Origin of the sequence: Paenibacillus silvestris (genome assembly GCF_009882985.1) — a bacterium.
GTDB classification, from domain to species: Bacteria; Bacillota; Bacilli; order Paenibacillales; family NBRC-103111; genus Paenibacillus_E; species Paenibacillus_E silvestris.
The window spans coordinates 517012-574682 of the sequence record NZ_WTUZ01000020.1 but is presented as its reverse complement, the minus strand read 5'-3'; the positions used below and the strand labels follow the sequence as shown (position 1 = coordinate 574682).

The following is a 57671-nucleotide window of genomic DNA, read 5'->3' as shown; positions in this document are numbered from 1 at the left end:
ATACGACAGGACGGACTCAGATTCCTACGCTTCATGGACTCTATATGAATACCGTTCAGGTTCTCCAGCAGGAGACGATAATTGGAGAAGTTCCTGAGGCCAAAGGGCTGGAAGAGCTCGAATACCAGCTGAGCCGAAACGGCATCGTATCGGAAGAAGTATGGGTCGATGAGACGGAATTCGTAACGGAAGAAGAGATTGCTGAGTACGAAAGAGCCGGAACACCACAAATGGAAATTAGCCGAGATTCGGAAGGCAATTTACTGCAGTTGTGGGTTCGCTGGATCTCCGTAAGCCAAATGGCGGATTCAGGCAATAAAGATCGTCATTACATGATCGATCGTACGTTTGGCCGCATTCGTGTCGGAGATGGCGTCCATGGCATGCACCCACCGAAAGGTGGATTGGCGCAGCTCAAAGTTACGTATCAAGTGACTTCGGGGCAAGTAGGTAATGTAGGCGCTCGTGAAATTAATCAGATGCAGGATTCTATCGCATTTGTCGGCGAAGTGTATAATCCGGAGCCGGCTTCTGGCGGCTGCCAAGCCGAGAAGCTGGAGTCTGCCCTAGAGCGCGGGCCTGAAATGCTAAAGCACAGAAACCGTGCGGTTTCAGCCAAAGATTACGAATGGCTCGCGCGCGAAGCCTACCCGAATATCGCTAAAGTGAGCTGTATCGCCAATCGAAATGCTTATATGAAAAAAGAGATCGGCGCCATGACACTGGTCATTTTGCCCAAAGAAGGCCAGCAAGGAAGCCTTGCGTTTCCTGTGCTTAAGAAGCAAGTTGAGCGTTATATTATCGAGCGCGCATCGAGTCTCGTGGCTTTCCCGGAGCGGCTCCAAGTCATCGAGCCGGTGTATATGGAAATTTCCGTTTCGGCTATCGTTGCTGTAGAAGGCATGGACGCTGTCGTCACGACGGAAATACAAGCTATGGAGAAGCTGAATCGCTTCTTGGACCCACTAACTGGGAATTTCGACGGCAAGGGCTGGGCCATCGGTCAGCAAATTCACCCCTCTGTCTTTTATGCGCTGCTGAAGACGATTCGAACGATCAGCCATGTAGAGAAGCTCTACATGACGGTCTATAAGCTGGAGGACGGCGAACGTGTCGAGCTGGATGTAAACCGACTACCGGCGCTCCCGCACGGCATTATTGTTAGCGGCAAGCATAAGGTGGTCGTGAACGTTTTGTAATCATTATCTAAGGAGGTGAGCACAAGTGCTGCCAATCCCTAATTTGGATGACCGAATGTTTGAACAGATGGTGATGGAGGCGCGGAAGTCGATTCCTAAGCTGTTTCCTGAGTGGACGGATGAAAATGAACATGACCCCGGGATTACGCTGCTGGAGTTGATGTCTTGGATGACCGAGATGCAGCAGTATTACTTAGACCGCGTAACGGAGAAAAACGAGCGGAAGTTTCTAAAGCTGCTCGGTATTCGCCCGCGAGAAGCGGTATCGGCCGTTTGTGATGTGGCTTTTTCAAATGTGGATCAGCCGCTTGTGCTTCCCAAAGGGACTCCGCTGCAAGCAATGGATCAGCGCTTTGAGACGGCTCGCACCGTACAGCTCGTACCGTCGCTACTTGAGAAAGTGCTGGTGCGCACAGAGACGGCGGCTGGTGATTTTACATCTAATAACCAGGCGAAGATTGCTTATTACGCTTTTGGATCAGATGCGATCTCAGGTTCACATCTCTATCTAGGGTTTGATCGGGCTCTGCCCGTGGATACAGAGGTTTCCCTAGCTTTTCAGCTCTACGATCGTTATCCAGTCCGTGTCAGTCATCGGGAGGATGCGCAGGCGCCTGTCATTTCATCTGCGAAGGTGGGATGGACGTTCGCTGGAGCAGGACAACTAGCCGATCAGGGGCAGCGTGGACAAAGCGAAGGCTGGCTGCCGGTTGAAGTGGTAAGCGACACGACGATTCACCTGTCACAGAGCGGTGAAGTGCGTTTTCGCATTACTTCTGAGATGAAGCCAATGGCGCTTTATCCAGCGGATGACCGCAGCCGTTACTGGATCTGCTGTACACTGGAGGAGGAAGGTTACGAGCTTCCGCCGAAGATCGAGAAAGTTAGCCTGAACAGTGTGCAGGCGGCAGAGCAGGAAACTTTCAGCGAAGTGACGGCATTCAGCAGTACGGGAGAGCCAGATCAGCGCTTTGAGGTTAGCTCTTATCTCGCTTATGGCGGGCTGCACACGGTACAGGTGCAGAATGAGCAGGGCCGCTGGTCCGACTGGCATATCGTCGCTGAGCTGAAGGACTACGGACCGGATGATCTCGTCTGCCAGCTGCTGCAGGATTCGGCCCGCCGCATGACCCGTCTGCACTTCGGCGACGGGGTGAACGGCAGCATCCCGCCGCAAGGCGCGCAGCGGGTGCGGCTCATTGCGTACACGGCCGAGTTCGACTACGGCCGTTATGTTGGAGGCAGCAAAGGTCTGCCAGGGCAGACCTTTGAGGTCGCTCGCGGCCGCACGTTCAAACCTAGCAGCATGCTGCTGCAGGTAGGTTATTGGCCGCGTGGGGGAGGCAGCGTCGTGTGGGACGACTGGCAGTCCGTGGATGACTTCGACAATTCGAAGTCCACGGACCGGCATTACGTCTACGACGCTGTAGCTGGAACGATCCGCTTCGGCAATAACGAAGCGGGGCTTGTCCCGCCCAAGTCGGTGGAACCGAATATTCGGTTCCTGGCGCTGCAAGCGGGCGGGGGCGAGCGGGGCAACGTGAAGGACGGCCTCGTGACCGGCTTCACGGAGGAGCCTGGCGTGAGCGTGACGAATCCGTTCCCGGCGCGGGGCGGCCTGGAAGCGGAGACGCTCACGCAGGCGAAGCTGCGCGTGCGGCGCGAGCTCGACACGCCAACAAGAGCGGTGACTGGCGAGGACTACGAGCGCATCGCCAAGGCGACGCCGGGTCTGCGCGTCGCGCGGGTGAAGGCGATACCGCTGTATAAGCCAGGCATGCGGGATTATCCCAAGGTCAAGGCGCCAGCACAGATGACCGTCGCGGTTGTGCCTTATAGCGAGAGCGATAAGCCGAAGGCGAGCAAGGGCTTTTTGCAGACGATCAAGGGGCATCTGGATCGGCATCGGCTTTTGACGACGGAGCTCCACGTGATTCCGGCGGAATATATCAAAATCACGGTTCATGCCGTGGTTGTCATGGAGCCGAAGTACAAAAACGAGCAGCGCCGCATTACACAAGAGCTGAGAATGCTGCTGCAGCCGATGGATCATGGTCAGGGCTCGGAGGGCTGGCGTTTCGGCCGGACGGTGTATAAAGGCGATATATACGGCGTTATTTCCCGGATCAAAGGTGTCGTGTATGTGCAGGATCTGTGGCTGGATGCCGAAGGCACTGGTTTCCAGAAGGATGGCGCCGGCGATATTCATATTCCGCCTTATGCGCTGGTCTACTCCGGCAATCATGAGGTGGAGACGATTAGCCAGACGGATTTATAGCTGCGCGAGGAGAACTGTGGTCCCTTATTTATGCGATTTGTTGCGAAATGGGTTGGTGAGCGGAACTACAGGGTCTTATTTTGACCTGGATCGGGCTAAATCGAAGGTTAGCGTATAAATAGCGCCCTGTAGTTCCCTTTGATAGTTGAAAAGGGCCCTACTGAGGGGAATAGCGTACTGTAGTTCCCTTTTAAAGCGTGCGGGGGGCTTGAGGTTGTACAGGGAACAGGGATACGACAGACAGAAAAGAGGTGACGAACGATGCAGGATGGACAGACGTTTTTTTCATTGAATAAACCGCTCGATTGGGAGCAGGGCTATGAAGCCAACATCGATATGCGGGAAAAAGGCTTTTCGATTCAACAAACAGAGAAGTACAGCATTCATCGCATCGTTCGCACAGACGAGCTGGAAGGCATACACCCGATTCATGAGATGACGGTTGGCGCTGGAAGGAAGCTAATTTTGCTGGACGAGGCCTCGAATGTGTGGATTTATGATGATCAAAGTCGCCATCTCGAGTCATTATTTCGGCATGGGCACGGGCTGTTCAGTCACCAAGCGAAGCTGGCCTCCTTGTCCGATCTTCTGGTCATCGCGGACAGCGAGCAAGCGACTGAAAGAAGAGTTGCCGTGTATTCCCTCTCCAATGGACAAACCATGTGGGCGGTTGATACGTGGCAGGGGCTAGAGCTTTTTCCCCTCTCAGTCAATGCCAAATTAGCGACGAAGCATACATTTTATACGACAGTACCTTTGGATATTGCGGTTGGTATGAATGGAAGTCCAGAGGTTCCCAAGGGCGGCAGGATAGGCATCCTTCAGTGGAGCTCGGCCGGTGAGGTCGTGCGCGTATACGAGCATGACGGGCACCGCATGGAAGAAGCGGTTGATGTTGCTGCACTGAAAGGGCGGTATTTCACCGCTGCGGCGGATGGCACGCTAGCTTTATTGGATGCACACCTCAGAACCGTAACCGTGTTCCATGAGGATGGCCGGGAGCCGCTGCATTTTAAACTGGAGCAGGAAGGGCGCTTTGCTGGCATTTCCATTGATACGAATCATAATCTCTATATAGGGGACAGCGGATACGCACAGCAAGAGGGAGTTACCGAGCGGTTTATTCTCAAATATCGCGGAAATGGCGAGTTTTTCGATAAAGTTACGAATTTCCGTGGTCGAGCAGACACGTTGGTGCATGACAGCCGGAATCGGCTGTATGTGTTTGACCGCATAAGCGGTCAGATTAGCTTGCTTGATCTTCGTGCCAGGACGATGCTCCTTGAGGGGACTCAGCTGCCGGAGGCGGTCTATTTCTCGGGAGATCTGGATACAACAGAAACCGAAACCCAGTGGCACAAAATACGACTCGAAGCCGACATTCCAGAGGAGACGCAGGTTCGCTTTTCCTATTTTGCTTCAGATGAAAGTGAAGGGCTGGTAGATGGCGACTACGTAAACTATACAAGCTACCTAACGGATCCGGATATTGGGGTGCGTGAAAAGCTGGCGGCTACTCGTGATTTGTGGTCAGAACCGATACTCAATCCGAAAGATGCGTTGCTGGATGCGAAAGGCCGTTATCTCTGGTTCAAAATGGAGTTGATCGGCAGCGAGCAAAAGTCGCCGTACATTCGCAAGCTGCGCGTTTACTACCCTAGAACATCCCTGATTGACTATCTGCCTCCGATCTATCAGCAGGATGAGGAGCACAGTCCATTTCTGGAGCGTTTTCTGGCGATGTTCAGCACGTTTTTCGATGATATGGAGGATAAAATCGACCATATTTCCGCTCATTTTGACCCGGATGCCGTAACGGGAACTTATCTCGAATGGTTGGGCCGATGGCTGGCGATTACCGATCACGAAGCATGGGGCGAGAAGAAGCTAAGGGAATTAATGAAGCAGGCGCCTGAACTATATAAATTGCGCGGTACTCGCGAGGGCTTGATTAACATGTTGAAGATTTATACAGGTACAGAACCATTTTTGCTGGAATATTTTCAATTCAAACAGATGCAGGAGACATCGGAATTGCGGCAGCTTTTTGCCCAATTATACGGGGATAATCCTTACTGCTTCTGCATTATGCTAGGGCCCGAAGTGGTTCGCACCGATGCGCAGCGACTCACGATTGAACAAATTATTGAAGACCAGAAGCCTGCCTATACCGAGGGCAAACTGATCGTTCTGCAGCCGTGGATGTACGCGGATATGCATACGTATCTAGGGATTAATACTTACTTATCTGAGCCTACGTTATTAACGCTCGACCAGCGTTCCTCGATGCCTTACAACACGGTGCTGATCGATGTGGATCGCGATAAACGCATGGATATACATACCCGGTTGGAACTGGATTCCGAAATCGAATAAACGAAATGAGCCTTGGAAGGTGAGGGGATACTTATGAAGAAAACACGCTATTACCCGTTTGAGCGCAATCGGTATTTCTATGGAAAGCTGCTGACGGTCAGGGATTTTGAGTCCGAGCAAAAGTATTTCAATGACAAGCGCAGAATGATGAATCGTCTCCTGCATGGGTCTGGTGTGCTAACGGGTCTGCAAGTTGTCGCTGTTGATGAGAAGTCAGTTTCGGTTGAAATGGGAGCTGCAATCGATGCGCTAGGCCGGGAAATTGTTGTGCCTTCCCCCATGACATTGAAGCTTTCGATGATGGATGGGTTCAGCAACAACGAGTATGCGAAGAACGTGTACCTCTGTATTGCCTATGACGAAAAGGAAAAAGAGCCCGTTCACGCCGTAGCTAATTCCTCGGTTCGTTCGGATGAAATTAATGATTATAACCGCGTGCTTGAGAGCTATCGACTATTTATTCGTGAGGATGCACCTGAACCTGCGAAGCTTCCTTTGGCGAATCTGACAGACCAAACGATTGTGCTCTATCAGGATGCGCATGTGCGCGTGCTTCAGACGACGCCTCGATATGTGAATCCGGGTCAGTTGTTTGAGATGAAGCTGCGTTTTGAGAAGACGCTGCGAGTAGGGCGAATTTCTTTCCAGTATGAGCTGGCAGCAGATCGTGTTGAAGCGATTGACGGCAATTCGATCTTGTTCGAAGAGCCGCAGGATGTGCAAGAGAGCGAATACGAAATGAGCGTGCTGTTGCGTGCGGACAGCAGTGTTGGCGTGAAGGCGACGATTGGCGTGGTGGGCAGTACAGCTGTCTTGAAACTTGATGACAAGCAGCTCGAACTGCAGCCGCAATCTGTCGGCGAAATTCAAGTTATCGGCGATGCCGTTCGGGAACGTTTGATGACGGATTTCGTGAAACAATCGTTGGAAGCATCCTTGGAAGCTCCGTCGGAACCTTGCATATATTTGGCCAAAATCTGCCTCATTCAAGTTGGGCCGACTTACGTCATTGAGAGTGTTGAGCAAGTGCCGTTTGGCGAGTATGTTTACAATTCCTCGGTGATGTATCGACTTGCTAGAACGAACGAGTACCGGGACGAAACGTCGGGTCAGTTTGTGACGAAGTCCAAAGTGAAAACATTGGCGCCGGGGCAGCCTCCGGAGTTTAAGGTCAATTTCAATAAAGCGATTAGCGAGCTTTCGTTTGATTTGGGAATTCCGGCAGGTGGCGGAAGCGGCATTGCCGGCATCGTGAGCGGCGTCGTGAACATTCCGGTGGAGCCGTTCACGAAGATTTCGGTGTCGCCGTTCGGGAAGGCGACGAAGAGCTTCTTCTCCGGCGAGATCTTGCACGGACTTGGCGAGGGCAACGTATTGATCATCACGAGCCTGGAAGAGAGCAGCGAGGATGCTTTCTCCGACATACTGTCCAGCGGGGAGCGCGTGTATGGCGGGGCATCTGATGTGTTCAAAGGCACGGAGTTTGAGCCGGACGCGCCGGAAGTGAAGATCGGCACGATTGCCTATCCGCAGAAGGGCACCTTCCGGATTGGCGTGAAGGTGCAGCAGACGTCCGAGCCGTCGAATGTGCGCGTGCGCTGGTGGGCGTACAGCGCTGAGATGGCGAGCGCGGTTTCCGCTTCGGCGGGGAGTGACTCGCTGGACGAGGCGCTGTCCGCGATGCGAGAGGCGGCTTCGGCTGGGAGCGGCACGGAGTAGCATGTAGGGAATGAGACAAGGACCTCTGGGAGGTCCTTGTTTTTTTTGTAGGGGAGCTGGGGAGAGCTCGGCTGAGATAGATGGAAAATCTACCGTTATTCTGCGCTGTTTGGTGGCTTGGAGCGGAATAGCGGTAGAAACTCCAGCTAATTCGCGGGCTGCTACCCAAAATCTACTAGATCCCCCGACATTAGCGGTAGAAAATCCAGTTATTTGGCCAAAAGTGGATCAGCAGAGGAAAATAGCAGGAGGAATCGGCGTTAATTTCAATGAAATTGACCATGGCGAGCATGCCCATGCCGACGCCAACGCCAACCTGCTCGGCCTGCAAGGTTCTGGACACGGCGGTGGAAACGCCGATGAGAAAGTCAACCAAAGAATCCAATGAGCAGAATGCCAATTGTGATGAGAACCGAGCAGGTAATTCGCTTCTTGCCTTGCTTTTCTTTGAGGACAACAATGCCTAAGATGGTGGCAAAAACAGTGCCGATTTCCCGAATCGGTGAGATGTGGGCCACAGGCGCATATTTCATGGCGAATAAAAACAACAAATAGGACCCCGGATTCAGTATGGCTCCGAGCAAAATAATTCGGGTATTCAGCTTCCACTCAAGCCGCAACTGTTTGGATGCTATGACAATCGGTGTTAATGCCGCAACGAATCCGATATTCGTGACTTCGAGCAAAGAGATGGCCGAAATATGCTGCAGATTCAGCTTATCGACGAAGACGTAGCAGGTTGTGCATAGGCCTACACAAAGAGCCATCAGGAATGGCTTGATCGTTGAACGCGAGGCAGCTCCTGATCTTTTACCCGTGAAAATGCCGCTGAGAGCCAGGAAGCCAGTGACCATAAAGAGAAGCCCAAGCCAGCCGTATAGCGATAAGGATTCTCTAAGGAACATAACGCCGACGATAGGAATGAATAAGGTGCTGGTGCCTCGCATAATCGGATAAATTTGCGACAAATCGCCCATGTTGTAGGTCCGTGCTAATAGAAGCGCATAGATGCTCTGAAAAGCTGCTGACAAGAGCAGTAGACCGTAAGAAGATAAGGACAAAGGATGAAGCCATAATTCTCGGATCAGAAAAGGAAGCAGGATCACGGTGGTCACCATAATAATGGACCACAGGAAGACACTTTTGTTGTTGCTGCTTTTGGTGAATAAGCTCCAGATGGCATGGGTTAGGCCGGAAGCTATGACAAGTAAGATTGATACGATAACCAAGCCATCATCTCCAAACAATTTCGGTAAAATTAATCGCCAGGCGTATGCTCAGGCTGTTCGCTTACAACCGTGCCGTCGGCTAAACGCAGCCAAGTTTCGAAATGACGCTCCCCTTGGCGGAGTCGGATCATCCTTGCGCCGCGGGGGAAGCCTTCTTTGCCGTAGGTATTATAGCCCGTGGCACGGCCATAACAAAGCTCAATGCCATGCAGATTGCCGCGATAGTCGTTGACATGGTCGTGGCCGCAGAAGGTGCCGATGACATCACCCATCTCTACCATGGCTGCGAAGAGGCCAGAGTTAACAGGCGCACAGCACACATTTTCATGCTTGTGGCCATAGCAGGTTTCTGTATCCCAGACCTGCTTATACTCCGGGAGCGGGATATGGAAGAAAGCTAGTGCAGGCATGGTCTGCCCATTATTTTCGGTGTGCAGCTTGCTCGAAGTTTCTACGTACCAAGAGACTTGGCTGCTGCGAATCCAATCGTATCCTTGAATATGGGGAACAGGGGACTGGTTGCCCGAGTCAAAAAAATACAGTGCCGCAGCGGCTTTCCCGTCAGCACCTTGAATAGATACCGTATAGTTGCCTACGCCATGAACATCAAGAGGACCGCGCTGTGTTACGGTATGCGGTTGTTTGAGCACGGTTCGCATGAGGTCCTCACGCGTAATGATTGTTTCCGTATCGTGGTTGCCGAATACAACCGCCCATGGGATACCGCGCGTTTCTGCGGCGTGGATGGCTTCGCGAAAAGCTTCCAGCGGCTGTTCGCAGACCGGTTCGCCAGGAGTCACATACCCGGTGTAGATCACGTCGCCTGTGAATACGACCAGATCAGGCTGCTCTGCATCCAGCACACCTTCCATCAGCTTTCGTGTCTGCTGATCGAGGGCGCCGCCATCTTTCCAATGTAAATCTGTGAACTGGGTAATCGTAAAGGTTTGATCCTCACGAAAGAAAAGTTGATGCTGCATAAGTATAGTCCTCCGTCTTTGGGGTTGTTGTTTTTATGTGGTTTTATATTAAAATGTTGTTGTTTGTTGACAATTGTATCTCTGTTGCTCTAAACCTGTCAATGAATAATTTACAATTCGTTTACGTTTCCTTTCATCAGAAGAATTCACATACCTTTAAGATATACGCAATTTCTCTAGATATGAAGGTAGACTCTCTACATGCCAAATACGAGATTGGAATTGCACTGTTTGAATTCATTAACCAAAGTAGTTGCTCATCAGGAACTGAGAAGATCGATCGCCTGCTAGCATCGCGTTGACAGGCTAACCTCCTGCTTATACACTAGATGAAAACAACATGAAACATCACAATGTTGCTAGCATCGGTCATAGGCAGGAGGTTATTTATGTCATTAACATTCGAAGATCGCAGGATGAAGATCCTAAATCATTTGGAGATGGAAGGGAAAGTCCAGGTTCTTCACTTGTCTGAGCTCCTCAGCGTGTCGACCGAAACGGTCCGAAGGGACCTAGATCGCTTGGAGAAGGAGGGCAAGCTTCGCAAAGTGTACGGAGGCGCAGTCAAAATGCGCATGGAGCTAGTCGAGCCGCCTTTTCTGAGACGAACGCAGATGATGAAGAAAGAAAAGGTGGCGATTGGCAAGGCGGCTGCCTCCATCGTGCAGGACGGGGAGACGATCATGCTGGATAACAGCACGACAACGCTCGAGATGTTGCCTTATTTGAAGGATCATCACAATGTCACCTTGATCACGCACTCTGTTCCTATCCTTAATTTGGCGATGGAGACTTTTGGCGGCCGAATTATTTTCTTGGGCGGAGAAGTCAATCTGGAGCTCAAAGCGGCCACGGGCTCCCTTACCGATCAGATGCTGGACCAATTTAAAGTGAATAAAGCGTTTATTTCGGTTGGCGGCATTTCACTTGCTGATGGGATTACTGACTTTCATTTGGCCGAAGCGGTCATTTCGCGAAAAATGATGCAGCGCGCAGAAGAGGCGATTCTGGTTGCGGACCATTCCAAATTCGGGATGTCTACGTTTGCTCGAGTGGCCAAGCTGGACGAAATCTCGATGCTGATCACAGATTCGGGCTGTCCCAAAGAATGGATGGACACTATCGAAGCGCTGGGCATTGAAGTGCTGATCGGCGAATAACCCCGATTCATCCTATAATCGCTACTGAACCGCGTACGTAAAGCGGCGAGGTGGCGATTTTTCCTTTGTTTTTCGGGGAATTCTCATAAAATGAAGATGCTACAAAAAGCGGCGACGCCTTTTCATAAGAAAACAATACAACTGAAAAATAAGCGATATACGGCTTCTCCTTGTACCATGTATGCTTCATTCACAGGCTAATTCGCTTACGGCATTAAAGCCAAATCATCCATATTCATCTAGGGGAGTGTTTCTATGAAAAGAAATAAAGCATTCAAGGTGCTTCCTGTACTTGCCTCCGCGCTCGTACTATCCTTAGTAACAGCTTGCGGCAATTCTGGAACAACGAAAGAAGCGAGCGGAAGCACTGCGCCAGCTGCAAGCGCATCCGTCTCTAAAGATCCTGTGAAAGTGACGATGTGGACACCGATGAATCCAAATGCGAAAGCGGTTGTCAAAAGCTTGAACGAGCTTCCTATGGTTCAGGAATGGGCGAAGAAAACGAACGTGACCTTCGACTTCCAGCATTCCTCCGGAAACACGCCGCAGGATGACGTTCAGCAGTACGGTGTTATGGTTGCTTCTAATAACTTGCCGGATTCGATGCTATGGAACTGGAATAGCGTCCAGGGCGGAACCGCAAAAATGTTCAAAGACGGCACGATTATTAAACTAAATGATCTCATTGAAAAGAACGCACCGAATTTGAAAAAAATCTTGGATGCCAATCCGCAAATTGCCAAGCAAATTAAAGCGGACAACGGCGATATTTATGCGCTGCCTCACTTGAAGGTAGGTCAATACGGTCAGTACAAGACATTCAGCGGGATGGTAGTTCGCCAAGATTGGCTTGAGGAGCTTGGTTTGCAAGCGCCAGAAACGATCGATGAATGGGAAACGGTGCTAAGAGCTTTCAAAGAGAAGAAAGGCGTTATTCCTTTCACTCTGAACAAAAGCTATCCGCTTTCCTTCGCTGACTTCGCAGGCGCATATGGCGTTGCCGGCATGTCGACGATTGCCAATGCAAGTTCTTTCTATATCGATGGCGGCAAAGTGAAGTTCGGTCCAACGCAGCCGGAGTTTAAGCAATATTTGACGACGATGCAAAAATGGTACAAAGAAGGTCTGATTGATCCAGACTTCGCTTCTAATGATACGAAAACGATGGATGCCAAAATTACCTCCGGTAAAGCAGGCGCGTTCTACGGCTTCATCGGCGGCAGCATCGGGACGTACACACCGGCACTTCAGAAAACAGATCCGAAGGCGAAGCTGACGGCTGTGCAGTATCCGGTTCTGAAAAAAGGCGACGAGCCGAAGTTCGTGCAAGCGTCATGGGAATATGACAATATCGGAACGGTCATTACAAGCTCCAATAAACATGCGGCAGAAACGGTCAAAGCCATTGACTATCTGTACAGCGATGAAGGGGCTATGCTCAAAAACTTTGGCGTAGAAGGCCAGACGTTTACCAAAGCTGATGGTCAGCCGAAGTACACGGACTTGATTTTGAAAAACCCGGACAACCTGCCGATTTCCCAAGCGATGGCCAAATATTTTATCGCGAACTACGGCTTCTCCGGTTTGGATGATGACCGTTACAACGATCAGTACTATCAATTGCAAGCACAAAAAGACGCTGTAAAACTATACGCTAAATATGCAAACAACGCTTATAAAGTCATGCTTCCGCCAGTTGTCCTGTCGACCGATGAAGCAAAAGAGTCGGCGAAAATTCTTAACGATGTAAGCACACTGTTGACTGAACAAATCACCAAGGTCGTGATGGGCGCTGCGAAAGTTGAAGACTATGACAAAACGATGGAGCAAGTGAAAAAGATGAACATTGACCGTGCGGTTGAGATTTACCAAACGGCGACGGATCGTTATAACAAACGTTAATGCGAGGCAGATTGCAGGAGTGTGGGGAGCTCAGCCTCCCCTTTTTTTAACACATCAGTAAGGAAGTGAGAACATGGCGAATTCCATTCGGGGTCTACTCGACGACATTAGAAAAAATCGCGCAATCTACCTGATGGTATTGCCGGTTGCGCTGTACTTCTTCATTTTTAAATATTTCCCGATGTATGGAGCGGTAATTGCTTTCAAGGATTTTAGCCCGGCTAAAGGGATCTGGGGCAGTGATTGGGTAGGCTTTGCACATTTCAAAGATTTCTTTCAAAGCTATTATTTTGTACGCGTACTGCGCAATACGTTCTTAATTAGCTTCTATAATCTGATTTTCGGCTTCCCGGCACCAATTATTCTCGCAATTTTGCTCAATGAAATTCGCCAGAAGATGTTCAAGTCGATCGTGCAGACGATTTCCTATTTGCCGCATTTTATCTCGATTGTCGTTATCTCTGGATTAATTATTGATTTTACAAACCGCGGCGGCATCGTGAATTCTATCATTATGTTCTTTGGCGGTCAGGATTCAGCACTTATGAACAATGCAGAAAACTTCCGTACCATTTTCGTTTCCACATCGGTTTGGCAAGAGCTTGGCTGGTCATCCATTATTTATTTGGCTGCTCTTAGCGGCATTAACCCTGAACTATACGAAGCTGTTCGTGTTGACGGAGCGGGAAGATTCCGCCAGATCTGGAGCGTAACGCTGCCAGGACTCATTCCAACGATCATGATCCTGCTAATTCTTCGGATTGGCGGCCTGATGGAGGTCGGCTTTGAGAAGATTGTCCTGCTTTATAACCCGAATACGTATGAAACGGCGGATGTGATCTCATCTTTTGTATATAGAGAAGGGCTTGCCCAAGGGAATGATTACAGCTATACGACGGCTGTAGGACTGTTTCAATCGATGATTAACTTCGCCTTGCTTATTAGCGCTAACAGCATATCCCGCCGATTCTCGGGCAGCCGATTGTGGTAGCCTAATCTTACGACGTCAGCTTTTCTTATGAAAAGCTCTCAGGAGGAAACGAACGATGAAATTAAGCGCATCTGAGCGTCTATTCGATATCGGTAATGCGATTCTTATGATTTTGCTAATTATTTGTACCGTGTACCCGTTCTACTATGTGTTCATGGCCTCTATCAGTGATTCGAACTTGCTGATCCAGCATACAGGGCTGCTGCTTAAGCCGCTCGGTTTTAACTTGAGCGCCTTTGAGAAGGTGATTGCGAATCCGAACATTTTGACCGGGTATGGGAATACACTGTTAATCTTGATTCTGGGTACAATGGTTAATCTTTTTTTTACAACGCTTGGCGCTTACGCACTGTCCAGAAAGTTTGCTATGCGCAAATTCCTGATGATCAGCATTGTTTTCACGATGTATTTCAGCGGGGGCTTGATCCCGACTTATCTGCTAATTAATAATTACTTGCACATGGGCAACAGCTATCTTGCACTGATCGTGCCCGTAGCCATATCCACCTGGAACTTAATTATTATGCGGACATCGTTCGAAGCCATTCCGGAAGGGTTGATGGAATCTGCTAAGATTGATGGCGCTGGCGAGTGGCGCATTTTGTTCCAGATCGTGGTCCCGCTGTCGATGCCAGTTATTGCCGTCATGGTGCTTTACTACGGTGTAGCGCACTGGAATTCGTGGTTTAACGCGATGCTGTTCCTTCATGATCGGGAGAAATTCCCCCTGCAGCTCATCCTTCGCGAGATTCTCGTCCAGAACAGCACAGATTCGATGACCACAGGAACGGGGAACGCGAACGACACGCAGGCGATTGGAGAGAGTATTAAATATGCAACGATCATGGTTGCGACGCTACCGATTCTCATTGCCTATCCATTTTTGCAGAAATACTTCGTAAAAGGCGTTATGGTCGGAGCAATCAAAGAATAATAAAACCAGAACCTGTTCTCTTTTTGGATGTGCGAAAAGAGGGCGGGATATTTGGGTTTTCAGCCTCAATGGGCAGGGAAACGCCAAAAAATGATGATGCTGCAAGAATCGTAGATGTACATCAGCGGTAGAAGATGGGATAATTCGCATACAGCATGAGTAGGGGAGGGCTTCTTTTCATGAAGCGGAGCGTATTTCTTTTTTGGCTTTATTCGAACTTAACCATCCTTTGTATCCCCATTGTCATCACGATGTTGGTGCTCTTTCAATCACAGCATTTGCTCCACTCGGAGGTCATTCGCTCCAATAAAGCGCTGCTGAATCAGGTGAAGCAGTCTCTGGATAATCAATTTAAGGATATTAAACGGATGGGTTTGCAGCTCTCTCTAGACCCGAAAGTTATTAAATATGTGAATCAAACGGAATTCAACAGCTCGCAAGTGAAAATCGATACGCTTGACCTCATCACATCCCTTCGTTCCTATGCGGCATCGAATGGGGATATCAATGATTTGTATGTGTATATGAAAAAGCAGCATTTCGGTGTGACCACCTCGACGATGAACCAAGATGATCTGCTGTTCCAATTGCTTCACGAAAACAATAAGGGGATGACCTTTAAAAAGTGGAGCGACAGCATGGAGAAAATCTATTTCGGAAATTTTCTGCAATTAGCTGAAGATGACATGGTGTATCTGCAGTCTCTGCCTATTCAGAATGCCGATGAAGCACCGGCGACACTTGTGGTCATGCTGAATGCGGAACGTCTGAAAGCAGCCATCTCGAACATTCAGCTCGCGCAAGCTGGCATTGTGCTGATCCTGGACTCCAGCAATAAGCCGATTATGATTGCGGGCGAGCCGGGGCATGTTTCCGACCTTGATTTGGCACAGATTTCATCCTCTGATGAGGGCTCGTTCAGCCAGAAATGGGACAAGGAGGAAGTGACAGTTTCCTATGTTTCCTCGGTCGAAAATGAGTGGAAGTACGTCTCTATCGTGCCTACGAAAATATATGCGGCGAAAGTCAGCCAATTGCGCAGCTGGATTTATGCGGGGCTATTCATGTGCATTTTCGTCGGCGGTCCGATGTCCATTTGGTTGACGCGCAGGCACTATATGCCGATTCGCCGGATGGTGGATTTGGTATCGCCCAAGGTTAAATCGAACATGCAGGGCAGTAAAGACGAGTTCCTGCTGCTGCAGTCCTTCATGTCAGAGAATGCTGCCTTTCAGGATACGGCGAATACGACCATCCAGAAGCAGCAAGACGTGCTGCGCAGCCACTTTCTGGCGCGACTTCTCAAGGGACGAGTCGAGAGCGGTTCAGCACTGGCACAGTCAATGGCTTCATTCGACCTGCGGTTTGAGACGAACCGCTTTGCGGTTTTGCTTTTTCATATCGGCGATTATACCGCTTTGTTTAATGACAACGGGTCGCGCGATAGCGAATCTAAGCTGCAATATGTGTATTACATTGTGACGAACATCACCGAAGAGCTGATTGGCCGCAAACACACGGTGTTTACGACTGAAGTGGACGGCATGATTGCTTTCCTCGTTAATATCCAAAATGAGGAGGAAGCTCAGGCGAAGCAGGACTTAATCGATGCAGCGCAAGAGGCACAGGAAATTATTCAGGGGAAATTTTATATTCAGCTGACGATCGGCATTAGTGATATTCATCCAACGCTGGCGGGAATTCCGCACGGATTTGATGAGGCGCTGGAGGCACTTGAGTACAAGTTCGTCATCGGTCCGAGCCAAATCATTCCGTTTGACCGGATTAAAAGGCCGAAGAACGAGCTGTATTACCCGCTGGATATGGAGCGTCAGCTCATCAATCATATACGGACAGGGCAATATGAAGAGGCCATGGAGGCGGTCAGCGAGCTGATTGTCACGAATGTGTCCGACGGCACGCTGTCGCTGCAGCTAGGCAAGCTTCTTATGTTTGAGCTGATCGGCACGATTCTGAAAGCGATTGAGCACTTGGATCAGGGACCGAACGAGCTGGCTGTTGAGAAGCATGCATTGATCAAACAATTGACGCAATGTGAGTCGTTCGCAGAAATTGAAGATGAAATTTATAAGTTTTTGAAAACCGTCTGCGATTATGTGGATTCCAAGAAGAAAAGTCATAATACGAATCTGAAAGATCACGTACTGAGCTATATCGATGAGCATCTGGCGGATATGGATTTGAGTCTGACTTCGCTGTCGTTGAAATTTGAAGTGAATGCGCCGTATTTGTCACGCTTCATCAAGGAGCAGTCTGGCGAAACCTTCATAGATTATGTTAACAAGCAGCGCGTCCAGTTGTCGAAAAAACTGATGATGGACACCGATGACACGATTACGGATATTACACAGAAGGTTGGGTTCTCGAACAGCAATACGTTTATTCGCGTGTTTAAGCGCTATGAGGGGATTACACCAGGGCAGTTTAGGAAAGGCGATCAGCTATGATCGTCTTGTTTCTATTGGATAAAATGAAGAAAATGGCAAATACTAACCGCATTGTAGAAGGCGGGAGGGAGAAGCATGGAATTGCAACAAGATTCATTCCAAATCTCTGCAGAGATCAAGACGAATATGCGTAAGCTTTTCGATTGCTTTCATTCTTCCGACGATATTCGCACCAGGGAATTTCGCCTGCAGGGCGTTCAGGGGGCGATACTTTATCTTAACGCCGCTACAAACCGGGACAAGCTGCAGTCTGACGTGTTAAGGCCCTTGCTCGAATCCAAAGAGGGGCTTCTAGAGGATATTCTCCCCATCCTTGATCTTGAAATCGTCACCGATTTGGAGATGGTGGCAGCGGGGATGCTGCAGGGGAAATGTGCGATTCTGCTTGATCAGCGAGTGGACATTATTCTCGCTGACGTCGGTGCCAGTATTGAACGTAGCATCGCAGAATCCCAGAATGAACAAGTTATTCGCGGTTCCCATGAAGGTTTTGTCGATGACGCAGAAGTGAATGTACAGCTGATTCACAGACGGCTCAAGAATCCGAATCTAGTCGAACGAGACTTCACTTTAGGCGCGCAAAGCCCTACTGGGGTCAAGCTATTGTACATGAGCGAGCTTGCTGATCTCCATGTTGTTAATGAAGTGATTGCCAGGCTTTTGACGAATGATGACGTGTTTATTAAATCGCCCGGACAAATTTTGAATCGTTTGGAGAGTAGTTGGTGGTCGCCATTTCCGCAATTGCTGTATACCGAAAGGCCTGACACTACGGTTTCTCACCTGATGGAGGGCAGAGTGATTTTGCTCGTTGATGGCAGCTCGTTTGCGGTCGTGCTCCCGGTAACGTTCTTTATGTTTTTTCAAATTGCAGACGATTTCAACGTCCGGTGGTGGAACGGGACCTTTTTTCGGTTTCTCCGGTTTATTAGCGTTATGATTGGTTTGGCACTTCCTTCGGTTTATATTTCCATTGTCTCGAACCATTTCGAGGTGCTGCCGATAGATTTGCTTTTCTCCTTGAAGGCTTCCTTAGAAAATATTCCTTTTAACCCCCTGATTGAAGCTCTCTTTATGATCACTGTGCTTGAGCTGCTGCGAGAAGCGGCAATCCGGCTTCCGAAATCCATTGCATCCACACTGTCCATTGTCGGAGGTTTGGTTATTGGCAGTGAAGTAGTTAACGCCGGATTAGTGTCCACAACGATGATCGTTGTTATTTCATTGACAGCGGTCGCTTCTTTCAGTCTGCCATCTCATGAAATGCGTCTTGCGGTTCGGTTAGTCAGCTTCCCGATCATGATCGCTTCCTTGCTGCTTGGTTTTGCTGGAATAGCCTTTAGTTTTTCATTGTTGTTCATGCATTTAAGCAAGCTCGAAACGTACGGGGTTCCTTACTTTTATCCCTTTACGCCATTCCAACCGCGCAGAATCTTAACTACGCTCGTTCAGCTACCTAAGCGAATCTTTCGCAGGAAAGCTTCGGATAGGAGGGTGTCATGAGCAGAATGCAATTATTTGCTTTCATCCTGCAAACGCAAGTAGGTATCGGTGTGTTGTCCTTCCCTTATGTATTGCATCAAGCTGCCGGTGAAGACGGTTGGATATCCGTCATTCTGGCGGGGGCATGTGTGAATGGGCTACTGATCATCTATGCCGCCCTATGCCACCGATTTCCAGGTAAAAATTTCTATGAGTTTATGCCGCTTATTCTCGGCAAATGGGTAGGGAATGTGGTCAATGCCTTTTACGCGTTTCATTTCCTATTTCTTTCCTGTCTGGTTTTGTTGATGGAAATGTTGTTTGTCGAACTCTGGATATTGCCGTTCACGAATCCATGGCTCGTCATTGCTGCCAACTTTATCATTTTGCTTTATTTTGCTAAAGAACGCTTGCCGATCATCGCCCGTTATCATACGATGGTCACTTTTCTGCTCATCTTAATGGTAGCGATGATGCTTACCAGCTTTTACACAATGGATTACCGCTATCTGCTTCCAATCGGGCAGAAGGGCTGGACAGCCATTATTGCGGGAATGAAAAGTTCTGTGATCACTTTCCTTGGTTTCGAGCTGTTCTTGATCGTCTCTTCCGATGTGCAATCCAAAGACAAGAGCATGTTGGCACCTGTACTATGGGCGAACACTCTGGCGACCTTGTTCTTCTTGATTGTCGTCTTGTTATGCTTTCTGAATTTCAGTCCCGAGTCGATTCCCTTCATCCCGCAGCCTGTCCCTTACTTTTTGAACGGGATTTCCTTGCCTTTTCTGGAACGAATGGACTTAATTTTCCTATCCGTCTGGTTGGTCAAAGTGACAGCATCGCTCATTAGTTACATGTATGCCGCAGGCAAAGGGTTCGGATATTGGTTTCATCACAATGAACACAGAAAAGCCATGTACTATTTAGTTCCCTTTGTCTGCTTAATTGGTTTCGCATGGCGTTCGGAAAAACGAATTGCCTTCTTACAGAAGGTGACGGAATTCGAGAGCTTTATCGTGATCGGACTTCCTGTTCTACTTTTCTTGTTTGTTTGGTTAAAAGGCAAAAAAGGGGGACAGCAGCTGTGAATCGCTTGGCTCTGCTCTGGCTGATCGTTGTTTCGTTGTTTACAGGGTGCAGTTATCATTCCGATTTGAAAAATCTGCAGCTCATCTATGCAACCTCTCTGGATACGAACGAGAAAAATGAGATCGTCACCACCGTCACTATCCAATCTCCAGGAGGCAAGGAAAGAACCGTTCCCATTCATGAGGTGTTGACGGCAACAGGACCGACGTTGCAGGAGTCCTTGTATAAAAAAATCGGCCTGCAAATCGCAGGGCCCATCGGCACTTCCAAAAATCAAGTGATGCTAATCTGCGATAAGCTGGCGAAATCGGATATTCTGAATCTCCTGGACGCCACTTTCCGCAACTCTAACGATCCTATGCTGGCCAAAGTGGCTATCGTCAATGGCGAAGCGGCGGAATTGATTAAACTGAATCGCATCGGCTCTGCAACTTCAGGAGAGTACTTGCGCAAAATTATAAAAAGCGCCCAGTACGAAACGGTCATTCCGTTCGTTACCGTGCATTCGATTTACCCTCTTCTTCATGATCGGGGGAAAGACGGCGTCATTCCGATTCTGAGAAGAGAGAACGGCGAAGACAGTGAGACGGACAAAGATAAAGCAGTCATCGACGGCGTGGGGCTTCTTAGTAAGAGCAAATATACGGGATACAATCTTACACCTGAGCAATCTTCCCTGTTCCTTTTAATGAACGGCAAGAAGGGTGAAATCTGTATCATGACGCGTAAAATAGATGAGACGAAGGGGAAAAACGATCTATCGCAGTACGTATCGCTAAACATCATCAAGTCTAGCAGTAACAAAAAGGTTATGGTTAGTTCGTCCGGACATGTTCAGGTCCAATTGCAGCTGAAGTTGAAAGGGATTATCATTGAACACGCCAAGTATAACCGCATTGACAAGAAGCTCATTGAGCAGCTGAACAAACGCTTCTCTGAGCTGCTCACGGAGGAAGCGCAAGGCATCTGCAAACAACTTCAGAAGGCGCACTCTGATGCGCTGGGTATCGGAAGGGATTTGATAGCCTTCCATCCGAAGGAATGGAAGGAGCTCGATTGGGAGAAAGCTTACCCGGAAGTGGATTTCAAAGTTTCGGTAAGCATGGATATTATCTCTCATGGAATTATTAACTAGTTCGTCGAGTGATGCCTCGGCTTGAATTCGCTCGGCGACTGGCCTGTCCAGCGCCGGAATTGCCGGGAGAAGTGGCTGGCCGAGTGGAAACCCAGCTTCTCCGCGATGTCCGTCATCGGCAGATGAGTCGTGACGAGCAGTTCCTTGGCTAGCTTCAGCTTCTGCTGGCTGACATACTGGCGGGGGGATAGTCCGTACACCTTGGAGAACAGCTTGCTGCACTGGCTGCGGCTCAGGTTCATCTCTTTCGCGACCCCCGCTACTGTTGCCTCTTCGCATAAACCGAGCGATAGCTTCTCTTCAATCATGTGCGCGATATCGGCGGTGAAGAGCGAGGGATCTTTCTCTTTCTCGGCAGCGATCGCCTGCCCGCGAATTGAGCCATGCTTGTGCTCACGTACCAGTTGGAGCACATCGTGTATGATGAGCAGCGTATACGACTGCAGAAGCAGCTTATCCTCGAAGCGCAGAGGAGAAGACAAGGCAGCTGTTGCTTCCGCTTCAGGCTGTTTGGTGCGATTGCGCTGCATGACTTCCTCCAGCTCACTAACGTAGTAGCGAAGCTTGCTTCGTTCCGCTTCTTTGTGCCGGATGAGCTGATACGGTGTTGCCGAGAGCAAGCTGCGAATCTCGGGATCATCGAGATCGAAGTGCACATTAAAGAAGCCATAGTCCGACTTCGCGGTGTTAGAAGATTGATGCCTGACCCCAGACTTGATCAGCAGCCAGTCTCCTGCCTGCATCGTCATCGCATCTCGATTCATTTCATGCGCGACTTCCCCTTCCACGCAGTACAACAGCTCGAACAAATGATGATGATGCCTAGGGTAATGCCACCCTGGAGGCTTCAAGCCAAAATGGCAGCCAGTCACTTGAAGGGTATTGATAATATTAGGGAATCGATACAAATCCTCCACCTGTTGTTCCACTTGCCATTCCTCCCATTCGACTTGCCTTTTGTTTCATCATACCATGTCATTTGGCACATTTGGTATAGAAAATGATCCATTTGGCGATGGAGATCCACGATCCTTTCAGCGATGATGAGTGTAGGTAAATTCGAACGCTTCACCGACAGAACTCATCATCCGGAGGGATCATCATGGCCATTTTACAAGCTAAAGATAAACAGTTTTTATTAGATGGAGAGCCGTTTCAAATTTTGTCCGGAGCCATTCATTATTTCCGCGTAGTCCCTGAGTATTGGGAGGATCGGCTGCTGAAGCTCAAAGCATGCGGCTTTAATACCGTGGAAACGTATGTGCCCTGGAATTTGCATGAACCGCAGGAAAATGTGTTTAACTTTGAAGGTCTTGCGAACATTGAACAATTCATAACACTCGCGGGCGAGCTCGGACTTCATGTGATTGTTCGGCCAAGTCCGTATATCTGTGCGGAGTGGGAATTCGGAGGATTGCCAGCCTGGCTGCTGCAGTATACATATATGAAGCTTCGCTGTATGGATGCTGCATTTTTGATGAAAGTAGATCGTTATTATGACGAGTTAATTCCTAGACTTACCCGGCTCCAAAGCACGAATGGCGGACCTGTTATTGCGATGCAAATCGAAAATGAATATGGCAGCTATGGCAACGACACCGCCTATCTAACGTATTTACGTGATGGCCTGACAAAGCGTGGTGTAGATGCTTTGTTGTTTACATCGGACGGTCCGGAGGATGGCATGCTGCAAGGCGGAACGATTCCCGGCACGCTTGCGACCGTTAATTTCGGCTCCAGACCGGAGGAAGCCTTCGAGAAGTTCCGTGAATACCGTGCGGATGAACCGCTCATGTGCATGGAGTATTGGAACGGTTGGTTCGACCACTGGCTAAAGCCGCACCACATGCGAGATGCGGGTGATGTCGCCGATGTATTTGACCGCATGCTGCGAGCAGGTGCTTCCGTGAACTTCTATATGTTCCATGGTGGAACCAACTTTGGTTTCTACAACGGCGCCAATTTGGGGGAGAAGTACGAAGCTACGATCACCAGCTATGACTATGATTCACCCGTTACAGAATGTGGAGATGAAACGGAGAAATATCGAGCCATCCGCAGCGTTGTTGCGCGCTATCTCGAGAAGGATGAGAAAGAGTTCCCTGCATTCCCCGCGCCTCTTCCGAAGAAAAGCTACGGCCGCGTTGCACTAACAGAAAAGGTGGATCTGCTTGCGCAGTTGGCCCAGCTTTCCAAGCCTGTTAAACGCACCTGCCCAGAGCCGATGGAGATGTTTGGCCAAAGCTATGGCTTCATTGTTTATTCAACTCAGGTTTCTGGTCCACGGACTGGTGAGAAGCTGCATCTGCAAGAGGTACATGACCGTGCGCAAGTTTTCTTGGACGGCGTCTACCAAGGTACAATTGAGCGTTGGGACCCGCGTCCTCTCCCGGTGGACATTCCTGCCGAAGGTGCGAGACTCGATATCGTTGTCGAGAACATGGGCCGCGTTAACTATGGGCCGAAATTGAGAGACTACAAAGGGATTACAGAAGGTGTGCGCTTAAACAATCAGTTCTTGTTCGATTGGACGATTTATCCACTGCCACTGGACAAAACAGACGCGATTCCGTTCGCGGGCTCGGTGAAAAGCGAGCAGCAGCGTTATGCGCAAGATCAGGATCGCCCAACTTTCTATCGTGGGGAGTTTCATGTTGAAGAGGCTGGAGATACATTCGTCCGCTTGGATGGTTGGTCCAAAGGCGTTGTGTGGATCAATGGCTTTAATCTTGGGCGTTATTGGGAAAAAGGGCCGCAGCGTACGTTGTATGTACCGGCACCGTTACTGAAGAAGGGCAGCAATGACATCATTGTTTTCGAACTGCATCGCACCGAGGAACCGGTAATTGCTTTGACGGATTCACCTGATTTAGGGTAAAACGGGGGAGTGATTGGAACCTATGACAAAGACATCAAATAAGGCGATCAAAAGAGTCATTATTCTAGGCATTGATGGCGCAGGAACATTCATCCGGGAAGCGCAGACACCTTATCTGGATATTCTGCTTGCGGGAGGCGTGCAAACTTGCCAAGCTCGCACGGTTTATCCCTCCAACAGCGGGGAATGCTGGGGATCGCTTTTACATGGCGTAATGCCTCAGCGACATGAGTCTCATGTGCATATTCAGATGAATCGAAGCTTTCCGGCGGATTCGTTGGCTCCCTCTATATTTCGGATATTGCGAGAAGCGAGGCCTGACAGTTCAATGGCGGCATTCGTCTCATGGCAGCCCATTGTTACCGGCATTATTGAAGAGATAGATGGCATGAAGAAATACGCTGCACCCGATGAAGAGCTGGTTCCTGCTATAGGCGTCTATCTGCGTTCAAACCCAGCGCTTGAGCTTCTGTTCGTTCAACTGGATGATGTGGATGCTGCCGGCCATCGCCATGGGTATGGGGAAGATTCCGCTGAATACCTGAGGGCCATCACGCGTGCTGACAAGCAGATTGGTGAGATCAGCAAAGCGCTGCTAGAGGTGGGGATGCTGGAGGACAGCCTGTTGATTATCACGACAGACCATGGAGGAGGCGGCTTGGATACCTTCAATCATGGGAGTGACGCTCCCCGGGATATGACCATTTTCTGGGGCTGCCGAGGTCCTGGCATCAACCCGGAGGCCAACTTGCCTGGCCTGTCGATTATGGACACGGCTGCGGTTGCGCTTCATGCGCTTGGCTTGCCAATCCCGAGAGATTGGGATGCCAAGCTGCCGGCAGGATTGCTGGATTAAATAAAGACAGTTCGCTGCCTATTTTACAAGCATCCTCCCCTTTTCTTGAATAATGTGCTCAAGAGAGGAGTGAGGGCGTTGATCCAAGTTACGATTGCCGCTGTCGGAGATGTATTGATGAAAAGTGAGATTATTACCGCAGCCAGAAGGCAGAGCGGGCATGCGTTTGATCCGATTTTTGAAGAGGTTGCTCCCATTCTGAAGACTCATGATTTGGCCTTAGGCAATTTGGAAACGACCTTCTCCGGCCACAGATTGCTGGGCGCTCCCGGCATTCGTCCCAAATGCAACTGCCCAAGAGAGCGAAGAAATCCAAGAACGGGTCTGCCTGTGTTCAATTGTCCGGATGAGCTCGCAGGCACGCTGAAGAAAGCTGGCTTCCATGTTCTTACGACAGCAAACAACCATTGTATGGACGGTGGGAGCAGCGGGGTGAAACGAACGTTGCGGGTTTTGGACGCGCATAAACTTCAACATACCGGAACCGCACGTTCTGCCAAAGAAGCGAAAGGGCCGTTGATTGTAGATGTAAAAGGTGTGCGCATCGGCATAGTGGCTTATACAGAGAAAACGAACGCTATTCCCGTACCGAAGAAGTGGCTTGTTAACCGGTTCAATGCGAATCAGATGGCAGCGGATATTCGGGGAATGAAGGAGAAGGCAGACTTTATCATAGCTTGTCTTCATTTTGGTAAAGAGTATAGGAGCTCCCCGGACAGTAGTCAAAAAAAGTGGATGCAGTTCCTGTTCAGACAAGGTGTGAACGTGGTCCTAGGGGCACACCCGCATGTGCTTCACCCGGTGACTCAGTTCGTGATGAAAGATAAATATGGCGCCGAGCGAACTCGCGTTGCGGCTTCCTCCTTAGGAAATTTCGTATCGACGAAGCTGACGAAGGGGACTAACACCGTTCAGGGCGCGATTTTGTCGCTCACCCTGACGAAGCAAGACAATGGTCGAACGGACATCAGCGGCGTTGAGCAAATCCCTACCCTTGTGGAGCGGAGAAAAGGGGAGACGACTGTGTATACCGTCGTACCGGAGAGGTGAGGGTGTAGATTAGTGCTCCGAAAGTCTGCGCTAGCGATGTAAAACAAGCTTAACGCTGAGTCGATGCCTCGCATCGGCTCCGTGACTTTCCGCTGTAACGCTGTTTATCATCGCTAACGTGTGCCCATAATTCTGCGAGGCACCCCTTTAACATCTCTATACTGCACTTTGTGCAATCAGTAAGGAGATTCATGCCTCCAATCTCATAGTTCATTGCACAAAGTACAATGATTTACGCAAAAATGGCTGAAATTAGCGACTCTCGGCCAACAATAATTGCATCTTGTACAACATAGAGGAGCGCTGAAGCCAATTTTAAGCCAAAATGTTGTACTTTATACAACTTAGAAAGACCGTTAGGCACAATGCCTAGCGGTCTTTCCTGTATTTCGCCATAATCACCCGGCGAGGGAACTACAGGCCGCTAATTGTGCCAATTCAGCTGTTTTCAGGCATCCAGGGGAACTACAGGGTCTTATCCGCCTCCTAACGGCTGCGATTCCGCCGAAATCGGCGAAATAAGGGACCGTAGTTCCCTCTGGGATGCCACATAGTGGTATTACAGACAAATAGCGGATCATAGTTCCCTTCGATCAGCGCCAGCACTGCGTTTTTCGCCGTCGACCGCCCCGCGCGCCCGTCCCGCGCTCCGAGCCCCGCCGTCGCCCCGCGCGCCCAAGCCATCCAATTCCGTTGTTTCACCCACAGATGAGAAGGTTAAGATACTATAGGCCAGCACCCCGCCTTAACGAAATTTTAATTCTTTTTTTCAACCCCATGTCGGATTGTATAAGATTCCATAGTTTTACATTAAGATTTAAAGACATCAGGTGTAAGTTAACATGACAAATAGTTTACATGATTAAGCTTTTAAGCGAAGGGGGGGTTCCATTGATCTCATTCCAACAAGTAGAGAAGCATTTCGGCGATTTTCATGTGCTCAAAGGAATTGATCTTCAGGTTAATCAGGGGGAAGTCGTCGTCGTCGTTGGTCCGTCAGGTTCGGGCAAAAGCACGCTGCTTAGGTGCATCAATCGACTGGAAACGATCACGAGCGGTGAACTTACCGTGAGCGAGCGCAAAGTCAGCGACAAAAAAACGGATATTAACAAGCTGCGCCGTGACATTGGGATGGTTTTCCAACATTTTAATCTGTATCCGCATAAAAAGGTCATCGATAACATCACACTTGCGCCAATGAAAGTACTTGGCCTGTCCAAGAAGGAAGCGGAAGAAACGGCGATGTACTACCTCGAGAAGGTAGGCATTCAGGACAAAGCCGGCAGCTATCCCTCGCAATTATCAGGCGGCCAGCAGCAGCGGGTAGCTATTGCCAGAGGGCTGGCGATGAAGCCGAAAATTATGCTGTTCGACGAACCGACATCGGCCCTGGATCCAGAGATGGTGGGTGAGGTGCTAGACGTCATGAAGGCGCTGGCGCATGAGGGAATGACGATGGTTGTGGTCACGCACGAGATGGGCTTTGCCCGGGAAGTTGCGGATCGCGTTGTCTTTATGGATAAAGGGCAAATCGTCGAAGAGTCCCCTCCGGAGGAGTTTTTCGTCAATCCAAAAGAAGAGCGGGCACGACTGTTTCTAAACCGCGTTCTGAATCACTAATAATGAGGAGATGAACTTATATGATAGCTAAAAAGTGGAATTTTATCGTCATGTTAACAGCCGTATTCGCATTGGCAGGGTGTGCCTCAACATCGACAACAGGAGGCGCATCAAGCACACCAGCAAGCTCGCCAGCAACTAGCGCGAGCGCACCAAGCACGGCCAAGCCGGCAGGCGGGGCATCGGTACTCGATGAGATCAAGAGCAGAGGCAAGCTGGTCGTTGGCGTCAAATACGACACAAAGCTGTTCGGCTTGAAAAATCCGACCGGAGGCGAAGTTGAAGGCTTCGACGTGGACATCGCCAAAGCGTTGGCGAAAGAAATTCTCGGTGATGAGAAGAAAATCGAGCTCAAAGAAGTTACGTCCAAAACGCGCATCCCAATGCTAGACAATAAGGAAATCGACATGATTGTCGCCACGATGACGATTACGGATGAGCGTAAGAAGCAGGTGGAGTTCTCTGACGTTTATTTTAAAGCGGGACAGTCCCTGCTTGTTAAGAAAGGCAGCCCGATCAAATCGGTTGCTGACATTAAAAAAGGCACCAAGGTACTAGCGGTTAAAGGCGCTACATCCGTTGGTAACATAAAAGCGAAAGCTCCAGAGGCAACGGTGCTGGAATTTGATAACTACCAAGATGCCTTCAGCGCTCTAAAAGCGGGGCAAGGAGACACGCTGACCACAGATAATGCGATCCTCTACGGCATGGTGGCGCAAGACCCGAACTTTGCTGTTGTCGGAGATCCGTTCACGGATGAACCTTACGGAATCGCGATGAAGAAGGGCGAAACAGCGCTTCAAGCCGTGGTGAATGAAAACTTGAAAAAGCTGCAAACGAACGGCGAATACGACAAGCTGTATAAGAAATGGATCGGCGAGGCGCCATCCAAATAACAAAGAGAAGATGGGTAGCCGGAAGCTGCCCATCTTCTGTCTATGAGGGGGGCGCAAGCCGATGCCGGATTTCTCTATTTTTACCGACTACATCGATATCTATATGGAGGGCTTTGTTAACACGATCTGGGCCAGTGTCATTGCCTTAATCGGCAGCTTTGTTCTGGGGACGGTAATCGCCATATTCCGAATCTCATCTGTCAAACCCTTGCGTTGGATAGGTACGGCTTACGTGGAGTTCATTCGGAACATTCCGCTCTTGCTCGTCGTTTTTGTATTCTTTTACGGTTTGCCATCGCTTGGCATTACCTTGAGCGGCTTCGTCTGCGGAACTTTGGGGCTGACGGTGTACACAGCAGCTTTCATCGCCGAAGCGATTCGCGCTGGCATCATGTCGGTCCCTCTAGGCCAATCGGAAGCGGCAAGGTCCTCAGGTCTGACCTACGGGCAAACGATGTGGCATGTCGTCCTGCCGCAAGCGATCAAAATCGTCATCCCACCCCTGAGCAACCAGTTTATTAACCTGGTTAAGAATTCGTCGGTGCTTGGGGTATTTGCGGGCTTTGATCTCATGTATTTCGGGGATCAGATTGCTAGCGAGACGTACGCCACGTTTGATACGTATATTTTCGTCGCTGTGCTTTATTTGATCATAACGCTGCCGCTAAGCTATGGCGCATTACGTCTAGAACGCAAGCTGGCGAGGGGGTGAATGAATGGATATCCTGCATGCTTTCTCCGTTGATAATATGAGGTTTATTCTCGAAGGGTTCTACATGACGCTTAAAGTAGCCCTGATTTCTATCATTCTCAGCTTTATTGTAGGCTGCGTCGTGGGAACGGTCCGCTATACGAAAATGCCCGTTGTCTCACCTATTCTAGGCGTAGCAGTAGAGTTACTCCGTAACTTGCCTTTGCTGTTGATCATTTTTTTCGCCCGGTTTGCTTTACCGGATATCGGGATCAAGCTAGGGCCGATGAATGCGACGATTGTCGCGCTTACGCTTTTTGAAGGGGCGATGATTGCAGAAATTGTACGAAGCGGGCTGAACTCTATCGACAAAGGGCAGATCGAAGCCGCTCGTTCTTCTGGACTAGGCTATGTCCAAACCCTTTGGCATATTGTGATTCCACAGGGGCTTCGCCGTATGGTTCCTCCGCTGGTCAGCCAGTTCATCTCCTTGCTCAAAGATACATCACTTGCCATTGTTATTTCCTTGCCTGAACTGATGCATCATGCGAAAATAGTAATTGGACAAAGTTATAGCTATACCTTGCCCATTCTTTTCGTTGTGGCTGTGCTTTATTTTGCAGTCAATTATGCCTTATCGTTAGCAGCGCGAAGATTTGAGGCGAGAATGGTATAGCGAATTTGAGCTGAAAGAGGAGTCATCGACATCATGTTACACTTGAGTTGGGAAATGTTATTGTTCGTCATCATTGGAGGGTTCGTGGCCGCCTATGTAGATTCGGTCGTGGGAGGCGGAGGATTGATCGCCTTGCCTGTTCTCTTAGCAACGGGAATGCCGCCTGCAATCGCGCTGGGAACGAATAAACTGGCTGGCACGATGTCGTCTCTGACGAGCACCATTTCCTTTATGCGTTCAGGCAATATCGATTTCAAAGCGGTAAAAGGCTTATTCATTTTATCTTTATCAGGAGCCGTTTGCGGAACGATGGTACTTAGACAAATTCCTTCGGATTTTCTAAAACCGCTGGTCGTCGTCATGCTGGTTCTAATCACGATCTACACACTTTTTCGGAAAAATTGGGGCAGTAGTTCAACATTCCGTCAGTACTCCACCAAAACAGCTCTGTTAATGGGAGGCGCCGCTTTCGGATTGGGCTTCTATGACGGCTTTTTTGGACCTGGCACGGGTTCCTTTCTTATATTCGTTTTTCTTATGTTAGGTTTTGACTTCGTGAAAGCGGCAGGGAACTCCAAAATGCTGAATTTTGGAAGCAATATAGCGAGCTTAGCTACGTTCATGGTACTTGGTTCCATCAACTACGGCATTGGGATTCCGATGGGGATCGCGATGATTTGCGGTTCACTGCTCGGCTCGCGCATGGCGATTCGCAAAGGCTCAGCGTATGTGCGGCCTTTATTTCTTACCGTTTGTATACTTCTAATTAGCAAGCAGATATGGGATCTAATCTAGGGGGTGATCGGCTGGGACGCTTGAAAAATGAAGGGCTTCAAATGATTCTCATCGCCATTGTGACGGCAATTGCTGGCGAGTTCAAAATAACGCCCTTCAGCGGCGAAGTGTTTCGGATCGGTCTTGGGAGCAGCACCTTCCTTTTGTGTCTGCTTCTGCTCAAACATTTGCCTTATATCTATACAGGCATTATTACTGGCATTACCGTTCTGCTTTTTCGTTCTTTAGAGGCAGGGATTATGACGCATGGCGATGTGTCGCTTGGCTGGAGCATGCAGACTCACCTGCCTGCCATGCTTTATTACATGGCTTTTGCAGTGGGCATGAGTCTGATCAAGCAGAAAATGGGGAAATTCCATCCCCTCGTGCTTGGCTTATTCCTAGCGCTCATCGATCTCCTGTCCAATGAGATTGAACTGCTCGCGCGCAGCTTCATTTTCGATACACCCTACAAGTTTTCACAGCAATTAGTGTATATAACGGTGATTGCCCTTGTAAGAAGCTACTTTGTGGTGGGCATCTACAGCAGCGTGACCATTCATCAGATGAGAGTCCTCCACAGTGAGCAGCAGAAGCGGATGGAGCAGATGCTGAATACGAACAGCGGACTGTACGGCGAAGTGTTTTACCTGCGCAAGTCCATGGAAACGATTGAGCAGCTGACGGCCAAGAGCCACAATTTATACGAAAGAGTGAATGGTTCAGGGCTGAAAAGCTATGCCCGCACGATTCTGGAAATCACGCAACAAATCCATGAGGTAAAAAAGGACTCGCAGCGCATCCTTGCCGGCTTATTGAAGCTCTTTGACCGGGAGTTCGCATCGAATATGAGGCTCGCAGAAATTATAGAATTCGCGATAAAATCCAATCTTGGATACAGCGGAATGATCGGCAAACGGATTCGATTCACCACGGATCTACGAATTAATTATGATTCGGATCACTATCTTCCTCTGCTGACGGTCATGAACAATCTGTTGTCCAACAGCGTGGAGGCGATCGAGGATCAGGGAGAGATTCATGTCAGTGCGCACGAGCGCGGCGCTGAAACGATTCTGACGGTTTCGGATACCGGGACGGGGATTGCCGACCTCGAGAAGGATATGATTTTCGAGCCTGGCTTCACGACGAAATTCAATCAGGAAGGCTTCGCCGCAACTGGCATCGGGCTTTCTCACGTACGGGATATTGTTCATTCCTTAGGCGGGGATATTCATTTGCGTTCTGATGAGCTTGGCTCTCAGACAACTTTTGTGATCACCTTATTGACCGATACGTTGAAAAAAGGAGCGTAGAGATCATGCTGTCTTTCGGAATTGTGGACGATGATGCGGTAAGCAGGCTGATGCTGCACAAGATTATTGAAAAAGGTGGGCTAGGCGAAGTCGTAGGAACAGCAGGCAGCGGAAGCGAAGGGGAAAGAGTGCTGCTCGAAACGTCCCCGGATGTCGTGGTCATCGATCTGCTGATGCCGGATCAGGATGGCATAGAGACCATCATTCGGCTCAAGGAGCAAGGTTTTCAAGGGAAGTACGTCATGATTTCGCAGATTGAAAACAAAGAGATGATCGGCAAGGCCTATCAAGCTGGTGTCGAATACTATATTCAAAAGCCAATTAACAAGATCGAAGTGGAAGCGGTGCTTTCGAAGGTCAACGAGCAGTGGAAGATCAGCCGTTCCCTGAAGGAGATTCAGGACTCTTTGACGAAGCTGAGCCTGTTGAACCTCAGTCCAGATAGCACTCGTAAGAAGCGCAGTGTTCGCGAGATTGTCCAGCCCATTCTCATGGATATGGGCATTGTCGGGGAGAGCGGAAGCCGAGATGTGACGGACATTATCGAGCATCTGACGAAGCATCATAGAGGGGATGGGATACCGCCCCTGAAGGAATTGTATGAGACGGCCGCCCGCACCCACAAGCTGCAAGAAGCTGATGTGGAAAAGGAAGGCAAAGCCGCCGAGCAGCGCATTCGCCGCGCCGTTATGGCTGCCCTAGCCCATATAGCAAGCATCGGTTTGACTGATTACAGCAATCCGAAATTCGAGCATTATGCGCCGCTCTATTTTGAGTTTCAGGATGTCCGAATGAAGATGAAAGAAATCGATGAGAACTTGAAGTCGGAGAAAAGCAAAATTAACATTAAAAAGTTTCTCCAGGTCCTTTATCTGGAAGTGACGGACAAGATGCGAAGCGAGCAGTAGGCCCCGGAATATGGGCGCTTTGCGGTTGCGAATTGACCGACGGTTATGATATGATTTTGTACATAGTAGGAAAAGGAGGTGAAGGTAGGATGAATCGAGAGTTAGTGAACAACCGTGTGAGCCAGTTACCCATCGCGATGGCTGGCATCGTTCATGCAGCAGCAGACAACGGGAGAAGTCTGTCCAAATATGCTCATACGGCGTCACAACTCACGAAAAGACACCTACCTTAACCTCAATCGGATGATCCGCTCAAGGTCGTAGGAATTTTCCTGCGGCCTTTTTTGCTGCGCTCAGGATGTTCAGGATAGGGTCTTTCATAACCAGGGAGGATCCTTAACAATGTTAATTATAAATGGTCAAAATATGAAGAAATACCACGGTGCCCAGCTGGTGCTGGCAGACGTCACTTTTGAAATTCATCAAGGGGAACGAATCGGATTGGTCGGACGCAACGGCAGCGGTAAATCGACCCTATTGCGTCTCATTTCCAAAATGGAGAAACCGGACGAGGGGCTGCTGACGTTGCGCAAGGATACGCGAATCGGCTACTTAGCCCAGATTCCGACGGAATGGGAAAGCGGCACGGTATACGATGTGCTCGCGGCTAGTTTTGCGGAGCTGCTCGCGTGCCGCGCCGCGATGACAGAGCTGGAGCAGCGCATGTCAGACCCGTCGGCGATCAGCGAGCTTGATCAGTTGCTGGGGCGGTATGCGCAGCTGCAGGAGCGTTTTGAGCGGGAAGGCGGCTATGAGCTAGACGCCAGGATCGACCAGGTGGCAAGCGGACTCCGCATTGCTCGCGAGGTATACGGGCGAAGCTTCACCTCGCTGTCCGGAGGAGAGAAGACCAAGATTGCGCTCGCCTCTCAACTGATCGGCAAGCCTGATGTGCTGCTGCTCGATGAGCCGACGAATCATCTCGATTTATTTGGCGTTGAATGGCTGGAAGAGTACTTGACCCATTATGAGGGCGCATGTTTCATTGTATCTCATGATCGCTATTTTTTAGACCGAGTTGTTACCAAGATTGTGGAGTTGGAAGACGGAGAATCTTCGACTTATCTGACTTCCTATACAGGATACATGAAGGAGAAAGAAGTCCGGCTGCTGCAGCAATTCGCGGATTATCAAGAGCAGCAGAAGGTCATCAAGAAGATGAAAGAGACGATCAAGCAGCTGATGGAGTGGGGGCGTGTCGGAGGGAACGAGAAGTTTTTCCGCAGGGCGGCGTCCATGCAGAAAGCGCTCGATCGAATGGAGAAGCTGAAGCGCCCCGTCCTTGATCCGAAGGCAGCTGAGTTTGGGCTGAAGGTGGATGATCGCTCCGGCAAGCGGGTCATCGTGTTTGATGACGTAAGTAAGCAGTACGGAGACAAAGTGCTGCTGCGGCGGGCAAGCGGGTTGCTGGAGTACGGTGAGAAAGTGATGCTGCTGGGGCATAACGGTTCTGGGAAAACGACGCTGCTGAAAATGTTGTTGGGCGAAGTGCAGCCTGACGGGGGCGAGCTGGAAATCGGCGCGCGCGTGGATATCGGTTACTTGGCGCAGCAGGAGTACCCTGAGGACCAGAAGAAGACGGTGCTGGCCTACTTTTGCGAGGAAGCCCGCATGGAAGAAGGCGAAGCTAGAAGCCGGCTAGCTGCTTATCTGTTCTATGGCGCGGATGTTTTTAAGCCTGTGAGCTCACTCTCAGGTGGGGAGTGGACGCGGTTGCGGCTGGCGCTGCTCGTGCTGCGTAAACCGAATCTGCTCATTCTGGATGAGCCGACGAATCATATGGACATTGCCTCAAGGGAGGCGCTGGAGGAAGCGCTTGAGGAGTTTCCGGGCACGGTGCTTGCGGTGACGCATGACCGTTACTTCATGAACCGGCTGTCCCAGAAAATATGGGAGCTTGATCAAGGGCGCATCACTGTTTATTTGGGCAGCTTTGATGACTACAAAGCGAAGCGCGCTCAGCTGCGCGCGGCGCAGGAGCATGTAGCACCGGTGACGAAGTCGACCGGTGCTGGTTTAAAGGCCGCAGCGGCCAAGGCGGAGCCGCGCGAGGAATCGGTTCCGCGCGGGAAGTCCCGCAGCACCGCTGCGTTCGCGCGCGAGCGGCTGGAGCGGGACATCGCGGAAGCGGAGGCGCGGCTCGGCGAGCTCGACCAGGCGCTGGGGAATCCAGCGGCTGAGGAGCTGAGCCGCCTCTGGGCAGAGCGCGAAGCGGCGCAGGGGGCGTTGGATCAGCTGTATGCGGAATGGATACAGCTGGAAGGATAGGAGGAGGGGGAGCCGCGGGCTCCTCTTTTTTTGGTTATCGGCGGCGGGGAGACGGAACTACGATCCGCTATTTTAAAGTAAAGCGCCCCCTTGCCCTGTTAAGGGGAACTAGGGGGCGCTATTTCACTTGAATTGGCCGATTTGCAGGCAACTACGGGCGAATAAGGGCCTGTAGTTCCGCTAGTTCAGCGATATAGGCTGATTAAGTCGAATTAGGGGACCACAGTTCCCCTAACGCGAGCTCAAGGCTGCTCCAGGACCATCCCCTCGAACCCACGCCCATGGCCGCACCGCCGCTAACCCTGAACCCAGCGCACAGGAATCTCCACACGCTGCGGGGTATATTGCCCGTTGCACTGCTCAAGCAGCAAGCTTACAGCGGAAAGCGCCATCTGCTCCTCATCTTGCAGTACATGCGAGATCCCGGGGATTTCCGGATCATCGAAAGACACGAGCAAGGTGTGTGGATTTAGTCCCTCCTCTTCATGGAGGGCATGACGCGTAAGTCGCGCCATCTCGGCTGTCAAAGCAAAAACAGCTGTAAGATGGGGATGCTGATGCAGAAATTTAACGACATAAGCTGAGGTGTCGCCGGTCCTGAGAATGTCGATGGGCACGTGGCACCATAAGCTTTTATCAATGGGAATATTGCTGTCAATATAAGCCTTTTCGAAGCCGTGGGTACGGTCCTCGATGGTCGTATTCGTATTATCCGGGGAAATGAGCGCAATTTGCCGATGGCCTTCCTTAAGCAGACGGTCAACGGTCTCATAGGCGCCGCCCCAATTATCGGATGTAATTCGGTACGTATCGATATTTCGCAAGTAGCGGTCAATGAAGACAAAAGGGTACTTATCTAAAGACAAACGAAGCAGCGATTCGTTATAACTCTCATCTTCCGTAGGGAAAACAATGATGCCGCGGACGCCTTGCGTGTTCGTAAGCTGCTCGACGGCGCGAGATTCTTCATGGGAAGATTCCCGCGTGATATGCAAGACAAGCTGATAGCCAGCTTCCTTGACATAATACTCGACATAATCGACTAGTCGTTGGATGACCTTTGTTTTCATCGTAGGGATGATCAGACCTATGTAGTTGTAATTATGGTTGTGCATAACTGGCGCTACAGGGAGAGATCTGCTCGAAGTTGTTTCCACGGTCACGGAAGCAGGATTTGGCGATACAAAGGTTCCCTTCCCTTGAATACGGGTGACGAGCCCCTCGTCTACCAGGACGGCCAAGGCATTTTTCACCGTAATTTTACTGACCATAAATTCATCCATGAACTCCTGCTCGGAAGGCACACGGTCTTTGGGACGAAGCTCCCCTGAAATAATCTGGTCTTTGATGGATTGGTATATTTGTTTATAGAGAGGAACCTTGTTCATACGAGCATCACCTGATTCTATATAATCTAGCTAGCTTCATTGTACTGAGTAAATCAATAAAATGGAATATGTTTAATATAATAAATATGATTTTATACTAAATTGGTTATATAAATATGGAATTTTATGTACTATAATTCGATGTGTAAAGCGCTTACACGTTGTTAATTCCAATCTAGGGGGAATCATTGTTATGAAGAGGAAGCTACAAGTAACTTCAGCTGCGGTCCTAGCATCGATGCTTATACTATCTGCTTGCACATCAAGCCCGAGCACAACGCCAAATGATAGCGCAACCAAGCCAGGCGAGCCGGTCAAGCTGAGCTTCTGGACGTTTAATGAGCTGCATCAGAAATTTTTTGAAAGCATGGCAGAGTCCTGGAATAAAGCACATCCCGATCAGTCGATTAAACTAGAAGCAACAACGTTCCCATATGATGATAACCACAATAAACTGCTGGTGGCGCTGCAATCCGGTACAGGTGCCCCCGATATGGCTGATATTGAAATCAGCAAAATCGGTAATTTCCTGAAAGGCGATGTCCAGCTGACTTCTCTAAACGATATTGTTGAGCCGGAAAAAGCGAATCTGGTCATGTCTCGACTCGAGAATTATGCCAAGGAAGGCAAGTATTACGGCATCGACTACCACGTGGGAGCTCAAGTTATCTACTATAACAAGGAAATTCTCGATAAAGCAGGCGTGAATGCGGACAATATCAAGACTTGGGACGACTATGAAAATGCAGGCAAACAGGTTCTCGAAAAGACCGGTAAGCCAATGACGACCGTCGAAACGCAGGATCAGTGGAGCTTCTGGCCACTCGTTGTTCAACACGGTTCAGACTTTCTGGATAAAAGCGGTAACGTGACGCTGGGAGATCAAGCGAATAATGATGTCTTATCTTATCTTCAAAAGCTGGTGAAAGAGAAAGTAGCGATTGTGGCTCCGGGCGGCTTTCATCATGCGGAGGAATATTACGGCTTCATGAATAAAGGCGGCGCAGCTTCCGTCTGGATGCCGATGTGGTATATGGGCCGGTTTACGGACTATATGCCTGATCTCAAAGGCAAAATCATCATTAAACCGATGCCGGTATTCAAACAAGGCGAGATGCGCTCTTCCGGAATGGGGGGGACGGGTACGGTCATTACGAAACAATCGAAGAATCAAGAAATTGCGAAGAAATTCCTATCCTATGCCAAATTGTCCAAAGAGGGGAACATCCAGATTTGGTCGCAGCTCGGCTTTGACCCGATTCGTACAGATGTTTGGAATGACCCGGCGCTGAAAGCGGACAATAAATTCACCGCATATTTTGGTAAAAATCTATGGGACGTTCTCATTTCTGTAAAAGGTGAAATCGCGCCTACGAATATTAAAGAGAAAACGCCGGCCGTGTCTGATTACCTCAAGACCAAGACGATTTTCCAAGCGCTGAATGAGTTGAAAGATCCGAAACAAGTACTGGACGATGCCGTGAAAAATATCAAGTAGTTCGAACGCCTCGCGTTCCGTTGCTGGCTTTGCCTGAGCTAAAGTTCACGTCTTGGGTGAAGCTGGCGACGCTTCTAGAGAGGAGTAGCGATAGTCGATATGAGTAAATTTCTGTATTCCTCCCGGGTAGCTCCCTACGTGTTTGTTCTGCCATTTGTATTGTCTTTCCTTATCTTTTTTGCTTATCCAGTCGTGAACACGATTGTCATGAGCTTTCAAGAGGTTCTTCCGGGTCAAACGCACTTCATTGGGCTGGCGAATTATAAAAATCTATGGAGCGAATCCTTTTTCACAGCCTTGAAAAATAGCAGCAGATATACGTTCTGGACTATTCTGGTGTTAATTCCGCTGCCACTTGTGCTGGCTGTTTTCCTGAACGCGAAGCTCACCAAGGCGAGCGCTTTTTTCCGTTCCGCTTTGTTTATTCCTTCGCTCACTTCGGTCGTTGTGGCGGGTACGATATTCCGGCTTGTCTTCGGCAGTTTGGACGAGTCCGTGATGAACGGGTTCCGTCATTTGCTGGGGATGCCGAGTATTAACTGGCTCGCTAATTCGGCGACAGGTATGCTTGTCATGGTCATACTGGCGACTTGGCGTTTTACCGGCGTCAATATCATTTATTTCTTGTCAGCGCTGCAAAGCATTCCGCATGAAATATATGAGTCGGCGGAGATCGACGGCGCGAACAAATGGGACCGCTTCTGGCGCATTACGTTGCCTTTATTAAAGCCGGTTGCGATTTATGTCATTACGATTTCCATCTACGGCGGCTATTCCATGTTTACCGAGAGCTTCATTCTGTGGAGTGGCAATCGCTCTCCCAATGACATCGGTTTGACGATGATAGGCCTGCTCTACCGGGAAGGCATCGAACGAAATAACCTGGGCTTCGGGTCTGCCATTGGCATTACTTTGTTAGCGATTACGATGGTATTGAATGTCATTCAGTTAAAATTTTTCGGCTTATTTAAAAAGGAGGACTAGGACATGCAAATTGAACGAAATAAATTCCTTCAATCCTCCTTATTGGTCTTGCTGTTTGCCGTGCTGGCGATTCTCGCTTTGTTCCCGTTCTACAGTCTTGCTTTGGCCTCGTTAAAACCATCCAAAGAAATGCTGCGTTATGGGCTTAATGTGAAGCTGCAGCCGGAGCTGTTATCTTTCCATAACTATTCGTTCCTGTTTTCTGCCTCCGCCAAAAAGTATTTGATATGGTACAAGAACAGTGTGCTGATCTCGATTGTTTATACGATATTTTGTTTGCTTTTATCCTCTATGGTGGGTTACGGGCTGGCGATGTACCGATTTGTCGGTAGAAATATTATTTTCCTCTTCGTGCTTCTCGTCATGATGGTACCAGTGGAAATTATCATGCTTCCGCTTTATAAACAGATGATCAGTTTCCGCTTAATTGATACGTATGCTGGCGTTATCCTGCCTTTTGTCGTAGCGCCGCTGCCGATCTTCTTCTTCCGGCAATATGCGGCCGGATTGCCTAAGGATTTCCTTGATGCGGGGAGAATTGACGGCTGCTCGGAGTACGGGATCTTTTTCAAAATTATGATGCCTTTGATGGCTCCGGCGTTTGGGGCTATGGCTATCCTGCAGGCTCTTGCGAGCTGGAACAGCTTTGTCTGGCCGCTAATCGTGCTCAAAACGGGTGAGAAGCTGACGCTGCCCATCGGTCTATCTAGTCTAGTCACACCTTATGGCAACAACTATGATATTCTAATTGCTGGTTCCGTGCTGGCGATTGTACCGATTCTAATTGTCTTCATCTTCTTCCAGCGGTTCTTCGTGTCGGGACTTACAGTTGGCGGCGTGAAAGGCTGACAAACTGACAGATAAACAGACAGATAAACAGACAGATAAACAGACTGTAGACAAACAGACAAACAGAGAGAGTATTAAAGGAGACTAACCTATGAAAAACTTAGAAACCAACGTGATTAAACCTCTTTTGGAGCAGCGTGCTGATCCATGGATATACAAGCATACGGATGGATTTTATTATTTTACAGCGTCGGTACCTGAGTATGATCGCATTGAAGTGCGTCGCTCTGCGACAATCGAAGGTTTACACGAGGCGAAGCCAGTCGTAGCCTGGCGGAAATATAGCGAAGGCCCTCTGAGTGCCAATATTTGGGCGCCGGAAATCCATTTTGTAGGGGACAAATGGTATATCTATTTTGCTGCGGCTAGAACGACAGAAACGAACGAGGGTCTCTTTGACCACCGAATGTATGTTCTCGAAAATGCTGCGGCTAATCCTCTGGAAGGGGAGTGGGTGGAGAAGGGGCAGTTGCGCACGGAGTGGGAGAGTTTTGCGCTAGATGCTACTTCCTTCGAGCATCGAGGAATTCGGTATTTGGTCTGGGCACAGAAAGACCCTGAAATTATCGGAAATTCGAACCTCTACATTTCGGAAATGAGCAATCCCTGGACGCTCCAAGGCAAGCAGGTCATGATTACAACGCCGCAGTATGATTGGGAAATCATCGGCTTTAAGGTTAATGAAGGTGCGGCGGTATTGAAGGCTAATGGACGCATCTTTCTCTCTTTTTCCGCAAGCGCGACTGACTTTAATTACTGCATGGGGCTGTTGACGGCAGATGAAGACGCGGATTTGTTGGACCCGCAGTCGTGGTCGAAATCTGAATCTCCGGTGCTCTCAACCGATGAGAACATCGCTCTTTATGGGCCGGGACACAACAGTTTCACCGTGTCAGAGGATGGTTCGCAGGATATTCTCGTGTTCCACGCGAGGAATTATAAAGATATTGAAGGGGATCCGCTCTACGATCCCAATCGCCATACGTTTGTTCGTGTGCTGAAGTGGCACGAGGATGGCACACCGGACTTTGCAGGGTCCGTGCTTGGTGACTAATAAGTAGACAAAGGCTGTTCCGCAAGGTCTGAAAAGGCCGGGGACGGCCTTTTTTGTTTGTCGTGGCGGCTCGTCTTTATTTTGCAACCGTTCCGCCACTGTTCCGACATGGAAGTCGATTGTCACAATATGATAAGCTTAGAGTACTTAATAAAGGAGGCGACTAACTATGATACAAGTATTTCCTGCACATACACGAAACAGCTCGGATTTAGGCTGGCTTAAGGGGTATAAGAGCTTTTCGTTTGGTGATTATTTTGATGAAAATAATACGGGTTTCGGGGTTATGCGCGTGTGCAATTATGATGAAATTGCTGCAGGTCGCGGTTTTGGACCGCATCCGCACAGCGATATGGAAATTGTCAGCGTCGTTCTCAGCGGAGCCATTAAGCACGAGGATAGTTTGGGGAACGTGGCAGTAACAGCAGCAGGTGGTGTTCAGCGCATGTCAGCGGGCAGCGGCGTGATTCATGCCGAGTACAATGCTTCGGACTCAGAGCCGCTCAGCTTGTTCCAACTCTGGTTTATGCCTGCGAAACGCGGCACGGAGCCGTCCTTCGAGAATGTGACCTATGTGCCAGAGGCCATGACGAATGCCTTGCTCCCGGTTGTAACGCCTGAAGGTGGCGAGCACAAAGCGAAAATCTACCAGGATATGAGCATCTATCTCAGCAAATTAGAAGCGGGCCAAGAGCTGGTCTTCCATCAGGGCGAGAATCGACGTATTTTTCTAATGGTCATTAGCGGGAAGTTGGAGGCCAATAACGCTCAGTTGGAAACGATGGACAGCGCGCGCATGGAGGCGGAGTCGACGCTTGCGCTTCGTGCTGCGGAAGATGCCCATTTCATGTTAATCGATCTGCCATAATAAGGAGGCTGCGGAAATGAAGGAACAATTTTTGGTGAAGCATGCGGTAGGCGGTCGGGCATTTATTGATACAGGTAAGCAGCCTGTTGATTATACGTATAAGCAAGTAGACGAACAGTGGGTTTTCACCGTGCAGATTGATCGGGAGCGTATTTCTGAGCTTTTAAAATGGAAAGATGAACTTAATGTTTTTATTTTTCAAGAGTTTGAGAATCAACCGACACGGAAAGTATGGTTCTATGTTGGCGATGACGCCGTTCAATATTCAGAGGAGCAGGGCGAGTTAACCATTATCGCTGGCTCTCAAATAGCTTATGTACCGGAGCAATTTAGCGCACAATTGTAAGAGATAGGGAGCCTGACGGGAGGAAAGCCCGTGGGAGCTTCTATGAATCGGAATGGAGTTACACCTATGAAAGAAGTGCAGGACCAACTGTTAGATAAGGCCGTTCCTTTTATAAGAGAATGTTATCATGAACTAGGCAAAAGCGAGAGCGAAACCGAAGCTCGCATTGCCGAGATTACCCGTTCCATCGGGTACAAGGGTTCCTACGAGCACACGCTGCAAGAGCTGGAGCATGGCGCCAAAATGGCTTGGCGCAACAGCAATCGCTGTATCGGGCGATTGTTCTGGGAATCACTGACCGTGCAGGATGCCCGTCATGTGGAAACGGAAGATGAGATGGCGGAAGCTCTCTTTCGCCATATCGAGACGGCGACGAATGACGGGAAAATCCGCCCGATGATTACAGTATTTTCGCCTGTGCTGGGGGCAGGGGCTGCTCCAGGGGCCTTTATTCATAATGCACAGCTGATTCGATATGCAGGTTATGAGACGGAGGACGGCATCGTCGGCGATCCAGCTTCCTTGCAAATTACGGCCATGTGCCAATCTTATGGATGGCAGGGGGCGGGGACGCCCTTCGATGTTCTGCCGCTGCTCCTTCAGATGGGGGATAACACGCCGAAGTTCTATGACATTCCGAGTGGACTGGTTAAGGAAGTGGCGATCACGCATCCGGATATCGTGGCATTGGCAGAATTGCGTCTCAAATGGTACGCGGTGCCGATCGTTTCTAACATGTACCTTGAGATTGGGGGCATCCATTACTCGGCGGCTCCTTTCAACGGTTGGTACATGGGGACAGAGATTGGGGCGCGTAACTTCGCTGACGAAGCGCGATATAACATGTTGCCGCGTGTAGCGGCTGCAATGGGGTTAGATACTCGGCGCGACGCTTCCCTCTGGAAGGATCGGGCGCTTGTGGAGTTGAATGTGGCCGTGCTGCATTCTTTTCAGCAGCAAGGCGTAGCCATTGTTGATCATCATACCGCCGCTCGGCAGTTCAAGCGGTTCGAGGAGAAGGAAGAGAAGGCCAGCCGTGAGGTCACGGGCGACTGGACGTGGCTGATCCCGCCGCTTTCTCCAGCGACGACGCATATTTTTCATCAGCATTATAGCAATGAAGTGAAGCTGCCCAACTTTTTTTATCGGGATGAGGCATAGGAGAGCATGGCAGGCGCCTTTGGCGGCCTGCTTTTTTGTTGGTTGAGGTGAGTTCCTCGCTCCAAGTAGCGCATTCCGCGCCGATAGATCGCCTCGCTCCAAGTAACCATCCCGCGTCAATTGATCGCCCCGTACCAAGTAACTCATTCCGCGTCGTTTGATCGCCTCCTACTCCTCCCCCGCCTTGTCTATGTTGCACTTTGTACAACATAAAAGAGCTGTACACCCTGCCATCCCGCGCTTCGTTGCACAAAGTGCAATCTATTTGCGCCAAATGGCGCAAAAACAGCGCTGAGCTGCCCAAAACGTTGTACAAAGTACAACGTAGAAGGAGCCAGCGGCTGAATGGAGGCCACAATATTGCACAAAGTGCAATATAGAGAAGGCCGTGGCCGCTACTGGCGGCTGTCATTGGATGAAATCCAATAACAAGCCCATTTTGATGGCTGGATGGCGTATTTCATTGGAGTAATTCCAACGAAGCGGTTATTTTTAGCAGCAAATAGGCGGATTTGACCAGAAGTGAGTGGATTTCATCCAACGTAATGTGAATTTCGCCCGTAGAATGGGGCGTTTTGTTGGATTTCATCCAATGAAATAAACATCCGCAGCTCGTTGTGGGACGCAAGGTTGCGAGTTACGCCAGTTGGAATTGATATGCAAGTTGCTTCCCTGCAACTTGCACGGCCTCATTACCTCAGCCGCCAGCGTGCTGCCTCTGAGAAAGTTGGTAGGCAATTTCACACGTCTGTAGTATGATTTGGCAAGAAACATATGCACGAATCCAGATGGAAAAGGGGAACCCCACTTGTGGCAGAAGGTGGCTAATTGGAATACACTGCGCAATCAAATGCTGGCCGGCTTCGTGTTCGTGATGATCATCGTGCTTATTTGTGCCGGAGCCATTACGTTCAACTCGGTATCGACCCTCCTGAACACGAAAGCGGAAACACAGATGAAGCAAATCGCCTCGCAGGCGAACGGCAGGCTCGAAGCAATCATTTCGCAAATTGACATGCTAACGCTCCAGGCCGTCAATGACGCCTATCTACAGCAGCTGTTTCTTTCCAATGTGCAAGGTAAAGAGGTGACCTTTGGCGAGCGGCAGGCATTGTTGAAAATCGCCAATCATATACAAGCGTATAGCGGCGTAAGCAACGTGGAGTTGTACACGACAGGATTTGTACGTTTGTTCCCGTTGGATGATCAGAAAATGTCCGATCGAGTGGACAACAATTGGATCGAACAAGCGGACAAGGAAAAAGGGAAGCTAGTCTGGATCGGGAACGATCCGAAGGAGCCCGGTACGGTTCTTGCGATTCGACGGATCAATTTAATTGACCGTTGGTTTTCGAACGGCGGGTATTTGCTTGTCCGGATCAATAGCAGCTATTTTGATTTTCAGAAACAGTTGACGGATACAGGCAGCCACCAGGAATTGCTGGTGCTGGCAGACAGCTCAGGAAGTCCTATCATACCGGATGGTGAAGTAACAGATGGTGTAGGCGAGCTAATGCAGACCTCCTCTCAGACGGTGACGATCAAACAGAAACGCTACATTCTGGTGAAGCAGCCATCGGAACAAACCGGATGGACACTGATGATTTTGTATCCAGTCAGCGATATTACCGATGGGATCTCCGTTCTGCGTTGGGCGATTATTGTATCCGGAGCGATTGGGTTAGTGCTGTTCATTATTCTCTCGTTCTTGCTCTCTATGATGATTACGCGGCCAATCCTAAGGCTAATGCGAGCTATGAGAAATACGCGGCAAGGCGTGCTGACACCGAATCTTACGAAAACGTATACAACAGAGTTGAATGATTTGAATGTGACTTACAATCAGATGGTGGACAATATCAATGGACTCATTAAACTGGTGTATGAGAAAGAAGTCATCCAAAGCCGAACGGAACTGCAAGCGCTTCAAGCTCAGATTGATCCGCATTTTTTATACAATACGCTGGAAGCTCTGTACTGGTCTTTGCAGGATAAGGATGAGGAGGAGCTGGCTGATCTCGTTGTCGCGATGTCGGACTTGTTCCGCTATGTGATCGGCAGTCCCAATAAGGATGAATGGGTGTCGATGCGAGAGGAATTGGAGCACATTAAGCGGTATTTGAGCATTATGAGTGTGAGGTTCGGTTCCCGCCTGGTCTGGGAAATTAACATCGATGAGGCGTACAATCATGTCCTCATCCCTAAGCTGTTGATTCAGCCTTTGGTGGAAAATGCGATCCTGCACGGCTTGGAAGGAAAAACAGATCCTGGCCTCATCACAATCCGTGTAGAACCTTCGCCCCTGGAAGCAGCGGAGCTGCGCATCACGGTCAGCGATGACGGACCGGGGATGAGCGGGCAGACGCTCCAAGCCGTCAAGGATGCGATGGAACGTGGTGGCGCACCTTCGTCAGGCAAAGGAAAGGGCATGGCCATCTCCAATGTGCAGCGCCGCATTCAGTTGTATTACCCAGCCTTGGCAGAGGGCAGCAGAGGCTTATTCATCCACAGCATTCCGCGTCAGGGGACAAGCGTCAGCTTCGATATTCCGATTCATAAGGAGGATAACGATGATTTCACCGAGCAAAACAATTCTGATCGTTGACGATGAGCCGCTAACTAGGGAAGGCATCCGCAAAACGCTCGAAGCCTGGTCGATCGGCCGCTACCACATCCTAAGCAGCAGCAATGGCACGGAAGCGCTGGAAGTGCTCAACACCCGCCCGGTGCATCTGCTTATCACCGATATTCGCATGCCGGAGATCAGCGGACTGCAAGTCGTAGAGGATTCACGGAGTACAGGGCATAAGCCTGTCGTTATCGTCATCTCGGGACATCCGGATTTCCAATATGCTCAAACGGCCATTCAGCTAGGTGTCGTTAACTATTTGCTCAAGCCGATTAAAAAGAGCAAGCTGCTCGAAGCCGTTGAGCAGGCGCTGCAGATTGAAGAAGAGCGCGGGCGTGTGGAAACGATGGAGAAAATGGTTGATTCCCGGCTCATGCAAGCCAAAACCGTCTCCATGAACTACAGCCCTCCCGTCAGGCAAGCGGTGCTTTATGTAGAGGAGCATCTCCAGGAACCTCTGGGCATGAGCGAGGTGGCCGGGCACATCCATTTGAATCCGAGCTATTTCAGTGCTCTTTTTAAGGAACAGACAGGCTTCACATTCAGTGAATATGTCACGAGGAGCCGGATTCAGAAAGCGAAGGAGCTTCTTTTGCAGACTAGGCTGACGATTGCAGACATTTCCGAGCAGATTGGGTACCAGACATCGAAATATTTCATCAAACTGTTCAAAGACTATGAAGGGATCAGCCCGAATCAATACCGGAAGCAGGCGAATGAGAACGAAGAGGAATTAGAAACCCAAAAATAGTGGTATATTTCCCGATAGCCGTTACTCCCTGTCGTCTCAATGAAAGCGCTACAATAAGACTCGTAGCAAACATAGTTTAAGGGGGAAACAACGCATGGCAAGAAAAACGCTTACATGGACGATGACGACGATGCTTAGTCTTGGTTTGGTTCTATCCGGGTGCTCCAGTTCTACAACGGAGAGTGCCAGCACACCGCAGCCAGCCAAAGAAACAGCCAAGGCAGGCGCAGAAAGCGCGCAACCAGCTAAGAAAGTAACGATCAAAATGATGCACCTCTGGCCGACCGGTAACTCCGCAACGCAAAACAAAATTGTAAACGATATCATTAAAGAGTATCAAACCGCAAATCCGAATGTAACCATTGAACAAGAAGTGCTTGAGAATGAGCAATATAAAAATAAAATGAAGGTCCTATCCACTTCCAACGCATTGCCGGATGTAGGCTTCACATGGGCTGCTGGCTACATGGATCCTTATGTGAAAGGCGACATGTTCGCCCCGCTTGATGATCTGCTGCAAGGAGATTTGAAGGACAAATTCGTTAACGGAACGACGAATGCTTATGCTTTTGGCGGTAAAACCTACGGGCTTCCGGTGGAGCTGAACATTGTGCCGGTGTACTACAATAAAGCGATTTTTGCGAAATATAACCTGCAAGTGCCGAAAACCTATGATGAATTCAAAAATGTGGTCAAAATACTAAGCACCAACGGGGTTGCCCCAATCGCGCTTGGTAACAAGGACCGTTGGACCGGCTCCCTGTGGTACATGTATCTGGCCGATCGCATTGGCGGACCGGAAACGTTGAAGAAAGCCATTGACCGCACCGGTTCCTTCAATGATCCTGGCTTGGTGCGCGCTGCTTCCGAAATTACGCAGCTGGTTGATATGAACGGGTTCAACAAAGGCTTCAACGGGCTTTCTAACGATGAAGGCAAAGCCGAATTCATGAACAGCAAAGCGGCGATGTACATGATGGGAACATGGGAGCTGCCGAACTACACAACGAACAAAGATGTCCCACAAGCGTTCAAGGATCAAATCGGCTTCTTTAAATTCCCGACCGTCGATGGCGGCAAAGGGAACTTGGACAGCTGGGTTGGCGGACCGGGCGTAGGCTTGTTCGTTGCCAACAACTCGAAAGTCAAAGAAGAGTCCAAGAAATTCGTTTCCTTCTTCGTTCAGAAGTGGGGCGAGCACGCGATTACTGAAGCGGGTGTTATCCCAGCGACGAAAGTAGATACATCCAAAGTGAAGCTGCCGCAAATGTACATTGACTTGTTAAATGAGCTAAATAAAGCCAGCAATATCACATTGTTCGCTGACGTACAGATGAAACCGGCTTCCGCGGAAGTTCACTTGAACATGATCCAAGCGTTGTTCGGCAAGGCAGTTTCGCCGGAAGAGTTTGCGAAAAAGCATGAGGAAGCATTGGCCAAAGAAGGTAAGTAACCAAATGAATCGAGTGGGAAGGACATATCCCGACATCGCGGTATGTCCTTTTCCTATATCGGTAAGAAAGGGAAGTGTCCGTTATGGATAAAGTCATGTCCAATAAATCCATGATCGCTTTGTACGTCATTCCCTCGTTACTTCTGGTTGTGGCCCTTATCTACATGCCGATCGTCATGACGGGCTATTACGGATTAATGAAATGGGACGGCGTCGGTAAAATGAGCTTTATCGGCTTGCATAATTACATGGAGCTGCTTCGTGATGAATTGTTCTGGAGCAGTGCCAAACATTCTTTTCTGCTTGCAATCTTTTCGGCGCTGAGCCTACTCGTCTACTTGTTAGTAGCGTTAGTCCTATCGGCCAACCTTCGCGGAGCGAATCTGTTTCGCAAAGTCTATTTAATTCCGATGCTGCTGTCTTCGGTAGCAATTGCCCAACTATGGCTGAAAATTTTCCACCCGACGAACGGAATGCTCAATCATATCCTGACGTCGCTGGGGGTCCAGCATACACCTGAATGGCTTTCTAATCCATCGATTGTTCTCTATGCTATTTTTATTCCGATCCTGTGGCAGTACGCGGGATTCTATATCCTGATTTACTATGCTGCTTTGAAAAATGTGCCCACTTCGCTGATTGAATCCGCACGCATCGATGGCGCCAGCCCATGGCGAATTGCGCTATCCATTCGGATTCCTTTGATCGCCGAGGTTATGAAAGTGACCGTAGTCCTTGCGGTTGTCGGGTCGTTGAAATATTTTGACCTGATCTATGTGATGACAGGCGGTGGACCGAATGGTGCCAGCGAAGTTATGGCTTCCTACATGTATCGCAAAGCGTTCAAAGGCTACGATTTCGGCTACGCCAGCGCTATTGGCTTTTTCCTGTTGATCATCTGTCTCGTCGTGACATGGTTGATTCGCAAGGCGACAGCATCCAAAGATAATATCCAATATTCGTAACGAAAGGAGCTTGATTAGGGTGAATATCGAAACGATTGAGCGTCAAGCCCAGCCCCAGATCATGCGGAGCAAGCTGCCGGAGCGGATTGGATATGGCGTGCTGTATGCGATTTTGACCATCGTCGCTGTGATCCAGGTCGTTCCTTTGTTGTGGCTTATGTTGTTTTCTTTAAAAAATAACGAAGAAATCTTTAATCTGGCGCCAATGGCCTTTCCGGAAAGGCTGCGCTGGGAAAATTATGAGAAGGTATGGACGCAGGGCCATATCAATAATTACTTTTTTAACAGTGTGTGGATGACAGTGGTTTCTGTAGCGGTTACGGTATTGCTGGCAAGCCTGGTTACGTTCGCTTTAACGCGGATGAAGTGGAAGCTGCAATCGTTCGTGCTAGGCCTGTTCATGGTCGGATTGATGATCCCGGTACACTCAACGCTGATCCCGCTGTTCAGTTTTTTCACAAAAACACATTTGACCAACCATCCGTTGTCCATCATTCTGTCGTACATCTCTTTCAATCTGCCGATTACGATTATGATTATGCTCGGATTCTATTACACGCTGCCTCGTGAAGTGGAAGAAGCGGCGGTTATGGACGGGTGCTCGGTGAACCGTATGTTCTTCAGCATTACGCTGCCGATGACGGTATCGGTGCTATCCACGGCTGTTATTATCAATATGATTTATAATTGGAATGAGTTTATTTTCGTCAATACCTTCATTAGTTCGGAGAAATATAAAACGCTAACGGTCGGCGTACAAAATTTCATCGGTCAATATACGACGGACTGGGGAGCTATCGGCGCTACGTTGATGATCAGTATTTTACCGATACTGGTGGCTTTCTTGCTGCTAAGCAATCGAATCGTGGAAGGTATTGCTGCGGGTTCTGTAAAAGGGTAATAGCATCATAGAACTATCATTTTCGAACTCTCGTCTATCGGGGGTTTATTTTTTTTGTGAAAAAGTGGACGCAACTAGGTACGGACAGATGTGACACACTATGTTACAATAGGGGAATGCAAAATTAACCTACGGATGAATCAACTAGATTCATAGGGGACTGTAATTAGATAGTGAAAGAAGGATTCGATCATGAAAAAAGGGCTTTGGTACGCCATTATTGCCTATATCGCATGGGGCTTGCTGCCTGTTTATTGGAGATCATTTGAGTCGCTGCTTGCTGGGGAAATCTTGGCACACCGTGTCATTTGGTCATTTGTATTTATGGCTCTGCTTCTATTCGTAGGGCGCGGTAAAATGGCGCAGCTACGGAATATGTTTACGAACCGCAAGACATTGCTTGTAGTCGCGGCTAGCTCGATCTTGATTTCGTCCAACTGGCTGATCTTCATCTGGGCGGTCAACAACGGACATGTTATTGAGACGAGTATCGGATATTACATTACACCGCTCTTTAACGTTATGCTTGCCGTCCTATTTCTGCGTGAGAAACCTACCCGCAGTCAGTGGCTTGCTGTCGCTTTGGCGGGGGCCGGCGTTTTGGTTGCTACGATTGATTACGGCAGATTCCCGTGGGTATCCTTGTCGCTGGCGGCTTCGTTCGGCGTTTATAGCCTAGTGAAAAAGAAAGTGTCCTACGAAGCTTCTATTGGACTGGCTGGAGAAACCGCGATTGTTTTTCCTATCGCTGTGGCTTATGTCGTTTACTTGCATTTCACTCATCATGAAGCGGCTTGGTCGCTTCCGACAGCTTCGTTTGTCATGCTTTTATTGTCAGGCGCAGCGACAGCTTTGCCTTTGCTGTGGTTCGCCAAAGCAGCGGCTCGGCTTCCGTTATCGATGCTGGGCTTCATCCAATACATCGGACCTTCTATTACGCTGCTCCTTAGCGTATTCGTATTTAAGGAGAAGTTTTCGCCGGTGCTGCTGATCAGCTTCTCCCTGATCTGGGCGGCACTCATCGTCTACGCCTTGGCGTCGATGCGTATGGCTCGGACGACGGCTGCTGCTGCTTCTGCTGCGGAAGCGGGGTAACAGCTGGCCGAGGCATGTGCGCACTCGTGCTCCATTGAGGCACAGGCATCTGATTACTTGGAGTAGCTAGTTCAGTAAGGCGCGTGAAACGGCGGCAGTGGTGGATGATTAGTTGGAGTAGCCAAAATAGATGGAAATTATCCTGTTATTTCCTCTCTTCCAGGACGTCGTAACGGGTTTAACTGGAAAAACTCCAGTTAAATCAGCCATCTCGCCCGCTCGAAGCCAATTTCGAGCGAATTAAAAGGAGATTTTCCAGTTATTCAACTGGAAAACGAAGATTTAAATAAATTAGCTGGAGAAATTCCAGCTAACTTCTTAAAGCCACCCAGCGCCGGCGAGTTGGCCAAGTGAAACCAAAAAGGGCTATCCCACAAGTCACATTCGACTTGTAGGGATAGCCCTTTTTTTATTCCTTCCGAGCAATCTTTTATATTGGAATTTAATTTTTATTTTAATAATAAGTACTGAAATAAAATTTCTTGATTGGCGACTGGGAATCCGTTACGATAGGAGAAGATCATCTTGTGTTTTTAAAAGAATATTCGTATGATATTAGTAATTTTAGCTCCGATAATATATGGCGAGTAGGGAAAAGCGATGGCAATTAACGACAACATTTTGATCAAAATTCGGGATATGAAAGAAAGTCTTACGCCTGTAGAGAAGCTGGTAGCGGAGTACATCTTAGAAAATTTAGAAGAGATTCCTCATTTATCGATCAAGAGTCTTGCTCAGTTGACGAAAACTAGCGACGCATCGGTGCTGCGGTTCTGCAAAACAATGGGGTACAAAGGCTACCGTAATTTCATCGTCAGTATTTCGGCTTCAATTGGCTCTATGGATGATGAGCAGAAGGATCAGTATACCGATATTCAGCCTGGGGATGATCTTTCCATTATTATCTCTAATATTTCTCGTAATAATAGCAAATCGATTGAAGATACATTAAGCGTGATTGATAAAAATGAAATCGCCCGTGCGGTTAAGGTGCTGCGCGAGAGCAGCCGCATTGTTTTCTTCGGAATTGGTGCATCCGGATTGGTGTGTATCGACGCGGAGCAGAAGTTTTCGCGGATCAACAAGATGTGTCATTCCTATACAGACGGACACAGCCAACTAACGAATGCAACACTTCTTGATAAATCGGATGTAGCTATCTTTATTTCAAATTCCGGCAGTACCATTGAAATTATTGAGTCGCTGGACATTGTCAAAAAGAACGGGGCTACCGTCATCGCGATCACGAAATATAATAAGAGCGAGTTAGCTGAAAAGGCGGACATCGTGCTCAGTATTTCTACACCTGAGGTAACAATTCGCAGTGGAGCGATGGGTTCGCGCATTGCGATGCTAACGGTAATTGATATTCTTTTTGCTGGAGTAGCCAGCGCAGAGTACAAAAAAGTGAAGAAATATTTGTCAAAAACGCATGATATTATTGCCAGCAGCAAGCACCGTAAGTGAATAAGAAAGACAACGGCTAAGCATGATAAAGCTGTTGTCTTTTTTTTGTTGTGTGCCAAAATAAAAATTCAATTTTTTATTGTATAATAAAATAAAATTTCAAAAACTATTGACCATGATGAAATTTTTCGCTAGTATGAATTTAGAAACTTAAAGAAACAGGATAGGAGGATGAGACAATGGATGAGTATCTGTCGGGGTTGACTACGGAAGAAATTAATGAGAAAACACTGAATATCGACGAATGTACAACAGAACAAATGTTACGTTTGATGAATGAACAGGATGCAACAGTTCCAACGGCCGTAGAAGCGGAGATTCCGCAGATTATGAAAGCGGTCGACATTTTGCATCATGTGCTGAAAAATGGCGGCAGAATGTTCTACGTAGGGGCCGGATCTTCTGGCAGACTCGGTGTGCTCGACGCTTCTGAATGTCCTCCTACTTTTGGTGTAGATGCCATGCTGGTGCAAGGTCATATTGCTGGTGGGGATGTGGCCCTAAGATTTGCGGTTGAAGGATTTGAGGATAACGCAGATGAAGGGGTAGCACTTATTGAGCGTTGTGGTGTGACTGACAAGGATGCGGTTATTGGTATTACAGCTAGTGGAAGCGCACAATTCGTTATTGCTGCTTTGAGAAGAGCGCAGGAAATTGGGGCTTCGACAATCGGTGTAGTGAATAACAAGAACTCGAAATTAGCACCTGTCTGTGATGTATGCATCGCGCCTGTCGTAGGGCCGGAAGTGATTATGGGATCTACCCGATTGAAAGCGGGAACAGCACAGAAGCTGGTTCTAAATATGCTTACGACTTGTACGATGGTTAAATTAGGGAAGACTTATAACAACCTAATGGTGGACATGAAAGCAAGTAACATCAAATTGCGTGATCGTTCCGTACGTATTATTCGAGCGGCATCAGGTGTTGACGAAGCGACGGCTATGACTCATTTGGAAGCTGCTTCCATGAACTGTAAATTAGCAATTATGATGATCAAAACAGGCATGAATGCCGCGGATGCTGAACAAGCCCTGCAGCAAAGTGAAGGCAGTTTGAAAAGAGCCATACGCACCTTTGTTCAAGTTGTGTAAATAACTGAAATTATTAGGAGGTCTGTTTTTCATGAAAAGAAAAATGCCCGTATTAGCATCCGTTGTAGCTTTGACAATGGCTTTAACAGCTTGTGGTGGCGGTTCAGGTACGAAAGAGTCCAGTTCACCGGCTGCATCAGCTCCAGCTGCAAGTGCTGGCGCTTCAACAGCGAAAGATACCATCACGGCACTTCTGCCGCCGGTTTCACCGAACTACCAAAAGACTTTCGAACAAATGACCAAAGATTTCAATGCTCTTTATCCAAACCTTACATTGAAAATCGAACCAGCTAGCTGGGAAGATATGAAGCAGAAATTGGACACACAAGTGAATGCGGGCAGCCCGCCGGATATTGCATTCGGTGGCTCTGACGGTATCCCGAAATACGTGCAGCAAGGTTTGCTCATGGACATCACGGATACAGCAACTCCTGAAATGATTAGTGATTACGACAAAGCCCCACTTGATTACATGAAAAATGGTAAAGGTCTTTACGGCTTCCCGGCGTACATGGAAGTACACGCATTGGGCGGAAATAAAGAGTTCCTAGAAAAAGCAGGCATCGATTGGAAAAAAGTACAGACAAGCGGCTGGACTTATGACGAATTCCGTCAAGCCATCAAAAAAGGCGTAGTCACTGAAAACGGCAAAACGCGTTACGGTTTTGTGTTTGCAGTGAAAGGCGTAGCAGCGGTAGATTACTTGGGTATTATGGCGAAAAATGCGGGTATGCCAAGCGCGTTTGATAAAGATTTGAAATATGCATACACTAGCAAAAATTACTTGGGTCTGCTGAAAGATCTTCGTCAACTGATTGATGACGGTTCCATGCCGAAAGAGCTTAGCTCCGTAGACGCTGGTAAACGTTGGAACATGTTCTTGACAGGTCAAACGATGATCACGGGTAAAGGTCTTGCTGTATTTGAGAACTCTGCAAAAACAAACAATGCAAAACTGAAAGCTAGTGATGCAAGTGCAGTAAAAGACTCCATTAATGTTGATTATGTTGTATTGCCGGCTCCAACTTTCCAAGGTGCTAAACAATCATCAGCAGCTGTAGTTGACGGTTACATGACGTTCCGTGGTAAAAAGGAACCGACTGCTGAGCACAAAGCAAATGTCGTTAAAGCAGCGTACTTCCTAGCTAGCGGCAAAAATGCGGCGACAACAAACAATGATTTGTTCTCCGCTCACATCACGCAAAGCGGTAAAAAAGCAGCTGAAAGCATGAAGATCGAAAGAAGCCCAGAGAACGTTGCGGCTGTTGAATACATGCTTAAAAATGCAACGCCAGCTCGTTCCGACATCCCGAGTGAACTAGGCGCTAAAGCGATTAAATTGGAAACAGAAGTTATCGTTCCTAAGTTCCAAGGTCTAATTGCTGGTGAAGTAACACCAGAAGCGATGTATGAAGCTGTTAAAGCTGCTGCAATTGCTGCATTTGGCGCAGACGGAATTGTTAAAGACTAATAATAAAAAGTAAATTTCGGATAGTCGTGAAAGCAACTTACACGGCTATCCGAACTATTTTAATCCGGGTTTTCAACGGGGTTTGGGGGTTAGAGAAAATGGCAACGAATATCGCTAAACCGATAAAAAGAAGAGGAATCAAAGGAGAAGGTGTCTGGGGATATGCATTTATTGCCGTCGCTTTGGTTGTTTTTGCGATGTTCACCGCATACCCGGTTGTCAGTGCGTTTATCATCAGTCTCCAGGAATACAAGCCTCTTGGTTCCACTTATGTTGGATTCGCGAACTATGCTTCTTCCTTAAAAGATCCTTTGTTCTGGCAAGCAATGCGCAACACGGTTGTCTACACGATTCTGACCGTACCTGTTAACTTAATCTTATCGATGGTGATCGCGATCTTGATTCTTCCGCTGAGGAAGAAAACGCAGGGCTTCTTCAAAGGTATTTATTACTTGCCTGTGGTAGCTTCAGGTGTTGCTTTATCCGTCGTATGGCTTTGGATCTTCGATCCTCTTGAGGGCGGGATTCTGAATCAATTTATTCATTTCTTCGGATTCAGCAATCAGAACTGGTTGGGTTCAAGTAAAACAGCTATGTTCTCATTGGTACTGATGTCTTGGCTTTCCAGTCACGGCACAAGCATCATCATCTACCTGGCAGGACTTCTGGGTATTGATGATACGTTCTATGAAGCAGCAGAAATGGATGGAGCGAATTTCTTCCAGAAGCTGTGGTACATCGTTGTTCCTTCTTTGAAACCAGCTACGTTATTCCTTCTGGTTACAGGTGTTATTGGTTCATTCCAAGTGTTCCAGAACGCTTACCTGATGACCGGCGGTGGCCCGAACAATGCGACTACGATGGTTGGTCTACTGATCTTCAATAATGCTTTTACTTATTTTGAATTCGGTAAAGCCGCGGCACAATCGCTGATTCTAGCTGTCATTATCGCAGGAATTTCGGTTCTTCAGTTCAAATTTGCCGGAAAAGATGTCGACTATTAAGAGAGGGGATGGATAAATAATGGCTTTATACAGCAGTCATGCAGGCAGACCTAGAGTAAAAACCCTTCGTAATTCAATCATTTTTATCGCCCTTCTCCTTTTTGCTTTGGCGACGATATTTCCAATCTATTTCATGGTCATTTCATCCTTTGCAGATCCGGTTGAGGCAGGAGCGGTGAGCTACTCCATTTTACCAAGCAAGTTCACATTCGCTTCCTTCAAATATTTCTTTGATTATAGCGAGTATTCGTATCGGTGGATTCTGAACTCCCTAATCGTAGCTACTACCGTGATGGTATCGAATGTTATTTTCGCCAGTATGGCAGGATACGCATTTTCTAAGCTTCATTTTAAAGGGAGAGGCGTGCTGTTTGCCGTATTGCTTGTCTCCATGATGATTCCTTACCAAGTTACGCAAGTTCCTTTGTATATTCTTGTTGTTAATGTGTTTAATCTGCAAAATACGTACAGCGCATTAATTATGCCGGGTATCGTTACTGTATATAATATTTTTCTAGCGAAACAGTTTATGGGCAGCATCCCGAACGAGATTATGGAAAGTGCCAAAATCGAAGGCTGCAGCCAGTTCACCATCTATTGGAGAATCATTCTGCCTTTGTCCAAAACCGTGCTTGCCGTTATGGCGATTCTTACGTTCATGGATAGCTGGAACACGTTCTTCTGGCCGCTACTCGTCACCAATACGATGGATATGCAGACGATTCAATTGGGTCTCAAAAACTTCCGCTTCGCCAATACGACGTTTATCGCGCCGATGATGGCAGGTGCTACAATCTCAGCACTACCGATGTTTATTCTTTTCTTCAGCTTGCAAAAGTACTTCTTAGAAGGTGTAACTGTTGGAGCGGTGAAAGGCTAATACAAGATGGGGCGTGGGGGAGGTATCACTTCAGCATGATTGTGTCTTGGGATCAACAATATCGTCAGGCCGTTATTGATTTATGGAATGAAGAAGCCGTGAAAGATGGCTATAAGGAACTGACGGAAGAAACCTTTGAGCGTATTTTTACGGCCAGTCCTTATTTTGATCGTGAAAATACTTTTGTGCTACTGGATCAAAATGAGGTCAAAGGCTTCGCCTGTAGCTGTACAGGGGATGATCTGCCGCTTGGGGAAGTGGCTGGATACATCACCTGCATCGTTTTGGCCGACAGCTTCCAAACCGATCATCATTATCAAGGCATGCTAGACGTTTTGGAGCGTCGTTTTCAGCAATTGGGGAAAAAGCAAGGCGAGGTCTTATTCTTCAATCCGATGTTATTGCCATGGTATATTCCTGGGACTCCGAAGCATGAGCATAACAATGCGCCCGGTGTGCCGATCGAAAGTAAAATGTATGCGTTTTTGCTGCAAGCAGGATATGTGGAACGGGCGAAAGAGTGCGCGATGTATTTGAAGCTGGACGGTTTCGCCATACCGGAGGATGTTAGGGCCAAGGAACATAAGGCAGCAGCCGAAGGATACACGGTGGAATTGTTCGATAAGGAAAAGCATAACGGCGTTAACGAAATGCTTAATGGCTTTAACAATCTTTTGTGGCAAAGGGAAATCGGGCAGTGCACGGCAGAGGGTGTGCCAGTGGTCATTGCTGCATATAAAGGTAAAGTCATCGGATTCGCCGGCCCGGTCATTCGTCAGGACAACGGGCGTGGCTACTTTGCAGGCATCGGCGTGCTTCCTGAGCATGAGGGTCATGGACTGGGCAGTCTGCTTTTCTTTAAGCTGTGCGAGGCTTTCCGTTCAATTGGGACTGCTTACATGTCACTCTACACAGGCAGTACGAATCCGGCCATTCGC

The 57671-nt window shown here is 48.7% G+C and carries 49 protein-coding genes (2 of these 49 only partly in view); 44 read left to right on the top strand and 5 right to left on the bottom strand.

The genetic code is table 11. The features are described from left to right. The 5 genes from GQF01_RS17815 to GQF01_RS17795 all read left to right on the top strand — a co-directional run. Positions 1 to 1199 carry the final stretch of a baseplate J/gp47 family protein gene (locus GQF01_RS17815; protein WP_161408063.1) on the top strand. It extends 1873 nt beyond the left edge of the window, so 1199 of the gene's 3072 nt are visible here — the last part of the coding sequence; the start codon falls outside the window, past its left edge; it ends in the stop codon at positions 1197 to 1199. A gap of 25 nt (positions 1200 to 1224) precedes the next feature. Continuing rightward, positions 1225 to 3477 carry a putative baseplate assembly protein gene (locus tag GQF01_RS17810; RefSeq protein WP_161408062.1) on the top strand — a complete coding sequence of 751 codons (2253 nt, stop codon included), beginning with the start codon at positions 1225 to 1227 and terminating at the stop codon, positions 3475 to 3477. A 261-nt stretch (positions 3478 to 3738) separates the two neighbouring features. Beyond that, positions 3739 to 5853 (top strand): phage tail protein, encoded by a 2115-nt coding sequence (locus tag GQF01_RS17805; protein ID WP_161408061.1) that lies wholly within the window; start codon positions 3739 to 3741, stop codon positions 5851 to 5853. A gap of 33 nt (positions 5854 to 5886) precedes the next feature. After that, positions 5887 to 7572, top strand: a complete 1686-nt coding sequence (locus tag GQF01_RS17800; protein WP_161408060.1) for a hypothetical protein — start codon at positions 5887 to 5889, stop codon at positions 7570 to 7572. Positions 7573 to 7684: 112 nt separating this feature from the next. Further along, positions 7685 to 7960, top strand: coding sequence for a hypothetical protein (locus tag GQF01_RS17795; RefSeq protein ID WP_161408059.1), 276 nt, complete (start codon positions 7685 to 7687; stop codon positions 7958 to 7960). Here GQF01_RS17795 and GQF01_RS17790 read toward each other — a convergent pair. Together GQF01_RS17790 and GQF01_RS17785 are read right to left on the bottom strand one after the other, a co-directional pair. Next, complete coding sequence (locus GQF01_RS17790) at positions 7941 to 8801, bottom strand: DMT family transporter (RefSeq protein ID WP_161408058.1); 861 nt, start codon at positions 8799 to 8801, stop codon at positions 7941 to 7943. The two genes, GQF01_RS17795 and GQF01_RS17790, sit on opposite strands and share 20 nt — an antisense overlap. Before the next feature lie 29 nt (positions 8802 to 8830). Then, complete coding sequence (locus GQF01_RS17785; protein WP_161408057.1) at positions 8831 to 9781, bottom strand: metallophosphoesterase family protein; 951 nt, start codon at positions 9779 to 9781, stop codon at positions 8831 to 8833. Positions 9782 to 10170: 389 nt separating this feature from the next. Here GQF01_RS17785 and GQF01_RS17780 point away from each other — a divergent pair, with 389 nt between their 5' ends. The 8 genes from GQF01_RS17780 (at position 10171) to GQF01_RS17740 (ending at position 20942) form a co-directional block, all read left to right on the top strand. Beyond that, complete coding sequence (locus GQF01_RS17780) at positions 10171 to 10941, top strand: DeoR/GlpR family DNA-binding transcription regulator (protein ID WP_161408056.1); 771 nt, start codon at positions 10171 to 10173, stop codon at positions 10939 to 10941. 255 nt (positions 10942 to 11196) lie between these two features. Further along, positions 11197 to 12843 (top strand): type 2 periplasmic-binding domain-containing protein, encoded by a 1647-nt coding sequence (locus GQF01_RS17770; RefSeq protein WP_161408054.1) that lies wholly within the window; start codon positions 11197 to 11199, stop codon positions 12841 to 12843. Between the two features lie 73 nt (positions 12844 to 12916). Beyond that, complete coding sequence (locus GQF01_RS17765; protein WP_161408053.1) at positions 12917 to 13834, top strand: ABC transporter permease; 918 nt, start codon at positions 12917 to 12919, stop codon at positions 13832 to 13834. A gap of 55 nt (positions 13835 to 13889) precedes the next feature. Next, positions 13890 to 14768 (top strand): carbohydrate ABC transporter permease, encoded by an 879-nt coding sequence (locus GQF01_RS17760; RefSeq protein ID WP_145658761.1) that lies wholly within the window; start codon positions 13890 to 13892, stop codon positions 14766 to 14768. A 179-nt stretch (positions 14769 to 14947) separates the two neighbouring features. Next, positions 14948 to 17236, top strand: coding sequence for a helix-turn-helix domain-containing protein (locus GQF01_RS17755; RefSeq protein WP_161408052.1), 2289 nt, complete (start codon positions 14948 to 14950; stop codon positions 17234 to 17236). 75 nt (positions 17237 to 17311) lie between these two features. Beyond that, on the top strand, positions 17312 to 18739 hold the full coding sequence (locus GQF01_RS17750) for a spore germination protein (RefSeq protein WP_161408051.1): 1428 nt from the start codon (positions 17312 to 17314) through the stop codon (positions 18737 to 18739). Beyond that, on the top strand, positions 18736 to 19806 hold the full coding sequence (locus tag GQF01_RS17745; protein ID WP_161408050.1) for a GerAB/ArcD/ProY family transporter: 1071 nt from the start codon (positions 18736 to 18738) through the stop codon (positions 19804 to 19806). Before GQF01_RS17750 ends, GQF01_RS17745 begins: the two co-directional genes overlap by 4 nt. Next, the gene (locus GQF01_RS17740) at positions 19803 to 20942 is read left to right on the top strand and encodes a Ger(x)C family spore germination protein (RefSeq protein WP_161408049.1); all 1140 of its coding nucleotides are present in this window, start codon (positions 19803 to 19805) and stop codon (positions 20940 to 20942) included. The genes GQF01_RS17745 and GQF01_RS17740 overlap by 4 nt, the downstream gene beginning before the upstream one ends. Here the strand turns inward: GQF01_RS17740 and GQF01_RS17735 are convergent. Next, positions 20939 to 21871 (bottom strand): AraC family transcriptional regulator, encoded by a 933-nt coding sequence (locus tag GQF01_RS17735; protein ID WP_328803475.1) that lies wholly within the window; start codon positions 21869 to 21871, stop codon positions 20939 to 20941. The genes GQF01_RS17740 and GQF01_RS17735 overlap by 4 nt on opposite strands. Before the next feature lie 173 nt (positions 21872 to 22044). Here GQF01_RS17735 and GQF01_RS17730 point away from each other — a divergent pair, with 173 nt between their 5' ends. The 3 genes from GQF01_RS17730 to GQF01_RS17720 all read left to right on the top strand — a co-directional run bounded on the left by GQF01_RS17730 (position 22045) and on the right by GQF01_RS17720 (position 25726). Next, complete coding sequence (locus GQF01_RS17730) at positions 22045 to 23820, top strand: glycoside hydrolase family 35 protein (RefSeq protein ID WP_161408048.1); 1776 nt, start codon at positions 22045 to 22047, stop codon at positions 23818 to 23820. Between the two features lie 22 nt (positions 23821 to 23842). Next, positions 23843 to 24676 (top strand): alkaline phosphatase family protein, encoded by an 834-nt coding sequence (locus GQF01_RS17725; RefSeq protein WP_161408047.1) that lies wholly within the window; start codon positions 23843 to 23845, stop codon positions 24674 to 24676. Positions 24677 to 24745: 69 nt separating this feature from the next. Continuing rightward, complete coding sequence (locus GQF01_RS17720) at positions 24746 to 25726, top strand: CapA family protein (RefSeq protein WP_328803474.1); 981 nt, start codon at positions 24746 to 24748, stop codon at positions 25724 to 25726. Between the two features lie 577 nt (positions 25727 to 26303). Here the strand turns inward: GQF01_RS17720 and GQF01_RS17715 are convergent. Continuing rightward, positions 26304 to 26465, bottom strand: coding sequence for a hypothetical protein (locus GQF01_RS17715; protein ID WP_161408045.1), 162 nt, complete (start codon positions 26463 to 26465; stop codon positions 26304 to 26306). Between the two features lie 152 nt (positions 26466 to 26617). Here GQF01_RS17715 and GQF01_RS17710 point away from each other — a divergent pair, with 152 nt between their 5' ends. The 9 genes from GQF01_RS17710 to abc-f all read left to right on the top strand — a co-directional run bounded on the left by GQF01_RS17710 (position 26618) and on the right by abc-f (position 34875). Further along, the gene (locus GQF01_RS17710; protein WP_161408044.1) at positions 26618 to 27346 is read left to right on the top strand and encodes an amino acid ABC transporter ATP-binding protein; all 729 of its coding nucleotides are present in this window, start codon (positions 26618 to 26620) and stop codon (positions 27344 to 27346) included. 20 nt (positions 27347 to 27366) lie between these two features. Continuing rightward, a complete protein-coding gene (locus GQF01_RS17705) occupies positions 27367 to 28242 on the top strand; it encodes a glutamate ABC transporter substrate-binding protein (protein ID WP_235959877.1) in 876 nt (291 codons plus the stop codon). 61 nt (positions 28243 to 28303) lie between these two features. Further along, positions 28304 to 28954, top strand: coding sequence for an amino acid ABC transporter permease (locus tag GQF01_RS17700; RefSeq protein WP_161408043.1), 651 nt, complete (start codon positions 28304 to 28306; stop codon positions 28952 to 28954). A gap of 4 nt (positions 28955 to 28958) precedes the next feature. Then, entirely contained in the window at positions 28959 to 29609 is a 651-nt protein-coding gene (locus GQF01_RS17695) for an amino acid ABC transporter permease (RefSeq protein ID WP_161408042.1), read from the top strand. Between the two features lie 33 nt (positions 29610 to 29642). Continuing rightward, positions 29643 to 30404 (top strand): sulfite exporter TauE/SafE family protein, encoded by a 762-nt coding sequence (locus GQF01_RS17690; protein ID WP_161408041.1) that lies wholly within the window; start codon positions 29643 to 29645, stop codon positions 30402 to 30404. Positions 30405 to 30424: 20 nt separating this feature from the next. Next, positions 30425 to 31699 (top strand): sensor histidine kinase, encoded by a 1275-nt coding sequence (locus tag GQF01_RS17685; protein WP_235959863.1) that lies wholly within the window; start codon positions 30425 to 30427, stop codon positions 31697 to 31699. Between the two features lie 5 nt (positions 31700 to 31704). After that, the gene (locus GQF01_RS17680; RefSeq protein ID WP_161408039.1) at positions 31705 to 32607 is read left to right on the top strand and encodes a response regulator; all 903 of its coding nucleotides are present in this window, start codon (positions 31705 to 31707) and stop codon (positions 32605 to 32607) included. Between the two features lie 89 nt (positions 32608 to 32696). Beyond that, complete coding sequence (locus GQF01_RS35950) at positions 32697 to 32840, top strand: hypothetical protein (RefSeq protein WP_202556434.1); 144 nt, start codon at positions 32697 to 32699, stop codon at positions 32838 to 32840. 109 nt (positions 32841 to 32949) lie between these two features. Beyond that, the gene (abc-f, locus tag GQF01_RS17675; RefSeq protein ID WP_161408038.1) at positions 32950 to 34875 is read left to right on the top strand and encodes a ribosomal protection-like ABC-F family protein; all 1926 of its coding nucleotides are present in this window, start codon (positions 32950 to 32952) and stop codon (positions 34873 to 34875) included. Between the two features lie 296 nt (positions 34876 to 35171). Here abc-f and GQF01_RS17670 read toward each other — a convergent pair whose 3' ends face one another. Further along, positions 35172 to 36263, bottom strand: coding sequence for a GntR family transcriptional regulator (locus GQF01_RS17670; protein ID WP_161408037.1), 1092 nt, complete (start codon positions 36261 to 36263; stop codon positions 35172 to 35174). 193 nt (positions 36264 to 36456) lie between these two features. On the opposite strand from GQF01_RS17670, the gene GQF01_RS17665 reads away from it, so the two are divergent. The 19 genes from GQF01_RS17665 to GQF01_RS17575 all read left to right on the top strand — a co-directional run. Continuing rightward, positions 36457 to 37761: an ABC transporter substrate-binding protein gene (locus GQF01_RS17665; protein WP_161408036.1), complete on the top strand. Its 1305-nt coding sequence runs from the start codon at positions 36457 to 36459 to the stop codon at positions 37759 to 37761. 99 nt (positions 37762 to 37860) lie between these two features. After that, on the top strand, positions 37861 to 38745 hold the full coding sequence (locus GQF01_RS17660) for a carbohydrate ABC transporter permease (RefSeq protein WP_161408035.1): 885 nt from the start codon (positions 37861 to 37863) through the stop codon (positions 38743 to 38745). 3 nt (positions 38746 to 38748) lie between these two features. Beyond that, on the top strand, positions 38749 to 39594 hold the full coding sequence (locus GQF01_RS17655; RefSeq protein ID WP_161408034.1) for a carbohydrate ABC transporter permease: 846 nt from the start codon (positions 38749 to 38751) through the stop codon (positions 39592 to 39594). 91 nt (positions 39595 to 39685) lie between these two features. Next, positions 39686 to 40648 (top strand): glycoside hydrolase family 43 protein, encoded by a 963-nt coding sequence (locus tag GQF01_RS17650; RefSeq protein ID WP_161408033.1) that lies wholly within the window; start codon positions 39686 to 39688, stop codon positions 40646 to 40648. A 169-nt stretch (positions 40649 to 40817) separates the two neighbouring features. After that, on the top strand, positions 40818 to 41516 hold the full coding sequence (locus GQF01_RS17645; protein WP_161408032.1) for a pirin family protein: 699 nt from the start codon (positions 40818 to 40820) through the stop codon (positions 41514 to 41516). Positions 41517 to 41532: 16 nt separating this feature from the next. Beyond that, positions 41533 to 41862 (top strand): hypothetical protein, encoded by a 330-nt coding sequence (locus GQF01_RS17640; RefSeq protein ID WP_161408031.1) that lies wholly within the window; start codon positions 41533 to 41535, stop codon positions 41860 to 41862. A gap of 66 nt (positions 41863 to 41928) precedes the next feature. Further along, on the top strand, positions 41929 to 43023 hold the full coding sequence (locus tag GQF01_RS17635) for a nitric oxide synthase oxygenase (protein ID WP_161408244.1): 1095 nt from the start codon (positions 41929 to 41931) through the stop codon (positions 43021 to 43023). A gap of 760 nt (positions 43024 to 43783) precedes the next feature. Then, complete coding sequence (locus tag GQF01_RS17630; protein WP_235959861.1) at positions 43784 to 45628, top strand: sensor histidine kinase; 1845 nt, start codon at positions 43784 to 43786, stop codon at positions 45626 to 45628. After that, complete coding sequence (locus GQF01_RS17625; protein WP_161408030.1) at positions 45594 to 46403, top strand: response regulator; 810 nt, start codon at positions 45594 to 45596, stop codon at positions 46401 to 46403. The genes GQF01_RS17630 and GQF01_RS17625 overlap by 35 nt, the downstream gene beginning before the upstream one ends. Positions 46404 to 46497: 94 nt before the next feature. Continuing rightward, positions 46498 to 47856: an extracellular solute-binding protein gene (locus tag GQF01_RS17620; protein ID WP_161408029.1), complete on the top strand. Its 1359-nt coding sequence runs from the start codon at positions 46498 to 46500 to the stop codon at positions 47854 to 47856. Between the two features lie 83 nt (positions 47857 to 47939). Further along, entirely contained in the window at positions 47940 to 48821 is an 882-nt protein-coding gene (locus tag GQF01_RS17615; RefSeq protein WP_161408028.1) for a carbohydrate ABC transporter permease, read from the top strand. 61 nt (positions 48822 to 48882) lie between these two features. Next, the gene (locus tag GQF01_RS17610) at positions 48883 to 49722 is read left to right on the top strand and encodes a carbohydrate ABC transporter permease (RefSeq protein WP_161408242.1); all 840 of its coding nucleotides are present in this window, start codon (positions 48883 to 48885) and stop codon (positions 49720 to 49722) included. A 192-nt stretch (positions 49723 to 49914) separates the two neighbouring features. Beyond that, positions 49915 to 50817, top strand: a complete 903-nt coding sequence (rarD, locus tag GQF01_RS17605; RefSeq protein ID WP_161408027.1) for an EamA family transporter RarD — start codon at positions 49915 to 49917, stop codon at positions 50815 to 50817. Between the two features lie 600 nt (positions 50818 to 51417). Then, entirely contained in the window at positions 51418 to 52284 is an 867-nt protein-coding gene (locus GQF01_RS17600; protein ID WP_161408026.1) for a MurR/RpiR family transcriptional regulator, read from the top strand. Positions 52285 to 52463: 179 nt separating this feature from the next. Further along, positions 52464 to 53378: an N-acetylmuramic acid 6-phosphate etherase gene (gene murQ / locus GQF01_RS17595; protein WP_161408025.1), complete on the top strand. Its 915-nt coding sequence runs from the start codon at positions 52464 to 52466 to the stop codon at positions 53376 to 53378. Positions 53379 to 53409: 31 nt separating this feature from the next. Then, complete coding sequence (locus tag GQF01_RS17590; protein ID WP_161408024.1) at positions 53410 to 54849, top strand: ABC transporter substrate-binding protein; 1440 nt, start codon at positions 53410 to 53412, stop codon at positions 54847 to 54849. A 98-nt stretch (positions 54850 to 54947) separates the two neighbouring features. Continuing rightward, complete coding sequence (locus GQF01_RS17585; RefSeq protein WP_161408023.1) at positions 54948 to 55853, top strand: carbohydrate ABC transporter permease; 906 nt, start codon at positions 54948 to 54950, stop codon at positions 55851 to 55853. Positions 55854 to 55872: 19 nt separating this feature from the next. After that, positions 55873 to 56733 (top strand): carbohydrate ABC transporter permease, encoded by an 861-nt coding sequence (locus tag GQF01_RS17580; RefSeq protein ID WP_161408022.1) that lies wholly within the window; start codon positions 55873 to 55875, stop codon positions 56731 to 56733. 35 nt (positions 56734 to 56768) lie between these two features. Further along, positions 56769 to 57671: the 5' portion of a GNAT family N-acetyltransferase gene (locus GQF01_RS17575; RefSeq protein WP_161408021.1), read on the top strand. The gene runs 66 nt beyond the window's last position; only the first 903 of its 969 coding nucleotides appear in the window; it begins with the start codon at positions 56769 to 56771; its stop codon lies off the right edge, out of view.

Bases quoted from the DNA above. Each gene is read 5' to 3' on its own strand.
- GQF01_RS17805 (WP_161408061.1), top strand. From the start codon at position 3,739: ATGCAGGATGGACAGACGTTTTTTTCATTGAATAAACCGCTCGATTGG.
- GQF01_RS17800 (WP_161408060.1), top strand. From the start codon at position 5,887: ATGAAGAAAACACGCTATTACCCGTTTGAGCGCAATCGGTATTTCTAT.
- GQF01_RS17785 (WP_161408057.1), bottom strand. From the start codon at position 9,781: ATGCAGCATCAACTTTTCTTTCGTGAGGATCAAACCTTTACGATTACC.
- GQF01_RS17780 (WP_161408056.1), top strand. From the start codon at position 10,171: ATGTCATTAACATTCGAAGATCGCAGGATGAAGATCCTAAATCATTTG.
- GQF01_RS17770 (WP_161408054.1), top strand. From the start codon at position 11,197: ATGAAAAGAAATAAAGCATTCAAGGTGCTTCCTGTACTTGCCTCCGCG.
- GQF01_RS17765 (WP_161408053.1), top strand. From the start codon at position 12,917: ATGGCGAATTCCATTCGGGGTCTACTCGACGACATTAGAAAAAATCGC.
- GQF01_RS17760 (WP_145658761.1), top strand. From the start codon at position 13,890: ATGAAATTAAGCGCATCTGAGCGTCTATTCGATATCGGTAATGCGATT.
- GQF01_RS17755 (WP_161408052.1), top strand. From the start codon at position 14,948: ATGAAGCGGAGCGTATTTCTTTTTTGGCTTTATTCGAACTTAACCATC.
- GQF01_RS17750 (WP_161408051.1), top strand. From the start codon at position 17,312: ATGGAATTGCAACAAGATTCATTCCAAATCTCTGCAGAGATCAAGACG.
- GQF01_RS17745 (WP_161408050.1), top strand. From the start codon at position 18,736: ATGAGCAGAATGCAATTATTTGCTTTCATCCTGCAAACGCAAGTAGGT.
- GQF01_RS17730 (WP_161408048.1), top strand. From the start codon at position 22,045: ATGGCCATTTTACAAGCTAAAGATAAACAGTTTTTATTAGATGGAGAG.
- GQF01_RS17725 (WP_161408047.1), top strand. From the start codon at position 23,843: ATGACAAAGACATCAAATAAGGCGATCAAAAGAGTCATTATTCTAGGC.
- GQF01_RS17705 (WP_235959877.1), top strand. From the start codon at position 27,367: ATGATAGCTAAAAAGTGGAATTTTATCGTCATGTTAACAGCCGTATTC.
- GQF01_RS17700 (WP_161408043.1), top strand. From the start codon at position 28,304: ATGCCGGATTTCTCTATTTTTACCGACTACATCGATATCTATATGGAG.
- GQF01_RS17695 (WP_161408042.1), top strand. From the start codon at position 28,959: ATGGATATCCTGCATGCTTTCTCCGTTGATAATATGAGGTTTATTCTC.
- GQF01_RS17690 (WP_161408041.1), top strand. From the start codon at position 29,643: ATGTTACACTTGAGTTGGGAAATGTTATTGTTCGTCATCATTGGAGGG.
- GQF01_RS17680 (WP_161408039.1), top strand. From the start codon at position 31,705: ATGCTGTCTTTCGGAATTGTGGACGATGATGCGGTAAGCAGGCTGATG.
- GQF01_RS35950 (WP_202556434.1), top strand. From the start codon at position 32,697: ATGAATCGAGAGTTAGTGAACAACCGTGTGAGCCAGTTACCCATCGCG.
- abc-f (WP_161408038.1), top strand. From the start codon at position 32,950: ATGTTAATTATAAATGGTCAAAATATGAAGAAATACCACGGTGCCCAG.
- GQF01_RS17670 (WP_161408037.1), bottom strand. From the start codon at position 36,263: ATGAACAAGGTTCCTCTCTATAAACAAATATACCAATCCATCAAAGAC.
- GQF01_RS17665 (WP_161408036.1), top strand. From the start codon at position 36,457: ATGAAGAGGAAGCTACAAGTAACTTCAGCTGCGGTCCTAGCATCGATG.
- GQF01_RS17660 (WP_161408035.1), top strand. From the start codon at position 37,861: ATGAGTAAATTTCTGTATTCCTCCCGGGTAGCTCCCTACGTGTTTGTT.
- GQF01_RS17655 (WP_161408034.1), top strand. From the start codon at position 38,749: ATGCAAATTGAACGAAATAAATTCCTTCAATCCTCCTTATTGGTCTTG.
- GQF01_RS17650 (WP_161408033.1), top strand. From the start codon at position 39,686: ATGAAAAACTTAGAAACCAACGTGATTAAACCTCTTTTGGAGCAGCGT.
- GQF01_RS17645 (WP_161408032.1), top strand. From the start codon at position 40,818: ATGATACAAGTATTTCCTGCACATACACGAAACAGCTCGGATTTAGGC.
- GQF01_RS17640 (WP_161408031.1), top strand. From the start codon at position 41,533: ATGAAGGAACAATTTTTGGTGAAGCATGCGGTAGGCGGTCGGGCATTT.
- GQF01_RS17635 (WP_161408244.1), top strand. From the start codon at position 41,929: ATGAAAGAAGTGCAGGACCAACTGTTAGATAAGGCCGTTCCTTTTATA.
- GQF01_RS17625 (WP_161408030.1), top strand. From the start codon at position 45,594: ATGATTTCACCGAGCAAAACAATTCTGATCGTTGACGATGAGCCGCTA.
- GQF01_RS17620 (WP_161408029.1), top strand. From the start codon at position 46,498: ATGGCAAGAAAAACGCTTACATGGACGATGACGACGATGCTTAGTCTT.
- GQF01_RS17615 (WP_161408028.1), top strand. From the start codon at position 47,940: ATGGATAAAGTCATGTCCAATAAATCCATGATCGCTTTGTACGTCATT.
- GQF01_RS17610 (WP_161408242.1), top strand. From the start codon at position 48,883: ATGCGGAGCAAGCTGCCGGAGCGGATTGGATATGGCGTGCTGTATGCG.
- rarD (WP_161408027.1), top strand. From the start codon at position 49,915: ATGAAAAAAGGGCTTTGGTACGCCATTATTGCCTATATCGCATGGGGC.
- GQF01_RS17600 (WP_161408026.1), top strand. From the start codon at position 51,418: ATGGCAATTAACGACAACATTTTGATCAAAATTCGGGATATGAAAGAA.
- murQ (WP_161408025.1), top strand. From the start codon at position 52,464: ATGGATGAGTATCTGTCGGGGTTGACTACGGAAGAAATTAATGAGAAA.
- GQF01_RS17590 (WP_161408024.1), top strand. From the start codon at position 53,410: ATGAAAAGAAAAATGCCCGTATTAGCATCCGTTGTAGCTTTGACAATG.
- GQF01_RS17585 (WP_161408023.1), top strand. From the start codon at position 54,948: ATGGCAACGAATATCGCTAAACCGATAAAAAGAAGAGGAATCAAAGGA.
- GQF01_RS17580 (WP_161408022.1), top strand. From the start codon at position 55,873: ATGGCTTTATACAGCAGTCATGCAGGCAGACCTAGAGTAAAAACCCTT.